Annotated in this window: 50 protein-coding genes (2 of these 50 only partly in view); 35 read left to right on the top strand and 15 right to left on the bottom strand. The window is 33.0% G+C overall.

All coding sequences use genetic code 11. The annotated features are described in order from the left end of the window. Nucleotides 1-831, bottom strand: partial view of an ATP-dependent Clp protease ATP-binding subunit gene (locus AC37UB_RS03985; RefSeq protein ID WP_117973130.1) — the beginning only. The gene continues 1332 nt to the left of window position 1, outside the view; the window shows 831 of its 2163 coding nt (coding positions 1-831); the start codon lies at nucleotides 829-831; its stop codon lies off the left edge, out of view. Between the two features lie 428 nt (nucleotides 832-1259). On the opposite strand from AC37UB_RS03985, the gene AC37UB_RS03980 reads away from it, so the two are divergent. The 15 genes from AC37UB_RS03980 to AC37UB_RS03910 all read left to right on the top strand — a co-directional run bounded on the left by AC37UB_RS03980 (nucleotide 1260) and on the right by AC37UB_RS03910 (nucleotide 18544). Then, nucleotides 1260-1526 (top strand): phosphocarrier protein HPr, encoded by a 267-nt coding sequence (locus AC37UB_RS03980; protein WP_071456474.1) that lies wholly within the window; start codon nucleotides 1260-1262, stop codon nucleotides 1524-1526. Beyond that, on the top strand, nucleotides 1526-3247 hold the full coding sequence (ptsP, locus tag AC37UB_RS03975) for a phosphoenolpyruvate--protein phosphotransferase (protein WP_241699192.1): 1722 nt from the start codon (nucleotides 1526-1528) through the stop codon (nucleotides 3245-3247). The genes AC37UB_RS03980 and ptsP overlap by 1 nt, the downstream gene beginning before the upstream one ends. Before the next feature lie 172 nt (nucleotides 3248-3419). Beyond that, nucleotides 3420-4448 (top strand): glycosyltransferase family 4 protein, encoded by a 1029-nt coding sequence (locus AC37UB_RS03970; protein WP_117973128.1) that lies wholly within the window; start codon nucleotides 3420-3422, stop codon nucleotides 4446-4448. Further along, a complete protein-coding gene (locus AC37UB_RS03965) occupies nucleotides 4449-5654 on the top strand; it encodes a glycosyltransferase family 4 protein (RefSeq protein WP_490685355.1) in 1206 nt (401 codons plus the stop codon). It abuts the gene before it with no gap. 18 nt (nucleotides 5655-5672) lie between these two features. After that, entirely contained in the window at nucleotides 5673-6683 is a 1011-nt protein-coding gene (locus AC37UB_RS03960; protein WP_117973126.1) for a lysylphosphatidylglycerol synthase transmembrane domain-containing protein, read from the top strand. Nucleotides 6684-6814: 131 nt separating this feature from the next. Beyond that, a complete protein-coding gene (locus AC37UB_RS03955; RefSeq protein WP_117973125.1) occupies nucleotides 6815-7681 on the top strand; it encodes an NAD(P)-dependent oxidoreductase in 867 nt (288 codons plus the stop codon). A gap of 89 nt (nucleotides 7682-7770) precedes the next feature. Next, on the top strand, nucleotides 7771-8004 hold the full coding sequence (locus tag AC37UB_RS03950; RefSeq protein ID WP_117973124.1) for a YkuJ family protein: 234 nt from the start codon (nucleotides 7771-7773) through the stop codon (nucleotides 8002-8004). Nucleotides 8005-8086: 82 nt separating this feature from the next. Further along, the gene (locus AC37UB_RS03945) at nucleotides 8087-9028 is read left to right on the top strand and encodes a hypothetical protein (protein WP_117973123.1); all 942 of its coding nucleotides are present in this window, start codon (nucleotides 8087-8089) and stop codon (nucleotides 9026-9028) included. A gap of 108 nt (nucleotides 9029-9136) precedes the next feature. Beyond that, nucleotides 9137-10420: a trigger factor gene (gene tig / locus AC37UB_RS03940; RefSeq protein ID WP_117973122.1), complete on the top strand. Its 1284-nt coding sequence runs from the start codon at nucleotides 9137-9139 to the stop codon at nucleotides 10418-10420. A gap of 147 nt (nucleotides 10421-10567) precedes the next feature. Next, nucleotides 10568-11821, top strand: coding sequence for an ATP-dependent Clp protease ATP-binding subunit ClpX (gene clpX / locus AC37UB_RS03935; protein WP_117973121.1), 1254 nt, complete (start codon nucleotides 10568-10570; stop codon nucleotides 11819-11821). A 226-nt stretch (nucleotides 11822-12047) separates the two neighbouring features. Continuing rightward, nucleotides 12048-12950 carry a phosphate ABC transporter substrate-binding protein PstS family protein gene (locus AC37UB_RS03930; RefSeq protein WP_117973120.1) on the top strand — a complete coding sequence of 301 codons (903 nt, stop codon included), beginning with the start codon at nucleotides 12048-12050 and terminating at the stop codon, nucleotides 12948-12950. A 99-nt stretch (nucleotides 12951-13049) separates the two neighbouring features. Continuing rightward, entirely contained in the window at nucleotides 13050-13760 is a 711-nt protein-coding gene (locus AC37UB_RS03925; protein WP_117973119.1) for a response regulator transcription factor, read from the top strand. Beyond that, nucleotides 13757-15535: a sensor histidine kinase gene (locus AC37UB_RS03920; protein ID WP_490685354.1), complete on the top strand. Its 1779-nt coding sequence runs from the start codon at nucleotides 13757-13759 to the stop codon at nucleotides 15533-15535. Before AC37UB_RS03925 ends, AC37UB_RS03920 begins: the two co-directional genes overlap by 4 nt. A 96-nt stretch (nucleotides 15536-15631) precedes the next feature. Next, the gene (locus tag AC37UB_RS03915) at nucleotides 15632-16072 is read left to right on the top strand and encodes a CopY/TcrY family copper transport repressor (protein WP_490685353.1); all 441 of its coding nucleotides are present in this window, start codon (nucleotides 15632-15634) and stop codon (nucleotides 16070-16072) included. 9 nt (nucleotides 16073-16081) lie between these two features. After that, the gene (locus AC37UB_RS03910; protein ID WP_490685352.1) at nucleotides 16082-18544 is read left to right on the top strand and encodes a heavy metal translocating P-type ATPase; all 2463 of its coding nucleotides are present in this window, start codon (nucleotides 16082-16084) and stop codon (nucleotides 18542-18544) included. 81 nt (nucleotides 18545-18625) lie between these two features. Here the strand turns inward: AC37UB_RS03910 and apf are convergent, their stop codons facing one another. Continuing rightward, nucleotides 18626-19192, bottom strand: a complete 567-nt coding sequence (apf, locus tag AC37UB_RS03905) for an aggregation-promoting factor (protein WP_242093691.1) — start codon at nucleotides 19190-19192, stop codon at nucleotides 18626-18628. Nucleotides 19193-19690: 498 nt separating this feature from the next. Between apf and AC37UB_RS03900 the strand changes: the two genes are divergently transcribed. Continuing rightward, nucleotides 19691-20503, top strand: coding sequence for a hypothetical protein (locus tag AC37UB_RS03900; RefSeq protein WP_242093689.1), 813 nt, complete (start codon nucleotides 19691-19693; stop codon nucleotides 20501-20503). Nucleotides 20504-20571: 68 nt separating this feature from the next. Here AC37UB_RS03900 and AC37UB_RS03895 read toward each other — a convergent pair whose 3' ends face one another. After that, nucleotides 20572-21906 (bottom strand): FAD-dependent oxidoreductase, encoded by a 1335-nt coding sequence (locus tag AC37UB_RS03895; RefSeq protein ID WP_117973113.1) that lies wholly within the window; start codon nucleotides 21904-21906, stop codon nucleotides 20572-20574. A 349-nt stretch (nucleotides 21907-22255) separates the two neighbouring features. Between AC37UB_RS03895 and AC37UB_RS03890 the strand changes: the two genes are divergently transcribed. Further along, complete coding sequence (locus AC37UB_RS03890) at nucleotides 22256-23629, top strand: glycoside hydrolase family 1 protein (protein WP_490685351.1); 1374 nt, start codon at nucleotides 22256-22258, stop codon at nucleotides 23627-23629. A 9-nt stretch (nucleotides 23630-23638) separates the two neighbouring features. Then, nucleotides 23639-24499, top strand: a complete 861-nt coding sequence (locus AC37UB_RS03885) for an ROK family protein (protein ID WP_117973111.1) — start codon at nucleotides 23639-23641, stop codon at nucleotides 24497-24499. Between the two features lie 23 nt (nucleotides 24500-24522). On the opposite strand, the gene AC37UB_RS03880 is transcribed toward AC37UB_RS03885, so the two are convergent. Both AC37UB_RS03880 and AC37UB_RS03875 read right to left on the bottom strand, forming a co-directional pair. Further along, nucleotides 24523-25512: an aldose epimerase family protein gene (locus AC37UB_RS03880; RefSeq protein WP_117973110.1), complete on the bottom strand. Its 990-nt coding sequence runs from the start codon at nucleotides 25510-25512 to the stop codon at nucleotides 24523-24525. Next, on the bottom strand, nucleotides 25509-26090 hold the full coding sequence (locus AC37UB_RS03875; RefSeq protein ID WP_117973109.1) for an HAD hydrolase-like protein: 582 nt from the start codon (nucleotides 26088-26090) through the stop codon (nucleotides 25509-25511). The genes AC37UB_RS03880 and AC37UB_RS03875 overlap by 4 nt, the downstream gene beginning before the upstream one ends. A gap of 260 nt (nucleotides 26091-26350) precedes the next feature. Between AC37UB_RS03875 and ahpC the strand changes: the two genes are divergently transcribed. The 4 genes from ahpC (at nucleotide 26351) to AC37UB_RS03855 (ending at nucleotide 29720) form a co-directional block, all read left to right on the top strand. After that, nucleotides 26351-26914 carry an alkyl hydroperoxide reductase subunit C gene (gene ahpC / locus AC37UB_RS03870; RefSeq protein ID WP_117973108.1) on the top strand — a complete coding sequence of 188 codons (564 nt, stop codon included), beginning with the start codon at nucleotides 26351-26353 and terminating at the stop codon, nucleotides 26912-26914. Between the two features lie 10 nt (nucleotides 26915-26924). After that, nucleotides 26925-28451: an alkyl hydroperoxide reductase subunit F gene (gene ahpF, locus AC37UB_RS03865; RefSeq protein ID WP_490685350.1), complete on the top strand. Its 1527-nt coding sequence runs from the start codon at nucleotides 26925-26927 to the stop codon at nucleotides 28449-28451. Nucleotides 28452-28573: 122 nt separating this feature from the next. Further along, a complete protein-coding gene (locus AC37UB_RS03860) occupies nucleotides 28574-28894 on the top strand; it encodes a PadR family transcriptional regulator (RefSeq protein ID WP_071456497.1) in 321 nt (106 codons plus the stop codon). A 4-nt stretch (nucleotides 28895-28898) separates the two neighbouring features. Then, on the top strand, nucleotides 28899-29720 hold the full coding sequence (locus AC37UB_RS03855; protein WP_117973106.1) for a DUF1129 domain-containing protein: 822 nt from the start codon (nucleotides 28899-28901) through the stop codon (nucleotides 29718-29720). A gap of 39 nt (nucleotides 29721-29759) precedes the next feature. Here AC37UB_RS03855 and AC37UB_RS03850 read toward each other — a convergent pair whose 3' ends face one another. The 3 genes from AC37UB_RS03850 to AC37UB_RS03840 form a co-directional block, all read right to left on the bottom strand. After that, on the bottom strand, nucleotides 29760-31481 hold the full coding sequence (locus AC37UB_RS03850; RefSeq protein ID WP_117973105.1) for an ABC transporter permease/substrate binding protein: 1722 nt from the start codon (nucleotides 31479-31481) through the stop codon (nucleotides 29760-29762). Beyond that, the gene (locus AC37UB_RS03845) at nucleotides 31474-32691 is read right to left on the bottom strand and encodes a quaternary amine ABC transporter ATP-binding protein (protein WP_117973104.1); all 1218 of its coding nucleotides are present in this window, start codon (nucleotides 32689-32691) and stop codon (nucleotides 31474-31476) included. The genes AC37UB_RS03850 and AC37UB_RS03845 overlap by 8 nt, the downstream gene beginning before the upstream one ends. Nucleotides 32692-32829: 138 nt before the next feature. Beyond that, a complete protein-coding gene (locus tag AC37UB_RS03840) occupies nucleotides 32830-33465 on the bottom strand; it encodes a GntR family transcriptional regulator (RefSeq protein WP_117973103.1) in 636 nt (211 codons plus the stop codon). 614 nt (nucleotides 33466-34079) lie between these two features. On the opposite strand from AC37UB_RS03840, the gene AC37UB_RS03835 reads away from it, so the two are divergent. From AC37UB_RS03835 to AC37UB_RS03820, 4 genes are all read left to right on the top strand, one after another. Continuing rightward, a complete protein-coding gene (locus AC37UB_RS03835) occupies nucleotides 34080-34223 on the top strand; it encodes a hypothetical protein (protein WP_158559439.1) in 144 nt (47 codons plus the stop codon). Between the two features lie 153 nt (nucleotides 34224-34376). After that, entirely contained in the window at nucleotides 34377-36530 is a 2154-nt protein-coding gene (locus AC37UB_RS03830) for a HelD family protein (RefSeq protein ID WP_490685349.1), read from the top strand. A gap of 68 nt (nucleotides 36531-36598) precedes the next feature. Beyond that, nucleotides 36599-37378 carry a sulfite exporter TauE/SafE family protein gene (locus AC37UB_RS03825; RefSeq protein ID WP_241699183.1) on the top strand — a complete coding sequence of 260 codons (780 nt, stop codon included), beginning with the start codon at nucleotides 36599-36601 and terminating at the stop codon, nucleotides 37376-37378. 130 nt (nucleotides 37379-37508) lie between these two features. Continuing rightward, the gene (locus tag AC37UB_RS03820) at nucleotides 37509-39290 is read left to right on the top strand and encodes an oleate hydratase (RefSeq protein ID WP_117973100.1); all 1782 of its coding nucleotides are present in this window, start codon (nucleotides 37509-37511) and stop codon (nucleotides 39288-39290) included. 37 nt (nucleotides 39291-39327) lie between these two features. Here AC37UB_RS03820 and AC37UB_RS03815 read toward each other — a convergent pair whose 3' ends face one another. The 6 genes from AC37UB_RS03815 to lexA form a co-directional block, all read right to left on the bottom strand. Next, nucleotides 39328-40605 (bottom strand): hydroxymethylglutaryl-CoA reductase, degradative, encoded by a 1278-nt coding sequence (locus tag AC37UB_RS03815; protein WP_071456506.1) that lies wholly within the window; start codon nucleotides 40603-40605, stop codon nucleotides 39328-39330. A gap of 20 nt (nucleotides 40606-40625) precedes the next feature. Further along, on the bottom strand, nucleotides 40626-41798 hold the full coding sequence (locus AC37UB_RS03810) for a hydroxymethylglutaryl-CoA synthase (protein WP_490685348.1): 1173 nt from the start codon (nucleotides 41796-41798) through the stop codon (nucleotides 40626-40628). A 155-nt stretch (nucleotides 41799-41953) separates the two neighbouring features. Further along, the gene (locus tag AC37UB_RS03805; protein ID WP_117973097.1) at nucleotides 41954-42574 is read right to left on the bottom strand and encodes a 50S ribosomal protein L25/general stress protein Ctc; all 621 of its coding nucleotides are present in this window, start codon (nucleotides 42572-42574) and stop codon (nucleotides 41954-41956) included. A gap of 359 nt (nucleotides 42575-42933) precedes the next feature. Then, nucleotides 42934-43968: a M42 family metallopeptidase gene (locus tag AC37UB_RS03800; protein WP_117973096.1), complete on the bottom strand. Its 1035-nt coding sequence runs from the start codon at nucleotides 43966-43968 to the stop codon at nucleotides 42934-42936. A gap of 57 nt (nucleotides 43969-44025) precedes the next feature. After that, nucleotides 44026-44214, bottom strand: a complete 189-nt coding sequence (locus tag AC37UB_RS03795; RefSeq protein WP_117973095.1) for a hypothetical protein — start codon at nucleotides 44212-44214, stop codon at nucleotides 44026-44028. 111 nt (nucleotides 44215-44325) lie between these two features. After that, entirely contained in the window at nucleotides 44326-44946 is a 621-nt protein-coding gene (lexA, locus tag AC37UB_RS03790; protein ID WP_117973094.1) for a transcriptional repressor LexA, read from the bottom strand. A gap of 145 nt (nucleotides 44947-45091) precedes the next feature. On the opposite strand from lexA, the gene AC37UB_RS03785 reads away from it, so the two are divergent. Both AC37UB_RS03785 and tkt read left to right on the top strand, forming a co-directional pair. Continuing rightward, nucleotides 45092-45334, top strand: coding sequence for a DUF896 family protein (locus AC37UB_RS03785; RefSeq protein WP_117973093.1), 243 nt, complete (start codon nucleotides 45092-45094; stop codon nucleotides 45332-45334). A 97-nt stretch (nucleotides 45335-45431) separates the two neighbouring features. Beyond that, a complete protein-coding gene (gene tkt, locus AC37UB_RS03780) occupies nucleotides 45432-47432 on the top strand; it encodes a transketolase (RefSeq protein ID WP_117973092.1) in 2001 nt (666 codons plus the stop codon). Between the two features lie 289 nt (nucleotides 47433-47721). Here the strand turns inward: tkt and AC37UB_RS03775 are convergent, their stop codons facing one another. Next, a complete protein-coding gene (locus AC37UB_RS03775) occupies nucleotides 47722-49161 on the bottom strand; it encodes an MDR family MFS transporter (RefSeq protein WP_490685347.1) in 1440 nt (479 codons plus the stop codon). 228 nt (nucleotides 49162-49389) lie between these two features. On the opposite strand from AC37UB_RS03775, the gene glsA reads away from it, so the two are divergent. The 7 genes from glsA to AC37UB_RS03740 all read left to right on the top strand — a co-directional run. After that, nucleotides 49390-50316: a glutaminase A gene (gene glsA, locus AC37UB_RS03770; protein ID WP_490685346.1), complete on the top strand. Its 927-nt coding sequence runs from the start codon at nucleotides 49390-49392 to the stop codon at nucleotides 50314-50316. A gap of 165 nt (nucleotides 50317-50481) precedes the next feature. Further along, entirely contained in the window at nucleotides 50482-51423 is a 942-nt protein-coding gene (locus AC37UB_RS03765; protein ID WP_490685345.1) for an ABC transporter permease, read from the top strand. Between the two features lie 15 nt (nucleotides 51424-51438). Next, nucleotides 51439-52365 carry a carbohydrate ABC transporter permease gene (locus AC37UB_RS03760; protein ID WP_117973088.1) on the top strand — a complete coding sequence of 309 codons (927 nt, stop codon included), beginning with the start codon at nucleotides 51439-51441 and terminating at the stop codon, nucleotides 52363-52365. Nucleotides 52366-52385: 20 nt separating this feature from the next. Further along, nucleotides 52386-53858, top strand: a complete 1473-nt coding sequence (locus AC37UB_RS03755; protein WP_490685344.1) for an ABC transporter substrate-binding protein — start codon at nucleotides 52386-52388, stop codon at nucleotides 53856-53858. Nucleotides 53859-53965: 107 nt separating this feature from the next. Further along, complete coding sequence (locus AC37UB_RS03750) at nucleotides 53966-54571, top strand: YesL family protein (RefSeq protein ID WP_117973087.1); 606 nt, start codon at nucleotides 53966-53968, stop codon at nucleotides 54569-54571. Then, the gene (locus AC37UB_RS03745) at nucleotides 54561-56288 is read left to right on the top strand and encodes a sensor histidine kinase (protein ID WP_490685343.1); all 1728 of its coding nucleotides are present in this window, start codon (nucleotides 54561-54563) and stop codon (nucleotides 56286-56288) included. Before AC37UB_RS03750 ends, AC37UB_RS03745 begins: the two co-directional genes overlap by 11 nt. Next, nucleotides 56281-57671, top strand: partial view of a response regulator transcription factor gene (locus tag AC37UB_RS03740; protein ID WP_490685377.1) — the 5' portion only. 79 nt of this gene lie beyond the right edge of the window; the window shows 1391 of its 1470 coding nt (coding positions 1-1391); it begins with the start codon at nucleotides 56281-56283; the stop codon falls past the right edge of the window. Before AC37UB_RS03745 ends, AC37UB_RS03740 begins: the two co-directional genes overlap by 8 nt.

The following is a 57671-nucleotide window of genomic DNA, read 5'->3' as shown; positions in this document are numbered from 1 at the left end:
AATGGTTTCTTCAATAGTAGGTTCATCCACTTTTACAGGTTGTAAACGCCGTTCAAGTGCTGCATCTTTTTCGATGATTCGATATTCATTGAATGTTGTTGCGCCAACTAATTGTAATTCACCTCTAGCTAAAGCAGGTTTTAAGATATTTCCAGCGTCCATTGAACCATCACTAACTGATCCTGCTCCAACGATTTCATGGATTTCATCAATAAATAAAATGACATTCTTTTGTTCTTTTAGTTCAGTAATCAGTTGTTTCATCCGTTCTTCAAACTGGCCTCTAACACCTGTTCCTTGAACAAGTGACACGACATCAAGACGAATGACTTCTTTATTTTCTAGTTTTTGTGGGACATCACCATTAATAATACTTAACGCTAACCCTTCAACGACCGCGGTTTTACCAACACCAGGTTCACCAATAAGTACTGGATTGTTTTTAGTTCGTCTATTTAATATTTCTATCACACGTTTTATTTCAGCATCGCGACCAATAACAGGATCAATTTTTCCATCACGAGCAAGTTGTGTTAGGTTTTCCCCGTATTCTACCAGGATAGAAGAATTTCCACCACCACCGCCTTGTTGAGCTTGAATAGTTGGTTGTTGTGGTTGTTTCATTGATTGTTGGGCCAACTGTTTGAAAAAATCATTTAATTGACCAAAACCATAAGGGTCTTGAGCAAATTTTTCTCGATTCATTTGATCTTCTTGAGATTTTAAATCACGATAACATTGTTGACATAAATCTATTTGTTGTTTCTCTCCATTAACTGATGCGTGTAAGTGAATGGTTGCATCATTTTTTTTACAGTTTTTACATATCATAGGCAAATCCTCCTCTAATCAAATGATTCACCAAAACAGTTTGACCTGTTTTGACCTTATGTTTATTATATAATTTTTGAATATAAGAAGCAAAAATTATGCTTAAATTTTTTAGATAAAAACTGAAAAAAATCGTGATGTTTATTTTTATAAAAAACGTTTTTTTATAAAAAAATTTAAAATAAAGAGTAAGTGGACAAAATAGCCTCTATATCAAATTATTTCTCAAATAAACTCGCGATATTTTCTGAAATGGAACTGAAAAGTTTATAAAAGGTTTTTAAAGTTCTTTATGGAACATGGGAAAAAAGTTGTAAGTAATAGAAAAACATGGTATTCTTTATCATTGAAAGGGTTATTTTTTGAGTTATTATTCAATTAAATAATCCATCATAAAAATTTTTCACATGACAAAGGAGAAGATAATTATGGAAAAAAAAGAATTTCACGTAGTAGCAGATACAGGTATTCATGCTAGACCAGCAACTTTATTGGTACAAACAGCTAGTAAATTTAGCTCAGATGTAAATTTAGAATACAAAGGTAAATCTGTAAACTTAAAATCAATCATGGGTGTTATGTCATTAGGTGTTGGACAAGGTGCTGATGTGACAATTACAGCTGAAGGTGCTGACGAAGCAGATGCAATCGCAGCGATCGAAGAAACAATGAAAAAAGAAGGACTATCTGAATAATGACTAAACAGTTGAAAGGTATTGCGGTTAGTGATGGTATCGCAGTTGCTAAAGCATATCTTTTAGTTGAGCCGGATTTATCATTTGAAAAACGTTCAGTTGAAAACGTTGAAGCCGAAGCAGCGCGTCTTTCAGATGCTCTTAGTCAATCAACTAAAGATTTGCAAGCAATCAGAGACAAAGCGGTGAAAACTTTAGGTGAAGAAGAAGCACAAGTTTTTGATGCTCACTTAATGGTTTTATCTGACCCTGAATTAATCAGTGCAATTGAAGGAAATATCAAAGATAACAAAGTTAATGCTGAATCAGCATTAAAAGAAGTTACAGACATGTTTATTGGAATGTTTGAGGCTATGGAAGATAACCCTTACATGCAAGAAAGAGCTGCTGATATTCGTGACGTAACAAAACGTGTTATGAGTCACTTGTTAGGTGTTAAATTACCTGATTTAACAATGATTGACGAAGAAGTCATTATTGTTGCTGAAGATTTAACTCCAAGTGATACAGCACAATTAGATCGTAATTTTGTTCGTGCTTTTGTAACTAATATTGGCGGACGTACATCTCACTCTGCTATCATGGCTCGTTCTTTAGAAATTCCAGCAGTTGTTGGAACAAAAGACATTACTGAGTATGTTGTTGAAGGTGATATCTTATCTGTTGATGGTAGTGAAGGTGATGTTATTGTCAATCCTACTGATGAACAAGTTACTGATTTTAAAGCAAAAGAAAAAGCATTTAATGAATTGAAAGCTGAATGGGACAAATTAAAATACGCTAAAACAGTGACAGCAGATGGTAAACATTTTGAATTAGCTGGAAATATTGGAACACCAAAAGATCTAGATGGTGTGTTAGGTCATGGTGGAGAAGCAGTTGGTTTATACCGTACTGAATTCTTGTACATGGACTCTCCTGATTTTCCAACTGAAGACGAACAATTTGAAGCGTATAAAGCTGTCTTGGAGGGTATGGAAGGTAAACCAGTTGTGGTTCGTACGATGGATATTGGTGGGGATAAAGAACTACCTTACTTGAAATTCCCTGAAGAGATGAACCCATTCCTAGGATACCGTGCTATCCGTATTTGTTTAGCAGAAGATCAAATGTTCCGTACTCAACTACGTGCATTGTTACGTGCATCTGTTTATGGAAATTTACGTATTATGTTCCCAATGATTGCTACTTTAGCTGAATTTAGAGAAGCTAAAGCATTGCTTGAAGAGGAAAAAGCTAAATTAGTTGCTGAAGGTGTGGATGTTTCTGATGATATCCAAGTAGGTATTATGATTGAAATTCCAGCTGCGGCAGTAATTGCTGACCGTTTCGCTAAAGAAGTTGATTTCTTTAGCATTGGAACAAATGATTTAATTCAATATACAATGGCAGCAGACCGTATGAACGAACGTGTTTCTTACTTATATCAACCTTATAATCCTGCAATTTTACGTTTAATTAAAAACGTTATTGATTCAGCTCATGCTGAAGGAAAATGGGCTGGTATGTGTGGGGAAATGGCCGGCGATCAAACAGCTGTTCCATTACTAGTTGGTTTAGGATTAGATGAGTTTTCTATGAGTGCAACAAGTATTTTACGTACTCGTAGCTTAATGAGTCGTCTTGATTCTAAAAAAATGGCTGAATTAGCTGAGAAAGCAATTACCGATTGTGATACAGCTGAAGAAGTTGTTGCTTTAGTTGAAGAATATACTAAATAATTAATATTGAAAACCATAATTTACTGTTTTTATACAGTAAATTATGGTTTTTTTTTATTATAACGTGTTAAGATATATACTAGTGTACACATTTCGCATTAAAAATGCGACTGTAGTATGATGTATTGTGAAATGACTTTACGTATTATAGTAGATAGTAGGAGTGGATTTTTTGTTAAGGATAAATATGTTTTCATCAGCTGATAAAGTGAAAGGCCAAGGGGTTGGAAGTGCCTATATAGAATTAATTAATATGCTCAATAAACATTTTTCAACTGAATTTGATATTTCAATTAATAAATTTAAGCAATCAGATATTTCACATTATCATACTGTGGACCCACAGTTTTTTATTTCGACTTTTTTTAAAAAGAAAAGAGGAACAACGATAGGATATGTTCACTTTTTACCTGAAACGCTTGAGGGGAGTTTGACGCTTTTTTCACCATTTAAAAAAGTATTTGATTGGTACCTTATACGTTTTTATGGGAGAATGGATCAATTAGTGGTTGTTAATCCAACCTTTATTCCCAAATTAGTGGATGCAGGATTAAAAGAAAAGAGAATTACCTATATTCCAAATTTTGTATCAAATAAAAAGTTTTACGAAGCGACGATGGATGAAAAAAATAATTGGCGAAAAAATTACCATATTTCAGAAGAAAAACTAGTTATTTTAGGGACTGGACAAATTCAACAGAGAAAAGGCATTGATGATTTTGTTCAGTTAGCTATTGATAATCCAGACGTTCAATTTATTTGGGCAGGAGGATTTTCATTTGGAAAAATGACAGATGGATATGATCGTTATAAAAAAATATATGACAATCCACCTGAAAATTTATTATTTACTGGAATTGTAGACAGAGAAGAAATTATGAAATTGTATAACTTGGCAGATGTATTTTTATTGCCATCATATAATGAATTATTTCCTATGAGCATTCTAGAAGCATTTAATTGTGGTACACCTGTTATGTTAAGGGATTTAGATTTATATCATGCCATCATTGATGAACAGTATATATCAACGACAAATATTTATGATATGAATGAAACAATTAAAAAAATCAAAGATAATCCTGAGATATTAGAGGAATATAAGGAGAAATCGAAAAAATCAGCTTTATATTATAGTGAAGAAAATGTTGCTAAAATATGGTATGACTATTATAAAAGAAGTGCTAAGGAGGAGAACTAAGTGAAAATAGGTTTTTTTACAGATACATATTTCCCTCAAGTTAGTGGTGTATCAACATCTATTAAAATACTGAAGCAAGAACTTGAAAAATTGGGACATGACGTGTATATTTTCACCACAACAGATCCTGACGCAAAAGAAGTAGAACCACGCATTATACGTATGCCTAGTATTCCGTTTATTTCTTTTAAAGATAGACGCGTCGTTATTAGGGGAATGTTGTATGCGTATCATGTTGCAAAAGAAATAGATTTAGATATTGTTCACACACATACAGAATTTGGTGTAGGTATTTTAGGGAAACAAACAGCAAAAGCACTAGATGTTCCAGTCGTTCATACTTATCACACGATGTATGAAGATTATCTACATTATATTGCTAAGGGAAAAGTGTTAAAACCAGTTCATGTTAAGCAATTATCTAAATTATATACTAATCATATGTCTGGTATTATTTGCCCAAGTCAAAGAGTTGTTAATAAATTAAAAGAGTATGGGATTGAGCGACCAATGTCTGTTATCCCTACAGGAATTGATGTATCGCAATTTAAACCTGTTGAAGAAAAGCTCATTGAGAGTATACGAGAGACTTATAAAATTGATAATGATGCATGTCTATTGTTATCTGTGAGTCGGATATCTTACGAAAAGAATATTCAAACTTTGCTCAAAGGTATGCCTAAAGTAGTGAAAGAAATTCCAAATGTTAAATTATTGATAGTTGGTGATGGTCCGTTTAAGGCTAAATTAGAAAAACAGGTAGATGAATTAGGGTTGTTGGAGCAAGTGATTTTTACTGGTGAAATACCTAATAAAGATATAGCTCCTTTTTATCAAGCAGCAGACTATTTTGTTAGTGCATCGGATTCTGAAACACAAGGATTAACTTATACAGAAGCAATGGCGGCAAAAACAAAGGTTGTTGCAAAAGGAAATGACTATTTGGATAACTTATTTGATGATGAGAGTTTAGGTGTAACATATGATGAAAATGAAGAGTTTTCACAGACGTTAATAGATTATATTAAAAAGGATATTTCAATAAAACAATCTATTTTAGAAAATAAATTATATGATATTTCAAGTGAAGCATTTGGTAAACGAGTAGAAGAATTTTATCAAAAAGCTCTTGTCTATTTTGAAGAAAATCATCAGGAGTATGAAGATGATAGCAATTTATACTCATTAAAGTTATTTAAAAAGTAGTGCGTTAGGAGGAGCTCTATGACCAAAAAAAATAAATGGTATCTAGTTTTAGCTGTTTTATTAGGGTTGATAGTGATTGGTACTGAAATGAAAAAGGTCAGTTTGCAAGATATGGCTACAGAGTTTTCCACAATAAATTGGTGGTGGATAGCTGCAGCAGTTGCTTGTATCTTAATATATTGGGGAATTGAAGCAAAAATTGTTCAAGTACTGTTAAAACGAAGCAATCCTACCTTTAGATTTACATCAAGCTATCGAATACCGTTGATTGAACACTTATTTAATGCTATCACACCATTTTCAACAGGTGGGCAACCAGCACAAATTATTGCATTATCTAAGTCAGATGTTGACACTGGAGTAGCAACATCTGTAAGTTTGATGAAATTTGTTGTGTATCAAGTGTGGATTGTGATTAATTTTTTAATGTGTTTGGTAGGTGGATATGGTTATTTATCAAATAATTTATCTAAATTAAAACTATTAATACTGCTCAGTTTTATTATTCATTTTGTCATTGTTATTGCGTTATTGATGATAATGTATTGGTATAGTTTTACAAGAAAGTTAGTAAATATTGTATTTAAGGGGATTTATGTATTTAAGAAAGATGAAAAAGTTAATCAGTTATACCAACGAACGATTGAAAAAATGGATACTTTTTATGCAGAAAGTAACTATATGAGAGATCAGCCCATTTTAATGATTAAAGTAAGTGCGCTAACTGTTCTTCAATTGGTAGCTTATTATATTATCCCTTATTTTGTTTTACATGGGCTAGGTATTCATAATATTAGCATTTTTCATATTGTTGTTTTACATGCGTTTATTACAATGATTACTTCACTATTTCCTATTCCTGGTGGAACTGGTGGTGCAGAGTACAGTTTTAGTTTATTATTTGGAACGTTCACTTTATCACAAAGTAAATTAGTTTTAGCTATTTTTTTATGGCGCGGAGTGACCTATTATTTAGGTATTATTTTAGGTCTTGTTGCATTGACTTTTCAACAAAAAAGAACTCAATAATATTAGGACATTTAAGTTTCTGACTTGAATGTTTTTTTATTTATACATATTTAGAAGTGCTGTGACTTTATTTAATTGTTTCCTTTTTCTATAATAAGAGTATCAAACTTATTTATATGAGGTGAATTGGCATGGAAAAAATAGGATTTATAGGAACAGGTGTGATGGGTGCATCAATAGTAAAACATTTATTAACATCTGGTTATACAGTAAATGTGTATAATCGTACGAAGTCTAAGACAGATGAATTAGTCAAAGAGGGAGCTATTTGGCAAGGTACACCAAAAGATGTGACTAATAAAAGTGATATTATTTTTTCAATGGTTGGTTATCCAAAAGATGTTGAAGAAATATATTATGGAGAAAATGGTATATTTTCTGCAGACGTAATAGGAAAAATACTCATTGATATGACAACAAGTACGCCGTCACTAGCAAAAAAAATTTCACAAACAGCTAGAGAAAAAGGAGCATATAGTCTTGATGCTCCAGTATCTGGTGGTGATTTAGGAGCTAAAAATGGTACGCTAACTACGATGGTAGGTGGTGATGATGCCATTTTTGATAAAGTGGAACCAATTTTAAATGTTTTTAGTAGTAAAGTGAATCTACAAGGAAAAGCTGGTAGTGGGCAACATACTAAGATGGCTAATCAAATCATGATTGCAGGCACTATGACAGGAATGACTGAGTTACTTGTTTATGCTAAATCAGCAGATTTAGACTTAGAAAAAGTTCTTGATACAGTCGGTGGAGGAAGTGCAGCAAATTGGTCACTCACCAATTATGCTCCAAGAATTTTGAAGGAGGATTTTACGCCTGGCTTTTTTGTTAAACATTTTTTAAAGGATTTAACCATTGCATTAGAAGAAGCTGAGAAAATGTCCATTGACTTACCTGCCACTAAAGAAGCAAGACATCTCTATCAATCACTAGTAGACAAAGGGTTTGAAGACGATGGAACGCAAGCTTTGATTAAACTTTGGTGGGATATTTAAAAAAGTTAAAAAAAGACACAGTTTTTCAATGCATGTTAGGAGTGTTTCTGTTACAATATAACAGAAGAAATGCGAAGGAGGCTAGCTCTATGAAAAGTTCACAGTTAGCAGCAATTATTAAACGATTGAATGCAATGGTGGAATCTAGCGACAATGAAGTACAAGTTCGTCGATTTGAAAGAGAAGGACAAGAGCGATGCATCGTGACGTTTGATGGGAACAATGAGATGTTTGAATTAACGGAAACAGGTTCTCAAGAAGTCTATCAATTTGATGACATTGATTTAGTCACTTTAGAAATTTTTGAATTGTTACAAGACTAACGATTAAAAAGTGCGCACTGATGTGTGACGCTTTTTTTTTATAGTGTCAGTAGAATGATAAGAATGTGATGGAGGAAAGATGATGGGAGAGATGTTAGAATTTCCAGCTAATGAAAATAGATTGCTTTATCTAGGAAAAAAAAGTAGTGAACAGGGTGATGATTTAAAAGCCATACAATATTTTAACGATAGTTATGAAACTAGTCAGTCTTTAGAAGTAAATTATTTGTTAGTTAAAGCATTAATCAATGTTGGTCGGTTAGAAACGGCCTATATATATATGAAAGAATATGAAGATGACTACCGAGAACAGTCGGAATTACAGCCACTTTATTTTGATATTTTATTAAAAAGGAAGCAGTTTCTGGTTTTAGAAAAATGGCTATTGACGTTTGATAGAGCATCTCATTTAAGTGAGGAATTCAAACAGACATTGAATCAAACTCAAAAATATTGGACGCTGGTTGATAAAACGGATTATACGAATAGATTATTAAGAATAAAGTCAATAGAAAAAGTTTCTTTTATAAAGCAAAAGGCATTACTACAAGAAATGAATTATTTAACTAAGTTGGATTTTTTTAAGTTATCATCTGAAATATTTTTGATTAGTAAAAATATTTCCCCACTTATACGTTCTCAAATCATTGATGAATTGGTGCAATTAAAATATGAAGGAACAGTTAGTATTTTAGATGTATTTGGTCAACTACATCATCATGCTAAACTTAATGAAATGAATCGACTAATGCCTAGTGTCAAAAATAATTCTTTATATAAGGATTTGTCAGAATACATGGAAAATAATCAACCCAGTCAAGAGACTCTAGTTTTAAATATTGTTAAGACGCATTTAGGTATGATGTATCCTTATATTGATGATATAGTAACTGACGTGAAAAGTTGGAATAAAGCCTATCTAACTTATTTTGGGTTTGATATAATTGACAATCAGGAAGTTAACAAAATCAATCAACAAATTCAATTACTCGATCGTATTATGATGAATACGATGACAAAATAGTGAGTTGTTAGTGAAAAATGTTTACAATTAAAGGTCTTTAGTGTAATATTGTATGGTATGAAATAGTATAAAAACTATTAATGAATAGATAACTTGGAGGTACATTATATGTCTACGAAATGGGAAAAAAAAGGAACAAACGATGGTGTTTTAACGTTTGAAGTTTCTACAGAACATATTGAAAAAGGATTAAAAGCTGCATTTGATCGCGTGAAGAAAGATTTAAACGTGCCAGGATTCCGTAAAGGGAAAGTACCTCGCCAAATGTTTAACCAAATGTATGGTGAAGAAGCATTATATGAAGATGCTTTAAACGTTGTTTTGCCTGAACTGTATGAAGCAGCAATTGAAGAAGCGGGAATTGAGCCAGTTGCTCAACCAAAAATCAATGTTGAATCAATGGAAAAAGGTCAACCATGGGTTATCACAGCTGAAGTTGTTGTAAAACCTGAAGTTAAATTAGGAGATTACAAAAACTTAACAGTTCCTAAGCAAGACCGCTCAGTCACTGATGAAGAAGTTGAAGAAAACTTAGCTCAAAAACAACAATCACAAGCAGAATTAGTGATTAAAGAATCAGCAGCTGAAAATGGTGACACAGTTGTTATTGACTTTGAAGGTTTCAAAGATGATGTGGCCTTTGAAGGTGGAAAAGGTGAGAACTATTCATTAGAATTAGGTTCTAACTCATTCATCCCAGGCTTTGAAGAACAATTAGTTGGAACTAAAGCTGGAGATGACGTGGAAGTTAAAGTCACTTTCCCAGAAGAATACCAAGCTGAAGATTTAGCTGGTCAAGAAGCAGTTTTCAAAGTAACTGTTCATGAAGTAAAAGCAAAAGAATTACCTGAATTAGATGATGAGTTTGCTAAAGATGTGGATGAAGAAGTTGAAACATTAGCAGAATTAAAAGAAAAAATCAAAGCTGAATTAGTAGCTTCTAAAGAGGCAGCAGCTGAAGCAGCGATTGAGGAAACAGCTATTTCTCAAGCAGTTGAAAATGCTGAAATCGTTGAATTACCAGAAGTAATGGTTCACGATGAAGTTCACCGTGGTATGAATGAATTCTTATCAAACATGCAAAACCAAGGGATCTCACCTGAATTATACTATCAAATCAGTGGAACAACTGAGGAAGATTTACATAAACAATTTGAAGGTGAAGCTGAATCACGTGTTAAAACAAACTTAGTGATTGAAGCAATCGTTGAGGCTGAAAACTTTGAAGTAACTGATGAAGACATTCAAGCTGAAATTGATGATTTAGCATCTCAATACAACATGGAAGCTTCAGCTGTAAGAAACGCTTTATCTGATGATATGTTAGCTCATGATATCAAAATGAAACGAGCAGTTGATGCTATCGTTAAAACAGTTAAAGAAGAAGCATAAGAAAGACTAGAAAGACAAGGTAATAGAGCCTTGTCTTTTGTTTTCTTTTTTAATGCATTGTCTAGTATAGTATGTTATTATAAACAAGATGATTAGACTTTTGGTGAATTAGGCCGTATAGGTCTTTTTTCAATTAGGAGGGAAAACATGTACGACAATACAGGTGAAAATAATGAAGTTCGCTGTTCATTTTGTGGAAAGTCACAAGATGAAGTGAAAAAATTAGTCGCAGGACCTGGAGTATATATATGTAACGAATGTATCGATTTATGTAAAGAAATCATTGATGAAGAGATGCAAGATGAAATGGTATCTGATTTAATTAATGTATTAAAGCCAAAAGAAATTTTAGATGTGTTAAATGAATATGTTATAGGACAAGAAAGAGCCAAAATCGTCTTATCTGTTGCAGTATATAACCATTATAAGCGAGTGCAACAAATGGCAATCAACGAAGAAAATGAAGAAGTTGATGAAGTAGAACTTCAAAAAAGTAATATTTGTTTGATTGGACCAACAGGATCTGGGAAAACATTTTTAGCCCAAACTCTTGCTAGAACATTAAATGTTCCATTTGCTATTGCTGATGCAACAAGTCTAACTGAAGCTGGATATGTTGGGGAAGATGTTGAAAATATTCTTTTAAAACTATTACAAGCAGCTGACTTTAATGTTGAAAAAGCGCAGCGTGGGATTATCTATATTGATGAGATTGATAAAATTGCTAGAAAAAGTGAAAATGTATCTATTACACGTGATGTGTCGGGTGAAGGGGTACAGCAAGCTTTACTTAAAATATTAGAAGGAACGGTAGCCAGTGTGCCACCTCAAGGAGGACGTAAACACCCACAACAAGAATTGATTCAGATTGATACATCTGAAATTCTATTCATCGTAGGCGGAGCGTTTGACGGTATTGAAACAATCGTAAAAGAACGTCTAGGTGAAAAAGTAATCGGATTTGGTTCAACAAATAAAAATAAACGTGACGAAGAAAAAAGTATTATGGCACAGATTATTCCGGAAGATTTATTAAAATTCGGATTGATTCCAGAGTTTATTGGACGATTACCAGTGACAGCATCTCTTGAAAAATTAACCCGAGAAGATTTGGTAAGAATTTTAACTGAACCTAAAAATGCATTAGTGAAACAGTATAAGAAACTCTTATCTCTAGATAATGTGGAGCTTGAATTCACACCCGGAGCATTAGATGCTATTGCTAATCAAGCAATTGAACGCGATACAGGTGCTCGTGGTCTTCGTTCAATCATTGAACACGTGATGATGGGCATTATGTATGAAATTCCAACCCGAGAAGATGTAGAAAAAGTTATTATTACTAAAGAAGCTGTTGAAGGTGATGGTGAACCAGAATTAAAATTAAAAACGATTAAATAGGTAAAAGAGAGTAGAGAAATCTGCTCTCTTTTTTTGATATATTTGTTTCAATTGACGCATAACTGTTATAAAGTTTTCATTGTTTTGAAAAATGAACCAATATAATCTTACATTTGGATAATTTACGTTCATTTTACATTTATAAGACTATAAATTTTACACAAACTTGATACACTCTGTGTGTAATAAATAAATCAAACAAATAACTTTTAAGGAGTTTTGAAAAATGAAAAAGAAATTATTATCTGTCATTACAGTAGGCGTATTATTTACATTAGTAGGCTGTAAAGGTAATGGGTCAACTGAAAGTAGCAATAGTGGGACAAGTGGTTCTGAAAAAGCAAAATCTACTGAAAAAGTAGATATTACATCTGTTGGATCAACAGCATTACAGCCATTAGTAGAGAAAGTAGCAGAAATTTATATGACTGATAATCCAAACTATACTATTACAGTTCAAGGTGGTGGTAGTGGAACAGGGTTAACGCAAGTATCAACAGGTGCTGTTGATATTGGAAACTCAGATGTTTACGCCGAAGAAAAAGATGGAATTGATGCGTCGAAGATTGAAGACCATAAAGTAGCAGTTGTAGGTGTGGCTCCTGTTGTTAATAAAGAAGTAGGTGTTAAAAACCTTACTTCTGAGCAGTTAAAAGATATTTTTACTGGTAAAGTAACCAACTGGAAAGAAGTAGGTGGAAAAGATCAGAAAATTGAATTAATTAATCGTGCATCAGGAAGCGGAACTCGTGCAACTTTTGAAAAATGGGGAATCGGTGGCGCAGAAGCAGCTAAAGGACAGGAACAAGATTCATCTGGTACTGTTCGAAAAATCGTTTCTGAAACGCCCGGAGCTATTAGTTACTTAGCCTTTTCTTATATTGATGATAGTATTATTGGTCTTTCTATTGATAATGTGGAACCAAAAGATAAAAATGTATTAGATAATTCTTGGAAAATTTGGGCATATGAGCATATGTATACAAAAAAAGATGCAAGTTCTGATGTGACAGCATTCCTTGATTACATGAAATCTGATGATGTACAAAAAAATGTAGTGAACGAGTTAGGCTATATTGCTATTTCTGATATGAAGGTTGAACGTGACTTAGACGGAACTATTAAATAATTGATTCCATGCTCATTATTATCCTGTGTTCATCTATTTATATTAACTGTGGTATAATGGAACAAACTAAACAGGATAGGGAAGGGACGTTTAGCTATTATGAAGCGAATTTTAGTAGTTGATGATGAGCCATCTATTACAACACTCTTAAAATATAACCTAGAAAAAGAAAACTTTGAAGTTGATGTTGTACATGATGGTGAAGCTGCTGTTGATTGTGCTATGTCTAATCAATACAGTTTCATTATTTTGGACTTAATGTTACCTAAAATTAATGGATTTGATGTCACGAAAACATTGCGTAAAGAAAAAATTAGTACACCAATTATTATGTTAACAGCAAAAGATGAAACAATTGATAAAATTGTTGGTCTGGAGATAGGAGCAGATGATTATGTGACAAAACCATTTAGTCCAAGAGAGCTTATTGCTAGACTTAGAGCAGTGGAAAGGCGCTTAGATCATCAAACAACTGATGAAACTGAAAGTGATGTTGGAAGTAATCATTTAAATGTAGGTGATATTATAGCCTATCCAAATGATTATAAAGTATTGAAAAGGGGGATGGACATCTCTCTGACGAAAAAAGAGTTTGAACTACTTATTTATTTTATGGAACGACAAAATCGTATCATCGGACGTGATGAATTAATGTTATCAATTTGGAAAGACGATATGTATCATTTATCTCGAACAGTTGATATTCATGTTAGTCATTTAAGAGAAAAAATAGAAGACGATGCCAAAAATCCTGGATATATAAAAACAGTCAGAGGATTTGGTTATAAATTTCAGGAGCCATATGCATGAAACAGTTACAAAAAATAGTGAATCCAGCTTGGGTTATTTTAATAATAATAATATTTGTGCTCATAGGTGGTTATTATACCACCTATTTTTTTAAAAAAGATGTTATCAATCAACAAACAAAACAATTATCTGAAGAAATTGATAGATTGGTTCCATTTATTTTGCAAGATAAAGAATTTATTTTAGATAAGGAAAAACTTGATAAAAGTGTAGGAAAACATGAACGTTTAACTATATTAGATAAATCTGGGGATATCTTATATGATTCATCTAGTAATAATTTAGTTAAAGAATCAAGAAAAAATCGTCCTGAAATTAAAGAAGTGTTGCAAGAAGGTCGATCAGAAGGAGTGGCTATTAGAGAAAGTAATACAGTTGATGAAAAGCTAATCTATGTTGCAAAATCAGTGTACCAAGATAATCAGTTAATAGGGGTTATTCGTCTATCAGAAACGTATCAAGGCATTTCACAATATGTTGAGAACTTTCAGCGAATTGTGATTACAATCATGGTGTTATTATTTGTCGCAATCCTCATTATGGGATATTACATCCATCGTCAGTCAAAAAAACCAATTCAATTTATGCTACCAATTTTAAGACAAGCAATTCAAAATCCTGAGAAAAAACAAAAGGTTATAGATGCCCCTAAGGAATGGCATGAACTCTATCAAACGGTGTATGAGTTAATGGAAGAAACAAATTTACTGTATTATAAGCAGTTAAAAAATGAAGAGACATTGCATTTTTTATTTGAGAACTTAGATATCGGTATTTTTATTTTGAATGATCGATTGGAGATAACATTAGCCAATCAAACAATAGAAGAAATGTTCCAGAAAAAATGGACGATTTCTCCATATGATGAATGGTTTACAGAACCTAGATTGACTGAATTAATTAACCAGGCTGTTAAGACAAAAGAAGCAGTTCAAGGGGAAATTCGTATAGAAAAACCAAGAACGCAAGATTTAAAAATTGTTATTCGACAATTATCAATAGACAATCATGAATACGTTGGGATTATTTATGATGTTACGGAAGTCCGACAGATTGAGAGAGTACATGAGGATTTTATTAGCAATATATCACATGAGTTAAAAACACCAACGACATCCATTATTGGTTTTTCTGAAACTTTATTAGCAGGAGCAAAAGATGATCCAGAAGCTAGTAAAGAATTTTTAACGATTATTGAACGTGAAGCACAACGGTTGATGAGTTTAATTCAAACAATCTTAATGTTACTAAAAACGGAAAAAGATATTTATATGATGGATTCTTTTGTTGTCCATCCTAAGTTAGTTATAGAGGATGAAATTGATCGTTATCGATATAAAGCTTTTGACAAAGATATATCTGTTATTTTTGAAAGTGCAGTAGGAGAAGATTTGGTTATTCCTAATGATTCATTTCAAATTATTGTTAAAAATTTGTTAGAAAATGCTATTGAATACTCTGAAGAGCATGGCAAAATATTTGTTTATTTAACACAACAAAATAATGAATTAACGTTAAAAGTTGAAGACACTGGTATTGGTATTTCTGAAGAAGATCAAAAATGGATATTTGAAAGGTTTTATCGTGTGAGTCATTCAAGACAGAGAAATAATGGAGGCTCTGGGTTAGGTTTGTCACTTGTTAAACATTATGCCGAAATACTTGGTGGACGGGTTAAATTAGTAAGTGAATTAGAAGAAGGAACCACTGTTATTGTTAAAATAAATTTAGATATTCTGTCTTCAAACTATGAGAATAAACAATTAAAAGAGTAGCTAATCGCGAGCTATTCTTTTTTTAAACTCTATCGTTGACAAATGTAGACGATTAAGTTATAGTAAATTTATCAATGAATGAAGAGGTGTGACTGAATGATTCAAAAAAAGAAGTCTTTTTCTATTACGCAAGCAGAGTGGGAGATAATGAAAGTTATTTGGGCAAATGATGTTGTAACAAGTCGGCAAGTGTTGGAAATACTGGGTGATAAAATGGATTGGAGCATGTCAACAGTTAAGACGTTACTCGCTAGATTAGTTGATAAGCATTTTTTATCAACTGAAAAGCAAGGAAAACAGTTTATCTATCAAGCACTTGTGGATGAAGAATTTGCTGTAAATTATATACTATTAGATGACTTAAATAAAATTTGTCAAAAAAAGAAGGGACAAGCTTTGTATCAAGTGATTGAAAAAGAAGAATTTTCTCAAAATGATATCGATCAGTTAATCTATTTATTAAAAGAAAAAAAGATAAAAGCTCCGAAAACAGTTGATTGTAACTGTGCTATCGGTCAATGTAATTGTCATAAGTGAGGTGGAAATATGGAAAAAAGAGTGATTTTACCAGTAGAAGGAATGAGTTGTGCTTCTTGTTCTAGTACGGTTGAAAAGGTTGTATCAAAGTTAAGTGGGGTTGAAAAAGCAAGTGTTAATTTAGCGACAGAAAAATTAGATGTGACGTATGATACAACTAAATTGACTGAAGCAGATATTGCAAAAGCGGTGAGAGATGCTGGATATGAGATTAGAGAACAACTTATCACAAATCAATTTGATGTAGAAGGAATGAGTTGCGCCTCCTGTTCTAGTACAATTGAAAAAGTTGTCGGGAAATTAGATGGTGTTAAAGAAGTATCTGTTAATTTGGCGACAGAAGAGATGAGTGTATCATATAATCCCGATGTTTTGACGAAATCAGCTATTATTCAATCAGTAGAGGCTGCTGGATATAAAGCGATTGACAAACAGATAAATACCGAAGAAAAAATGACGAAGGAAGAGAATAAAGAAAAACATATCGAAGTTATGTGGAATCGATTTGTTTCTTCCGCTATTTTTACGATTCCGTTATTGTATCTATCAATGGGGCATATGATAGGCTTACCTTTGCCCTCAGTCATTAATCCAGTGCATTCTCCACAACTTTTTGCTCTTATTCAATTTATATTGACTATCCCAGTGATAGCAATAGGATGGCCATTTTTTACAGTCGGATTTAAAGCACTTGTCAAAAGACATCCTAATATGGATTCGTTAGTGGCATTAGGAACGAGTGCGGCAACAATTTATAGTTTATATGGAACCATTCAAGTGTTTATGGGAGACACAAGTTTTGCTATGAATCTTTATTATGAATCAGCTGCGACTATTTTAACATTGATTACATTAGGAAAATATTTTGAAGCAGTATCAAAAGGAAAAACATCAGAAGCGATTAAAACCTTAATTAACCTTGCACCAAAAACGGCATCCGTCATTCGTAATGAGGTAGAGCAAACCATACCAGTTGAAGAAGTTGTCTTAGATGATATCGTAATGGTTAGACCTGGTGAAAAAATCCCAGTCGATGGAGTGATTATTTCTGGTAACAGTTCAGTTGATGAATCAATGATTACTGGAGAAAGTATCCCTGTAGAAAAAAAATCTGGGGACAATGTGGTGAGTGCTAGTATAAATAAGACGGGAAGTTTTAAATTTAAGGCAACCAAAGTAGGAAAAGATACAACATTATCGCAGATAATTAAACTGGTTGAAGAAGCACAAGGATCTAAAGCGCCTATCGCACAGTTAGCTGATAAAGTTTCAGGCGTCTTTGTTCCGATTGTCATTGGACTAGCTATTATTTCAGGTTTGTTGTGGTATTTTTTAGGACAAGAATCCTGGGTATTTGCTTTAACCATTATGATTTCCGTTTTAGTTATTGCGTGTCCATGTGCACTTGGTTTAGCAACGCCAACAGCTATAATGGTAGGAACAGGTAAGGGAGCTGAAAATGGTATCCTCATTAAAAGTGGTGAGGCATTAGAAATAGCCCATAAGCTTGATACGATTGTGTTTGATAAGACAGGAACCATCACGCAAGGGAAACCAATTGTGACAGATGTGTTAGTATTTAATCAATTGAGTCAAGAGGAATTACTAATACTTGCAGCTTCAGCAGAAACTCATTCAGAGCATCCTTTGGGAGTAGCAATTGTTGAAAAAGCCAAAGAACAACATTTAGAGTTTATAAAAATTGATGATTTTTCAGCAGTACCAGGTAAGGGAATAAAGGTAAGTGTTAATAATCAGATTTATTATATTGGAAACAAACGACTGATGTTAGCACAATCCATTTCATTAGACGAAAAACAAGATATTGTTCATGAGTTAGCGACACAAGGCAAGACCCCTATGTATGTAGCGAGTGAGCAACATATTATTGGGATTATTGCTGTAGCGGATCCAATAAAAGAAAGCAGCATTAAGGCTGTGAGTACATTAAAACATTTGGGAAAACAAGTCGTCATGCTAACAGGGGATAATGAATTGACAGCTCATGCGATAGCAAAACAAGTGGGGATTGATACAGTCATTAGTGAAGTATTACCTGAAGATAAAGCACAACAAGTTGAAAATCTACAAAAAAAAGGAAAACAAGTTGGAATGGTAGGTGATGGTATTAATGATGCACCTGCTTTAGCACAAGCTGATATAGGGTTAGCCATTGGTAATGGAACGGACGTTGCCATTGAATCAGCAGATATTGTTTTAATGAATGAAGATTTAAAAACTGTTGTAACAGCGATAGAATTATCTGATGCAACCATGAGAAATATTAAAGAAAATCTATTTTGGGCATTTGGCTATAATATATTAGGTATTCCAGTAGCTATGGGAATTTTATATATTTTTGGTGGTCCATTGCTTAATCCGATGATTGCTGGAGCAGCCATGAGTTTTAGTTCTGTATCCGTATTATTAAATGCTCTACGTTTAAAACGATTTAAACCTAAGCAAAAATAAAAAGCAGGAACGCAAAGTTACAATAACTTTGCGTTCCTGCTTTTTTACTCTTTATTTTAGTATGATGCTAGAGGCTATTTCTTAGTACCAACCATTGTTCATCCAAAATGCTTGAGCATTTTCCCATGAGCCATAACGGCCAGCAACATATTCATCTGCTACTTTTTCTTGATTTGCTGGAGAGTAGTCACCGTTTAAGTAACTTGGGTCTAATTGATATCGTCCAATATGGTAACCATTTGTTGCGTTATAGTCTCCACCAGATTCTTTTTGAGCGATCCATTCTTTTGCGCTAGATGTTGTAGCAGAAGTAGATGTAGATGCTTGTTGTTGAACCTCTTGTTGAACTTCTTGTTGTTCTTGTGCTGGTTGGCTTGTTTCTTTAGTTGTTTCAGCAGGAGCAACTGTTGCTTTCCCATCTGTTTTAATTGTTAACTCTTGACCTGGGTGAATCAAGTTAATGTTACTGATATTATTATCTTTAGCAATTTGGTCAATATTATTGTTTGAACCAAAGAATTCAGTCGAAATTGATGAAAGTGTGTCTCCCGGTTTTACTGTGTATACAGAATCTGCGAGTACTGTTGTACTGAATAATAAGCCTAAAGCAAAGGTACTACCAAATATAATTGTTTTTAGTGATTTCATAAAATTAAAAATCTCCTTTAAATGTTTGTTTTTATTTTGTTGTTATCCAACGACAAGATATACTTTACCATCGAATAATATTTCTTAGGTGAAAGAATGTGTTTAATTTGGTAACAAAATAAAGCGAAATATTACAAAAGTTGATACATAGAAATATTTTGATGTTCGTTATTAGTTAAATAAATTAGTCATGAGTTCAACAGATGTATTTAACTAATTGGTTATTAAAAGTTTTATAAAATAAAGATAATCATATTTATAAGCATAATATATGTGTGTAGTTTATGAAATATATTTTATTATTAGATTAATTAATAAAAAGAATTATATTACATATATTACTAATGAAAAAAAAGATGTTACATTACTGACTTTTTAAAAAACCGTCGAAAAAATAAAAAAATAGGAAAAAATTTTTTTTTTCTACAAAATCTTTTGTAAAACCGGTTTTTTTTGAATATACTGTAAGTAATAGATATTTAAGGAGGATTGTTTATTATGTTAGTGGATTCTAATTTACCAGTAGAACGTGATAAATTACAAAATAGATTTGCTAGATTAGTAAAAGAAGACAGTGATATTATTGGTGCTTACTACAGTGGGTCAATAGGAGATAAAACAGAAGATTATTATTCAGATATTAATGCCCGAATTATTTTAAAACCTGGAATATTACTAGAAGAAAAACAACGTGAGATTATTAGTGCGATTGGTGATTTTTTATTTGTTGAATTATTTGATTATAATCATTCGATTATTCATTATGCAACATTTATCAAGTTAGATTTAATGGTTTATACTTTAGAAATGTTAGAGCCAAGTATTGAATATAAATACATTGAAATTATAAAAGATGATGGCACGTTAACTGATTTACATCGTTTATCTCAATCAATGAATTATGTTGTGACACAAGAAGTATTTGATGTTGTCTTAAATCAGTATTATGCTGATTATTTTAATTTATATCGTGCATGGAGACGAAATGAAAGAAATCATATTGAATCAATCATATTATCAATTAAACAACATTTAGTTTCAATGTGGTATTTATCAAAAGGAGCAAAACCGAATGAATCAGATGATTGGAGACAGTATGAAGGAGATAAATCTCATTTATCACATTTAGAAAAAGAGTTTCTACTATCTTATACACCATTTGACATCGAAGAATTAGAAAACTTTACAAGAGAAATTTCAATTTTAATGTTAGAGGCAAGTGAAAAAATAGCTGTATATGATGGACTACATTTTTCTAGACCTAACTTTATGAAAGTTCACGATCGTATTTCTTTTTCTGAAGAAGTGTAAAAACTAACCCTTAACTCATACGAGATGACTTAAGGGTTAGTTTTATTTGATATATAATAGTAGAAGATTTAATCCATTGCTGCTTGTGCTAATAAATTTAAATAGTTCCACGGACGATCAAAATGAGGTTGGAAGAAGAAGTCGGATAGAGCTAAATCTTCAACAGTCATTTTATTTTGAATGGCTAAAGACAATGTATTTGCTGACTGAGTGATATCATATTTCGACATTAATTGACCGCCTAATATGCGTTTTGTATCCTTGTCAAAAACCAATTGCATCATAACTTTTTCCGTTGTAGGCATAAATTCTGGACGGTAGTTATCTTCTAAATATGCCATATCAGCATTAATTCCTTGAGCTAATGCATTTTCTATGGTTAAACCGGTTGATCCTATTTTCCAACCAAATAAGTATAATCCAGACGTTCCTTGAGTCCCACGATAAGCTAGAGTTGGTTTTTTAATATTTTTTCCAACTAATAAGCCTTGTCTAACGGCGTTTGTTGCTAAAGGAATATAGTTATCTGATTGTGTTGGGTTATAGTGAACAATTGCACTATCGCCTGCAGCAAAAATATCAGGTTGACTTGTTTGCATATACTCATTCACTTTAATCGCACCATTAGGTAATTTATCCACTTTGTCACCTAATAATTCTGTCGAAGGTTTAAATCCAACACACAGAATCACCATGTCAGCTTCAAATGATTTAGAAGCCGTATGTACTTTTTTCACATTAGAGTGCTCATCGGATTCAAAGTGTGCCACATTTTCTCCTAAAGCTAGTGTGACTCCTTGGTTCAATAACTCTTGTTCTAGTTTATCTGTAAATGGTTTGTCTAAATATTTATTTAATATACGGTCTAGACCATCGATTAAGGTGACATTTTTACCTGACTCGACAAACGCTTCAACTAACTCAATCCCAATATATCCACCACCAACCACAACGATTCTTTTGGCATCTTTAGCAGAGTCGATGATTTTATTTGCTTGATTATAATTTTTACATAATAAAATATTATTAGCTTCAATTCCTGGAATAGGAGGGATGATAGGCCATGAGCCTGTTGTCATCACTAATTTATCATATGACGTAATGCTTGTTTCATTTGTTTTCAAGTTGACAGCTGTCACTTGTTTAAGTTCAGTATCGATGGATGTCACATTATGCTCCATGTTTACTGTAGCACCTAGAGAAGCTAGCTCCTCAGGATTTGAGTAGAATAAGTCTTGCGCGTTTTTGACAACGCCACCAACGTAGAGCGCGATTCCACATGATAGGAACGACACATTATCGTTTCTTTCATAGACAATCACTTCAGCTTCTGGTGATTCTTTTAAAATACTTTTTACCGCAGATGTCCCCGCATGAGTACATCCTATAACAACAACTTTCATTGTATCCACCCTTACATGTATTTTTTATCACAAATATATCGATATGTGACATGTTCAAAATATAACAGAAAGTAAAATCAATGTATAACATTATGCTTGTGAATGATAAAGTATAAAAAGGGGTATTAATAAAATTCATGCTCATTAAATATCAAGTGTTTTGTGTTATATAGAGTTAGTTATGTAACATGAATGAACAGGTATCAAAAAAGATGTCTATTCTCTTTTTTTATAAAAAATTCACAATATTATATGATATACCAAATATTTTTTTTGATGTTTTTCTTTATAAAAGATATATCTTATTTTATAATGGATAGTAAAGATAATGAGATAAGGAGTGGGTATCATGTTAACATTTCCAGCTAATTTTTTATGGGGATCAGCAGCATCAGCACCTCAAACAGAAGGGCATTCATTAGGTAATGGAAAAAGTGCGACAACGTGGGATAAATGGTTTGAGTTAAATCCTGAGAAATTTCATGCAAATGAGGGACCAGAAAACACGTCTAATGTGTATGAGGAATACATTAATGATATTAAACGAATGAAAGAGATTGGATTAAATTCTTATCGAACCTCTATATCATGGGCAAGATTGTTACCGGATGGGAAAAAGATTAATCAAGAAGCTGTGGTGTTTTATCGAGATTACTTTCAAACGATGTTAGATGAAGGGATTCATCCAATCGTTAATTTGTTTCATTTTGATATGCCTTGGTGGCTAATGGAAAAAGGGGGTTGGGAGACAAGGGAATCAGTCGAAGCATTTCATTTTTATGCTAAAACAGCTTTTGAGTTATTTGGTGACTTGGTGAGTGATTGGGTAACATTCAATGAACCACTCGTTCATATTGAATGTGGGTATTTATATGGTTATCACTACCCAGCTATTGTTGATTTTAAAAAAGCGATTCAGGTTGGCTTTCATACACTGATGGCACATGTTTATGCAGTTAAAGCATTTCGAGATAATCGAAATGATGGCAGAATTGGTATTATATTAAACGTGACCCCTACATATGCTAAAAGTGATAGAAAACAAGATCAAGAAGCAAAAAGAAAAGCAGATTTATTAATAATAAAAAGTTTTTTAGATCCATGTGTATTAGGAACTATTCCGGCTGAATTAAGTGACTTATTATTAGAAAATGATTTAACTCCTGATAGTTTATCAGATGATAAAAAAATGATTTCTCTTAACCTTGTTGATTTTATCGGGATAAATTATTATCAACCAATGAGGGTTCAAGCCCCTAGAGAAATTCGACACCCAGCGATTTTCCCAACGGATTTTTATGAGCCATACGATTGGCCTGATAAGAGGGTTAACCCTTATCGTGGATGGGAAATTTATCCAGAAGCGATGTATGATGTGGCTATAATGATGAAAAACGATTATGGTAATATTCCGTGGTATGTATCAGAAAATGGAATGGGAGTCGCAGATGAAGAGCGTTTCATGGATGAATCTGGTATGATAATAGATGATTATCGAATTGAGTTTATGAAAGAGCATTTAGAATACCTACATCGAGGAATTGAAGAAGGTAGCAATTGTTTTGGTTACCATACATGGACATTTGTAGATTGTTGGTCATGGCTAAATGGTTATAAAAATCGTTATGGTTTTTATCGTATTGATTTAGAAAATTATTATAAACGTTCATTGAAGAAAAGTGGGTTATGGTTTAAAGAATTATCAAAAAGTAATGGATTTTGAGGTGATGACATGACAAATTTAGCCGTATTTGATATAGGAGGCACTGCTGTAAAATGTGGATTATGGGAAAATAATCAATTATCTTACCAATCTAAATTTATAACATCTAAAACATTGGATGATTTAGTAATGGATATGAAAAAAGTAATAAATCACTATCCTGTTGATATAGAAGGAATTGCTATTAGTGCACCCGGTGCTGTCAATGCCAGTACAAGAAAGATTGAAGGGATTAGTGCAGTGAAATACCTACATAATTGTTCTATTTTTGATATTTTTGAGAAGGCATTTTGTCTACCTGTTAGAATTGAAAACGATGCAAATTGTGCAGGCATCGCAGAAATGAGTTTAGGTGTAGGAAAAAATATAGAGAATGCTTTATTTGTTGTTTTGGGAACAGGCGTAGGTGGAGCTATATTTATCAATGGCTCGTTGTATAAAGGAACCCATTTATTTGGTGGAGAATTCGGATTGATGAAAAATCATACTAATCAGATATTAAGTGAAACAGGCACAATAGTCCGAGTAGCAGAAGCTTACTATAAAAAAACTGGTGAAAAAGTGGATGGAAAACAATTATTTGAATTAGCAAAGAAGAAAGACTCATTAGTCTTAGCATTATTAGACACTATGTATGAAAATATTGCACAAATACTTTATGATTTACAGGTTGCAATTGATCCAGAAATGATTATTATCGGCGGTGGTATTTCAGAACGTAAAGAAGTGATTGATGAACTTGAAAAACGGTTGTATCATAAGCTAGCAAGTGTTCATTTACCAAATATTATGCCGCAAATAGCAGCTTGTCAATTTAGAAATGACGCCAATTTAATTGGCGCTGCGACAAATTATCTAAACACTATATAAAAAAACCACATAAAGTGGTTTTTTTATATAACAGAAAACGCGTATGTTGTTTTCCATGTTTTAATTTGTTGCTCTTCTAAATCAATGTTTCCTAAGTTTGGGTGATTAACGATATCTGGAAGCTCCTGTGTTTCAATGGCAATCCCTAATTCAGAACACATTTTTTTGCCAGAAACAGATTGATTCATTTCAAAACCTGTTGTGGAAAAAATAACAACTGCTTGACGATCAGAGGAGATGCTAATGTTTCTTCCGTTACTTGGTTCACTTAATATAATTTGTGGTTGATTACCTTGTAATAAAAAGGCATCATCAAGACCATGTGAGAGTTCTTTCAAAGCGTGACTTAACAAGCGTGGTTTTCTAAAATCATAACCACTGTTATCAACCTCTAGTAGTTTTCCTGTTGGGATACTTTCATGGTCAGTTTCTAAGTATTTATCTGAGTGGATTTGTAGCATATGGTTTGTAATATCTTTTTTTGCTTGACCGTTTAAATTAAAGTAAATATGATTTGTTGGATTAACAATAGTATGACTATCTGAATGAACACTTGTTGTCATTTCAATCGAATCACTTGTTACTTTGTAAGAATTTTTGACATAAATTGGTCCAGGATAGTCAGTTAAGGTATCCTTTAACATAAAATGAACAGTGATTGACTCTTCTACTACTTCAACATCAAACAACCAAAATTGATGCCACCAACCATTACTCCCACCGTGTAAATGATGATTTCCATTATTTTTTTCAAACTGTTTATGGTTCCATATACCATTTTTGATTCGTCCGGCAACAGGTCCTACAAGTGCTCCAAATTGAGCTGTGTCAGTTAGTATTTCTTGTGGTGTATCTGGAGAAAGTAGGATATTTTCTTTTTTCCCTTGTTTATCAGGAATAATCCATTCTTGAATTCGAGCTCCAAAGTCAACAAACGTTACAGTATGATCTTTTACGGATACTGTGACATAATGAATATTCGTCGCTTTATCATGTTTAATAGTATAATTCATCGTTGTTCCTCCCAAATTTTTTTTAAATAAGCCATTGTAATCTCTTCTGTATTTTGAATACAGTGTACTCTTTTGTTATTAGAGTAATCTTGTGTTAAAAAAAGTAGCAGAGAAGGGTTATGGTTTAAGTCAGTTTTATGATCGACTATCATGATATCACTAGATTGATTGCTTAAATCATCTAAAGTAAGAATGTTGGTTTCATAATTTAGATCCAATTGTTTTAAAACGTTTTTTGCAAGAGGATTGTCTGAATAACAATTTATTTTAATCGATAAATGTTCCATCTCACTAAACAAATTGTCAATTCCTGGATAAAGGTCTTCAAAATTAAGTTTAGTTAAATAAGTTGAGTAATAGTCATTTTTCTTTTTAATAATGTCCTCTTTTTGGTCTGTATTTAAAGATAAAAGAGAGTGTAACCAATCATTTTTTCTAAAAATAATTTGTTCCTCATAAGATAGATTATCTGGCAAAAAAATATTAAAAAAATTAAAAGCGTATAAAAAGCTTTCATAGTGCATATGTGTTGTATCTGTGATGATACCATCCAATGCGAGTGTGACAGTAGAAAACACTTATTAGCACCTCTTTATCATATAGTTATAAAAATTACTATTATAATAGTCATTTTAACGAAAAAAAAGGCAATTGTCACTTGGATAGTAAAGCCTAATTAGATTAACTATAATTATGTTTTATGTGTTATATATATTATTTTATATTTAAAGTCAGTTATTTTAGGTTATATTTGACTTGTATATACCCTTAGATTATAATCATTATAAATAAGATTTTAGTTAATCTAGAATCAAAAATTAAACGGAGGGTTATGATTATGTCATTAATTGGAAAAGAAGTTGAAGAGTTTAAAGCACAAGCTTACCATAAAGGAGAATTTATTTCTGTTTCTAATGAGGATTTTAAAGGACAATGGAGTATTCTGTGTTTTTATCCAGCTGATTTCACATTTGTTTGTCCTACAGAACTTGAAGATTTACAAGACCAATACGCAACGTTAAAAAGTTTAGGGGTAGAGGTTTATTCTTGTTCAACAGACACACACTTTACGCACAAAGCATGGCATGATACATCTGATGCGATTGGTAAAATTGAATATATTATGATAGGAGACCCCTCACATGTTATTTCACGTCAATTTGATGTACTAGATGAAGCAGCAGGGGCCGCACAACGTGGTACATTTATTATTGATCCTGATGGTGTGGTTCAAACCATTGAAATCAATGCTGATGGCATTGGACGTGAAGCAAGTGTTTTAGTTGATAAAATTCGTGCAGCACAATATGTACGTGAAAATCCAGGGGAAGTTTGTCCTGCTAAATGGAAAGAAAATGGTGAAACATTAAAACCAAGTTTTGATTTAGTTGGAAAAATATAAGGAGAAAAACATGTTAGATAATGAAACAAAAGCACAATTAAAACAGTATTTAGAATTACTTGAATCAGATATTGAGTTTAAAGCTAGTTTAGATGAGAGTGAGCCATCTAATAAAGTACGAGAATTTTTGACTAGTGTTTGTGAATTATCGTCACGTCTAACTCTTGTAGAGAGTAGTCTGAACAGAACACCAAGTTTTGAAGTCAACCAACCCGGTCAAACAAGTGATGTGACGTTTGCAGGACTACCTTTAGGACATGAATTTCCTTCTTTTATATTGGCTTTATTACAAGTTAGTGGGCGAGCACCTAAAGTAGAAGAATCTGTCATTAAAACCATCAAAAAAATAGATCAACCATTATCATTTGAAACGTTTGTGAGCCTAACTTGCCATAATTGTCCAGATGTCGTTCAAGCACTAAATATCATGAGTATTGTTAATCCAAACATTTCTCACACGATGATTGAAGGCGGTATGTATCAAGACGAAGTTGATGAAAAAAAAGTCATGGCTGTGCCTACCGTTTTTCTAAATGGTGAAGAATTCTCAAGTGGACGTATGGAATTAAGTACTATTTTAGAAAAAATTCTTGGTAGTGTTGATATCAGTGATATCGATCAAGAAAATCCATATGATGTGCTTGTGATTGGTGGAGGACCTGCTGGTGGAGCTGCCGCCATTTATGCCGCAAGAAAAGGAATCCGTACTGGAATGGTAGTTGATACATTTGGTGGACAAGTGATGGATACGCTAGGCATTGAAAATGTCATCGGAACTCCTTATATAGAAGGTCCACAGCTGATGAATCAGATAGAAGAGCATGTGAACCAATACAATGTTGATATTATGAAAAATCAACGAGCAACTGATATTCACAAAAATGAGTTTGTCGAAGTGTCTCTGAAAAGTGGCGCAGTGATAAAAACAAAATCATTGGTTATCTCAACTGGTGCTAGATGGCGAAACATCAACGTACCTGGTGAAAAAGAATTTAAAAATAAAGGGATTGCCTATTGCCCTCATTGTGATGGACCGCTTTTTGCTGGAAAAGACATTGCAGTTATTGGTGGAGGAAATTCTGGTATTGAGGCTGCTATTGATTTAGCTGGTATGGGAAAACATGTTTATGTACTAGAATTTTTACCTGAATTAAAAGCCGATAAAGTGTTACAAGATAAGTTATATTCATTATCCAATGTTACGGTAATAACGAATGCGGCAACTAAATCAATTGAGGGTAGTGATAGTGTTGAAAAATTAGTTTATGAAGATGTTAATACGAAAGACCAACATGAATTAAATGTCAGTGGTGTGTTCATTTTGATTGGGTTAGTACCCAATACAGAATGGTTGCCAGACACAATTGATACAACAGATCGTGGTGAAATCTTAGTTGATAGCCATGGTATGACTAATGTTCCAGGCGTTTTTGCTGCAGGAGATTGTACAAATAGTGCGTACAAACAAATTATCATCTCTATGGGAAGTGGTGCAACAGCTGCTTTAGGTGCGTTTGATTATTTAATTCGTCAATAACTAAAAAAACTGATTCCGATTATGGGGTCAGTTTTTTTTTGCACGCTATTATGTTTTACATAGTAGTTGTATTGTGATATATTGTATTCAGTAGTTGGTATGACATAGTAGTGGAGGAGAACATGAAACAAACTCAATTATTAAAAGGGATTCTTGAAGGGTGTGTACTATCTATCTTAAAAGATGAGACAACATATGGTTATGAATTAGTTCAAAAATTAATTCAGTTTGGGTTCGCCGATTTAAGTGCGGGGACAGTGTATCCTTTATTACAAAAATTGGAAAAGCAACATATGATTTCTGGTGAACTAAGAGCCTCGCCAGATGGCCCAAATCGTAAGTATTACTCGCTCACAGAAGAGGGAATAGACCGTTTGGAAGAGTTTAATGATCAATGGGAAAAACTCAGTGACATTGTGAATGTCATATTAAAAAGGGGATAAGGTAATGATAGAGGAAATGATTGAAAAAAATAATGAGTTAAGAGATAAATTAACACCAGAGAATAAAAAATATTATGAGAAAATATTACTATATACACGATTTAAAGGATTGTTTGGCGATGATGAGATTATTGAAACGGCATTATTAAATATCTTATATGATTTACTTGATGCACAAGAATCAGGTATTTCAGCTGAAGATTATTTCGGTAAAGAACCGAAAAGTTATTTAGATGAGTTGTTCAAAGAGATGCCACAAGTTCCTTTAAGAAAAAAATTATCCATATTTTATATGGTGTTTGGAATTAGCTCAGGATTTTCTTTATTTAGTACACTCACACAAAGAAATCCTTCAATAAATATTTTGACCATTTTATTAAATGGAGTACTTAGCATGTTGTTAGTATTTAGTGTGTTTAAATATTTAGAAAAAATGACGTTTAAAGTCAGTAAGCAATCAAAAATTCTAGAATATATAGGTGCTTTCGTTATTGGCGGATTGTTAACAGTGGGCTACATTGGTTCGGTTATGATAGGAAATAGGTTTTTATCTATTCCGCTTCCTTTATACCTGTCAATTTTTGTTATAGTTATTGCAATGATAGTTGTTTCGTATGTTATTATCAGAAGAAAAAATAAACCCTATTATAGTTACCTAGTCTTTGGTTGGGGAATTACTTTTTTTACTACAATAAGTAGATTGCCACAGACACAAAAATGGTTTGAATCAGAGCCTGTCATGATAGGAAGTATCATAGTGATATTATTAGGTAGTTTTTTAACTGCAAGATTTTCTCAAAAATCTATTTTAGAAGAAGACAAATAAAAAAGAAACTCGTAAATTTACGAGTTTCTTTTTTTGGTTTTATTTTAACCAACTTTCAACTTTATCTTGGTTGTTGTCGACCCATTCTTTTGCAGCTACTTCAGGACTTTCTCCTTCATTAATAGCTAACATGACTGTTCCCATATCTTCGGTTGTCCAGTTGAAGTTTTTTAAGATTTTATAAGCTTCTGGTGAATCATCTTTCAACCCTAAACGAGTAAATGTGTTGATTTGTTCAGGAGCCCCCATCGCTTCTTTAGGATCTTCTAAATATTTTAAATCATATTTAGAGAACATCCAATGAGGAGTCCAACCTGTAATAATAATTGGTTCTTTATTTTTGATCGCTTGATCAAGAGCAACAACCATTGCTCCAGAAGAAGATGTCTCAACTTTCCAATCATTTAAGTTTGGATAAGTTTTAATTGTATTGTTAGCAGCTGTTACGACTCCAGCGCCAGGTTCAATTCCTGTAATAGTTTTATCAGCTTGGTTTGATAAATCTTCAATAGAAGAAACATCCATATAACTAGGAACAACTAACCCAACTTTTGCTCCGTCTAAATTTGGACCAAGAATATCAATTTTGTCTTTATATTGATCAGCTTGAGCTTTATGAGTACTAGGCAACCAAGCAGACACACTAGCATCAGCTTTTCCTGTTGCAACAGATTCCCACATAATAGCATTATCTAGTGGCGTTGTTTCAACGTCAAATCCTTGACGCTTCAATACTTCTGCTAATACATGTGTTGAGGCAACTTCTGAATCCCATTCAACATAAGCCAAGTTAATTTTTTTATCACTTGATTTATTTGAAGATAGGAACATAGATGAGCCAATGGCAGCAACTAAAACTGCAACAGCTGCAATAATTGTTACTTTTTTCTGCTTAGGATTTGTGGCTTTTGTTTTTTTAGCACGTGGTTTATTGACATACTGTGTGAATCGATCGATGATAATCGCTAAAATAACTAAAGCTAATCCATTAACAAACCCATTACCAACTTGTGCACGTTGTAAGGCTGATAATACACCTCGACCTAAACCAGGAGCACCAATCATTGATGCAATAACCACCATTGATAGAGCAAGCATTGTTGTTTGATTAATACCGGCTAAGATAGTACTTTTTGCTAGTGGTAATTCTAATTTAAATAATTTTTGCTTTCCTGTACTACCAAATGAATCGGCCGCTTCGACTAATTCCTCTGGTACTTGGCGAATACCTAAATTCGTGAAACGAACAGTTGGTGGTAATGCGAATATAACTGACGCAAAAACCCCTGGAACCATCCCAATACCAAAGAATGCAACAGCTGGAATTAAGTAAACAAAACCAGGCATTGTCTGCATAAAGTCTAAGATAGGAGTTAAAATAGCTTGAGCTTTATCACTTTTAGCCATTAAAATCCCAAGTGGCACACCAATAATAATAGAGAGAACACTTGAAATTAAAACTAGTGTCACTGTATTCATTAAATCAGCCCAGAGACCTTGGTTTAAAATAAACAATAGACCAAGAAATGTGAAAATAGTTAGCCCTTTTTTCTTATCTGAAATATAGAAAGCTAGAGCAGTTATTAAGATAATAAAAATCAGTGGTGGAATGGCAGTTAATAAATTTGTCATGCCTCCCATTACTTGTTTTCCTAGATTTTCAATTAAAGCAAATAATCCTGAAAAGGTATTTGTAAACCAATCTGTGATATTTTCTACCCAGTCTGCAACTGGTAAAGCATTCATTAGTATACTATTCATTATCCATCACCTCATTTTCATCAGTTGTTTCAGCTAGTGCTTCAATCACGCTTCCTCGAATCACAACACCTAACAAGCGATCGTTATCTTCATTGTCAACAACAGCTAGTGGTGTTGGAGAATCATAGATGAGAGGGAAAATATCACTAATTAGCATATCTTTTTCCACTGTAATAATATTTTTATCTAAGACATCATGTAGTGTTTGTTTGTTTTTTCTAGCTTCTGCAGCAGCATCTGCTGTAATAGTACCTAGTAATTCACGTTTTTTATTTATAGCAACTAACATACTAACTTCTTCACTTCTCATACGTTGTAGGGCAACGTTTGGTCCGTCAATATCAAGATTAGTTGTTATTGCAGGCACCATGATATTTTGTGCCGTTAAGACTTTTGAACGGTCAACATCTTCAACGAATTCACGGACGTAATCATTGGCTGGATTTGTTAGGATTTCTTCACCAGTACCAATTTGCATAATTTGACCATCTTTCATTAAAGCAATTCTATCCCCAATTCTCAAAGCTTCATTTAAATCATGGGTGATAAAGATAATGGTTTTTTTCACTTTATCTTGCAATTCAATTAACTCATCTTGCATTTCACGACGAATTAATGGATCAAGTGCTGAAAAGGCTTCGTCCATTAATAAGATTTCTGGATCATTTGCTAAGGCACGTGCTAATCCTACACGTTGTTGCATCCCACCTGATAATTGATCAGGGTATTGATCTTTAAAAGTAAGTAAACCAGAATTTTCTAATGCTTTTTCGGCACGTTGTTGTCGTTCTTCTTTTTCAACACCACGAACTTCTAAACCATATTCTGTATTTTCTAAAATTGTACGATGTGGAAATAAGCCGAAATTTTGGAATACCATACTCATTTTATGACGTCTTACTTCTCTTAATTCATCTTTATCAAGTTTGGCAATATCTTGTCCGTCAATATAAATATCACCAGAAGTTGGCTCAATAATTCGATTAATTAGACGAATTAATGTTGACTTACCACTACCAGAAAGCCCCATGATAACGAAAATTTCGCCTTCTTTGACGTCGAAATTAACATCATATACACCAACAGTTGCCCCAGTTTCTTTGACAATGTCTGTTTTGGATTTTTTTTCTTTTACCATTTGTAAAGCAACCTGTTGTTGTTGTTTTTTACCAAAAATTTTGGTCAAATTTTCAACCTTTACTTTAGTCATTACAAAACTCCTTTATATAATTTCTTTTTTACTCGAAGTGACCACACTATATTATAACGAAATGGTCACTTTGTCAAAGATAAAAAAGCCTTATTATCATATTTTCTGAAAATAAAATGATAATAAGGCTTGATATAACTAGGATTCAGATGGATAAAAAAAATTTGAGAGACGTTGTTTTGAAAATTCATCTCCAATGAAATATAAAATGTCACCAGCAGTTATTTTTGCGTAAGGACCAGGTGATACGAGAAGCTGTTGGTCATGTAATATAGCGACAACTGTTGCGGATGTTTCTTGCCATAGATTTAAGTCTTTGATGGTTTGATTGAGATACTTTGCTTCGTTTGTTAAAAGTAGCTCAGATGGAAGAAGTGGATTGGCATGATTGATTTTTTTTGTTTGAGAAACAAGTAAATTCGCTAAATCAGTTAAGTCATCCAATTCCTTTTTTTGTTGTTGAATATTCATTAGTAAGTCTTGTTTGATTTCTTCAATATTTTGGACATCTTTATATTGTGATAAAAAAGAGGTTGCTTTTTCTTTTGATGCTACAATGACACCACTGCCATGTTTGACTTCCATAATACCAACATCAACTAAAATATTGACAGCTTTTCTGGCTGTTTCGGGTGATACACTAAAAGTATTAGCTAAAGTTGATCTGGCATGAATTTTGTCACCAACTTTATAGTAATTCGTATCAATTCGTTCAGCAATTTCAATTGCCACTTGTTGATACTTAGGTAATATAATTTTTTTATGTTTGACCATGTTGCTCGACCCTTTCTACGTTACTTATTATCGCTATCGTACTAAAAAAAGAACTAAAATGCAAAAAGGTTTTTTATTGACTAACTGGTATTTGGATTCTAATAAACATATTTCTCTCTAGTTTTGAAGTATGTGACATTTTTCTGATAACTTCACATAAATAGTCACCATTAATTCGTCTGTGTGAGGTAGTCACTTTGTCTTTAAAGGCTATGAAACATCTTTTTTTCTTTAACGAAAGACTGATAGTAATCAATTACAAATTCGCTAGATTTTAAAGTCACAACATTTGATAAATGGTTCAAATCAGCCGAACAAAAAACGAAAAAATTATTGGAGTAAAGAGTATCTTGAAGTAAATCAATCTGTTTGATGATAGACTCAACATGACTGAACTGTCTCAGATATCTTTCATATTACATGCTCGATAAATCATAGATATTGACATCAATTGTGTACGTATATAGGTAACGAGTTGGGAATGATTGGTATTCAAAAGATTGAATTTCTCTATTTTTTTGGTAAATCATGTTATTATTTAAAAATATTTCAGTGATATTGATTTGTTGCTGAATTTTTTTGTTGTTCTTTTAATGCGTTAAGATTTAACGCCAATGTTTCATGTATCCTTGGCTCATACATGTGCGACTGTTGTGAATCGCACTCCATCATTATTACAAGCACCAGCAGGATTTATCACAGCAGAAAAATTAAACGAAGTAGAATTTACTACTTATCCATTACATATGTATAAATAAAAATAGGGTAAACCGCGGGGATACTTTTTAAGTATTTACCGCAGTCTTTTAGATTATTTCGCTAAACGAGTGTTCTTATCTTGTCTTAGAAAAAAAATGATGATATGATTATTCTTTAATAATGCAGTTCCATGTTGAAAGGAATGAACATCATTGTCTGAAAAAATTCGACAACAAGAAGAAGATTATTTGAAATCAACGTATCATCAGTTGCAGAAAACACAGAAAACACTTAGTGAGTGGTTAAATGAAACAAAGCAATCTGGTCAAACGATGATGAGCAAAATTACAGAAGACATTAAACTAAATGTAGATGGCATATCTGATAAGTTAGATAGTTTTTCGCAAATAGAAATGAAAAATCGTGAAATTGATCAGTATAATATCAAAATTAGAAATGGTGAAGTCACTTTAGATAAAGTTAATCGATTATTAGAAAATCCATATTTTGGAAAAATTAAAGTCGATTTTTTAGATGAAGAAGAGCCAGAGTCTTTTTATATTGGGATGCATGGTTTTTCAGATGCTAATAATGATAACTTGATTTATGATTGGCGCTCTCCAATAGCTGAATTATTCTATAATAATGAAATAGGCCCTTCATTATATAACGTGAGAGGAAATGCCATTGAAACATCCATTGAAGAACGACGTCAATTTGTCATTGAAAAAGACAAGCTGATTACTTATTTCGATACGATGGTGTCGATTCAAGATGATGTATTGCTCGATGCTTTAGCAAAAGATGATACCAAAAAAATGCGGGACATCACAGCGACAATTCAAAAAGAACAAAATGTGATTATTCGTGACACAAGTACGCCTTATATGTTAGTCAATGGAGTGGCAGGTAGTGGGAAAACATCAGCTATTATGCAACGAATCGCGTACTTACTATATAATATGCAAGATGACATTACCTCTGATGATGTGTTGATACTGTCTCCAAACAAAGCGTTTATTCAATATGTGTCAGACGTATTGCCATCATTAGGAGAAAAAAATCCACGCAACATGACATTGTTACAATTTGCTCAAAGTTATATGCGTCGACATATTGAGTCAGAAGAAAATTATTTCAAACGAATTTCTAAAGAGAGCGTGTCAAAAGAAACAGAGTACTTAAGAGATGGTCAGTTTATTCATTACATAAAAGATAATGTTTATCGAGAGTTTGATAGTAGTAAATTGTTTGATGATATTACACTACGTGATAAAACGATTATTTCAAAGGAACATATCAAACAATTATTTGATGAAACACCAAACAATAGTCCGCATGTTGACCGAGTACAAGGAGTAAAACAACGCTTGTTAAGTAGTTGGAATCAACGTTTAATCAAACAATCTAGAACTAAAAAAATCCATGACCAAGTCACATCTTTAACAGAAGAGCAACAAGAAAAATACTTTGGGCATTTAATCCAAGATGATTCTGAAAAAAGCTTAACACGTTATGCTGAACAACTTTTAAGAAAGAAATATAAAAAAGTAACACAGCAAATCAATCGTTATCGTTGGCTAAATCAGGAGATTTTATTTAATGAATTATTTAAAGGATTTTCGGGTGTCACATATCAAAGACAAATGGCTCCTATTACGTTAGATGAAGCTATTGCAATATTGACGATTACACATTATTACGTAGAACGACTTACTATGCCAAATATGCGATTTGTCTTAGTGGATGAAGTACAAGACTACACTCCAGCACAGTTACAATTCTTACTGTTGTTGTTTCCAAAAAGTGATTTTACTATGGTGGGGGATGAGAATCAGGCTATTTTTAATACAAACACACCATTTAAAGCAATTGAAGCATTGTTTACCTCTGATGGTAAAGAATTAACGACCTATCAACTATTGACGAGTTATCGTTCGACAGGGGCTATTACGAAAGCATTTAATGAATTATCTTTATCAAAAAATGCAACAATTGTGCCAATCAGACCACAAGGAGACGAACCTGTGCTGATTCAGTATAACGAGTTATCTGATATCAACACAATCGTAACGGATATTTTAACAGAATTGAACGGCGAAACATTAACCATTATTGTTAAAACAGAGGACGAAAAAGAATTACTTGAACGTTGGTTTGACAAGTCATTGAATGTGCAGGTGACAAGTATTAACTTAGCTAAAGGTCTTGAATTTGATAATGTGCTACTCTGGGGTGCGTCAAGTGAGCATTACCATGACATTAGAGATCAAAAAATACTATATACAGCCTTTTCTCGTGCTATGAATCGACTGTATATTGCGTACGATAAAAACATCTCGCCACTTCTATCTTATTTATTTTAATATTAATAGACAGACTACTTATCACCCGATAAACTAGGAGGTAAGTAGTCTTTTTTAGGAGGGAAAACATGGTTGGTTGGGTTTATTTTTTCATTATTATTTTTGCAAATAGTATAGGTGCCGTATCAGGTATGGGTGGAGGAGTGATCATCAAACCATTATTTGATACATTAGGATTTCATGACGTATTAAGTATTTCATTTTACTCAACTGTAGCTGTTTTAAGTATGTCGATCGTCTCAACAATCAGGCAAGCACAAAATGGGATTAAAATAAATTGGTCATTTGCATTATGGCTATCTTTTGGTTCTGTCTTAGGTGGTATATTTGGCAGTCTTGGATTGGACAAATTAGTTGGTATCATGCCTTCTGAAAAGATCGTCTCATTGGTTCAAATCGTCTTGATTGTTGCAACGTTACTCTTTTCATATGCATATAGTAAAAAGCACTGGAGAGGGTACCAGTTAAACAGTACGATTTCTATTCTAGGATGTGGGTTATTTTTAGGAGCGATTGCTAGTTTTCTAGGAATAGGGGGAGGACCTTTAAATGTGGCTCTATTGATGATGCTGTTTCAAGTACCCATTAAAGATGCCACAGTATATTCTATTATTACGATTCTTTTTTCACAATTATCAAAGGTTATCACGATTTCAGTAAGTACCGGATTTTCTCAATTTGATTTAAGTTTACTTATATATATCATTCCAGCTGGTATTATTGGTGGCTTTTTAGGAGCCTATTTAAGTAAAATAGTATCGTCAGAAAAAGTGACGACAATTTATCAATTTGTGATAATTGGAGTTCTTTTTGTCAATTTTTATAATGCGTACAAATTATTCTTATAAGAATTTTAACTTTTGAGGAACAAATGGTCTCTTTTGTCATTTTAAACGCGTTAAATAAAATGTTTTTTTAGATTGTGTGCGTTAGAATAGTCTTTAGTAAGAGTAGAAACAAATACTGGAGGTTATGATAATGTATACAAGTAATGGAAATTATGAAGCATTTGCTCGACCAAAGAAACCAGAAAGAACAGATAAAATTTCAGCTGTTTATTTAGTAGGCTCAGGATTAGCCTCATTATCTGCAGCAGCTTTTTTAATCAGAGATGCTCAATTACCAGGTAATAAAATTACGATTTTAGAAGAGTTACCACTTCCAGGTGGATCTCTTGATGGCATTGATAAAGATCACTATGGTTTTGTTATACGTGGTGGTCGTGAGATGGAAAATCACTTTGAATGTTTATGGGATTTATATCGTTCAGTTCCATCGTTAGAGGTAGAAAATGCCTCAGTATTAGATGAATTTTATTGGTTAAATAAAGAAGACCCCAACTCATCCGAATGTCGCTTGATTCATAGTCAAGGTATTCAATCAGATACGGATGGAAAATTTACATTGACTGAAAAGGGATTAAAAGAAATTATCTCATTGTGTTTAACTAAAGAAGATGACTTACAAGATAAAAGAATTGATGAAGTCTTTTCACAAGAATTTTTTGACTCTAATTTTTGGAAATATTGGTGTACAATGTTTGCCTTTGAAAACTGGCATTCAGCAATGGAAATGCGTCGCTACTTAATGCGTTTTGTGCATCATATTGATGGATTAGCAGATTTTAGTGCATTGAAATTCACAAAATACAATCAGTATGAATCTCTGGTGATGCCATTAGTTGACTATTTAACTGAGCAAGGTGTGACAGTTCAATACAATACAAAAGTTGATAATATCATCGTGAATTGTTCTAACAATCAAAAAATAGCTGAAAAATTAGAATTAATAGTAGACGGTAAAGAACAAACAATCGAGTTAAAAGAAGACGATTTAGTGTTTGTAACAAATGGTTCAATCACTGAAAGTTCAACTTATGGTACACAAACAACACCAGCGCCAATTCCAAGTACAGAAGATCTTGGTGGTAGTTGGAATCTATGGAAAAAATTAGCTGAACAATGTGATGAATTTGGTCACCCAGAAAAATTCTGTGAAAACTTACCAAGTGAAAGCTGGGTTATATCAGCTACAATTACAACATTAGATAAAAAAATAGCACCATATCTTGAAAATATCAGTAAAAGAGATCCTTATTCAGGTCGTGTTGTGACAGGTGGGATTGTCTATTCTGAAGATTCAAATTGGCGTCAAAGTTACACTATTAATCGTCAACCGCACTTTAAAAAACAACCTAAAGATGAATTAGTTATCTGGTTTTACGCATTGTGTTCAAACAAAGATGGAAATTATGTGAAGAAACCAATTACCTCATGTACTGGTGAAGAAATAGCGAAAGAATGGTTGTATCATATCGGGGTACCCGTTGATAAGATTGATGATTTAGCTAAAAATTCTGTTAATGTTATCCCAACTTATATGCCATTTATTACGTCTTACTTTATGCCAAGAGCAAATGGTGATAGACCATTAGTTGTCCCAAATGGTTCTAAAAATCTAGCATTCATTGGAAATTTTGCTGAAACGAAACGAGACACAGTGTTTACAACAGAGTATTCTGTTAGAACAGCGATGGAAGCTGTGTATGAATTAATGGACGTTGATAGAGGCGTACCTGAAGTATTCGCATCAGCATTTGATATTCGAACATTACTTCGTGCAACTTATTATTTAACAGATAAGAAAACTCTCCCTGAAATAAAAGTACCTTGGTTAATGAGTAAGGTTGAAAAACATGAACTGAAAAAAATTCAAGGCACATTTGTTGAAGAGTTATTAAAAGATAATCATTTATTATAATTGAAAAAGCAACTTCAAATGAAACTGGAGTTGCTTTTTATTTTTGTCTTAATTGGTTTAAAATATCTGTGGCTGTTTGGGTATTCATATGGGGAGACTGTCTTAGTTTTTCTGTGACTTGTTCTATTTCATCCCCAGTGGCGCCAACTTGTATAGCTAAAGAGCTTGCATGTAATTTCATATGCCCTTTTTGAATACCATCACTAACCAGTGCTTTTAGTGCGGCAAGGTTTTGAGCAAGACCTACTGAAACAATTATTCTAGCAAGTTCTTCAGACGTTGATATAGACATCATATTTAAATTTGCTTGTGCCATAGGAAGAACCGAAATAGCTCCTCCCACGCTACCAATTGACATCGGTAAAGTCAGTTTCCCAACTAAGTACTCATCTTGCACGTGCCATTCTGTCATACTTTGATACGTACCGTTCTTGCTAGCATATGCATGAGCAGCAGCCGAGACAGCTCGCGGATCGTTTCCTGTTGCAATAACAACAGAATCAATACCATTCATGATGCCTTTATTATGAGTGACAGCACGATATGTATCGAGGTTGGCATATTGAGTGGCTTTTTCAATTCTTTGAGCAATGTTTTTCCCACTAGTTGATTGATTTCCAAGTTTATCAAAAGGAATCGAGCAAGTCGAAGTGACAAGGGATTCGGTGTTATAGTTACTCAAAATAGACATCAGTGCTTCACCACCGACTAAATCAACAATAAGTGGGGTGACCCCTTCAAGAATCGTATTAATAATATTCGCTCCCATAGCTTTTTGGACATCTACTAATAAATACACAGTTAAAAATGTATCATCACCGTTTTCAGATTCAAAAATGTCGCAAGTAATCTCTTTTAACCCGCCACCACGTTTTACGATTGATGGGTGAGCGTTATCTGCGACTTCTTTAATTTTATCAACCTGTGACAAAATTAGCTTTTTAGCGTCATTTGGATTCGTTACGCCTGTTAAGATAATTTGCCCGCGTTTCAAATAAGTTTCGATAGATGTTTTAAAACCATTGGGTCTAGCTAATTTAGCAGCATTGCTACAAGCAGCTATAACAGAAGGCTCTTCAACAACCATTGGAATGATTTTTTCTTCACCATCAATCAGAAAATTCAGTGCAACACCTAAAGGAAGTGGAAATTGAGTTAATTGATTTTCAATCAGAGAATTAGCCACGTCATTATCTAAAGGTGAATTGTTTTTAAACAAGCAATAGTCTTTGTCGTCTAGATAATGCTCACTAAGTAAGATAGAGAGTCTTTCATCTCGTGTTTTCTTATAAAACTTATTAAATAAATTCGTCACTAAAATACTCTCCTTGAAATTTAGTTTTTACCGTACAGACGTTGATGATTATCAGTACCTTTAAAGAAAAAGATGCCATTGTCTGTTTTATCTTGATTAAACAAATGATTACCATCTGAATCGATGCTTAATTCTTTGGTAAACATCGTCGTATAGTCTTCGATAGATAAATCCATTCTATTGGTTAATAGTTTTTCATGTTCAGCTGCTAATAAAGAATCTTTAAAACCATCAACTAATTTTCCGGTAAATATTTCTGCTACAGCACCGCTACCGTAACTAAAGAAACCAATGCGATCAGTTGCGGTAAGAGAAGATGACGCATGTTCAATCAAGGACATAAAACTTAAATACAATGAACCAGTGTAAATATTTCCGATATCACGAGAGTAGTTTGTACTATATTGGTAGTTTTCTAGTAATAAGTCTTTGTTTTTTGGTGCCTCTTTCTCCAAAACTGGTAGTAAAGCTTTTTTCCCCATTTTGGTATAAGGTAAATGGAAACAAAAAGCAGAAAAATCTTCTAGTGATAGATTAGTCCGTTTAGAATATTCTACCCATAACTCACTGAAAAAAGAAATATACGCTTCATTTGAGAATTTGCCATCGACAATGGCTGTTTTAGAATAATTTGGTCGCCAAAAATCAAAAATACTTTTTGTCATAGAAACGGATACTTCCTCAATTTCTAAAATACTAGGTGAAGAGCTGATAATCATTGCAATAGCACCAGCTCCTTGTGTGACTTCGCCAGAACTATTTAGTCCATATCGTGAAATATCTGATCCAATTACTAATGCTTTTTTATCTGGATGCAGTTTAACAAAGTCAACAGCCATCATTAAACCGGCTGTCGCACCATAGCATGCCTGTTTTAAATCAACTGATTTTGCAAAAGGATGGATGTCTAGTAGTTGATGAATAAATGAAGCAACTGATTTTGATGCATCGACACCTGTTTCAGTTCCAACAACGATTAAATCTATGTTATTTAAATCATTTTTTGTAAGTAGAGGATAGGCGGCATTTGCAGCCATGCTGACTGTATCTTGACTTATAGGAGGAACAGACATTTTTGATTGTCCAATGCCTATAGTAAATTTATCAGGATCTACCCCACGATAATTTGCTAGTTCTTTTAATTTAATATATGTGTTTGGGGTGTAAAAATTTATTTTATCTATACCAACCATACATTTAACCTACTTTCTTTTAGAATAAGAGTCATTTATAAGTATTCTATCATAGAAAGAGATAAAGAGTGGAACTTCTTCAGTGATTTTAGTAATCTCTTAAAGTATAAAAAAACAGAACTCTTAAAAAGAGTTCTGTTTAGTATATTTTTTAATTAAGCTTCTTCAGGTTTAGCATTAACTAACTCAGGTTCTGCAACGATATCGTTAGCTTCATCTTCAACAGGAGCAGCCATTTCAACTACAGCACAAATTTGTTCTTCTGCATCTGTAATGATTGTAAACTCATCATGTTTAGGAATATCAGCAACTACTAAAGAATCTCCAATTTCTAAATCTTCAATGTTTACTTCAACACGTTCTGGTAATTTATCTGGAGTAGCTGATACAATAACACTATATAAGTTTTGTTCTAGAATACCACCAGATTTAACTCCTTTAGAAGTTCCAACAAGTGATAATTCAGCTTCTACTTCAGTTTCTTGAGACATATCTACTGCTAAGAATTCTACGTGAATCCATGATTTAGTGAATGTATCTAATTCATAAGTATGTAATAATGTACTAATTTTTTTACCGTCTAACTCTAATACATAAACAGCATTTAATCCATTTTCACGAATATCTTTTTCAAGTTGACGGGCATCAACAGAAATTGATAGATTTTGTATACCGTTACCATTTACAGCTCCAGGTACACGTCCTTCTTCTCTAAGTTTTCTGCGGATAGATCTTGGTCTAGTTGCTCTTTCTTCTACTTTTAACACTACTGACATAAATAATTTCCTCCTTTAGAATATAACATCTTAATTAGTTCGTTATTTAGTTCATGTAGACGTAATCGTTGTGATGAGCTAATCGATTAATCTAGGTGATATTGATAAGTGTGTTAAATTTATCAATAACGAACAATAAGATTATATTATACCTTTTGAGGCAATCTTAATAATTAAATACTAATTAATAAGTTAAATATGGTGACTAAGGACTTAAGCAATCCATATATTGCCTGCTCATCATGGTTTTAAACCACACTATAATATAAGCTTATGAACTAACCATACGACGAAAAGAAGAAAAGGTCAAGTGATATAGTTTTAAACAAAAAAACAAACTCCATGAGTTTGTTTTTTTGTTATGATAAAGAACTAAATAAATATTCTCTTACTAATTGTTCAGTAGCGTCAATAGAATCTTTATGGGTTCTTTCATAAGCATGACTTGACTCTATACCTGCTCCAATTAGCCCGTGTTTAACATCTGCTCCAGCTTTCATTGCAGCAGATGCATCACTACCATAATAAGGATAAATATCTAATTGGTAAGGAATTTTTTTCTCCTTGCACAGTGACACGAAATGATTTCGAAGGTCTACATGATAAGGACCACTAGCATCTTTGACACAGATAGATACGGTGTGTTCATCTGTTTGTTGATCATCTCCCATAGCTCCCATATCAACTGCAACATATTCAACAACTTGAGAATCAATATTTGAATTTCCACCATAACCGATTTCTTCGTTATTTGAAAAGAAGAAATGGGTTGTGTATGGCAAGGTTTGTTTGGTTTCTTTTAGATTGATTAAAAAATTTATTAGAATAGCTGCGCTAACTTTATCATCTAGATGACGAGATTTTATATATCCTGATGGTGTAATAATTGTTCTTGGATCAAAACTAATAAAATCTCCTACTTGAATACCAAGTTGTTCTGTTTCATCTTTTGAAAATACTTTTTCATCAATTCTAACTTCCATATTTTGTTGGTCGCGTTTAGCTGTTCCAGCATCTTTATAAACGTGAACACTAGTTTGATGCATTAAAATCGTACCTGTGTAGTCTCCGTTATTTTGAGTATGAATTGTGCAGTATTCACCTTCAATTGAATTGAAATGAAACCCACCAATTAAGTCCAATTTTAACCTACCATCTGGTTTAACGGCACGAACCATAGCACCTAACGTGTCAATATGAGCAGTAATAAATCGTTGTTTCTCTTGATTTGTTCCAGGAACAGTGATTATTAAACTTCCTTTATTATTAATACAAGGCTTATAACCAGATTTATTTAATAGGTTACTAATAAATGCAATAATTTTTTTAGTATCTCCCGTTGGAGAAGGAATATTGGTTAATTCCTTTGTTAATTCAATAGTATCTTTATACAAATGACTCATCCTTTCTTTTTAATTAAGGGTAGATGAATCATTCATAAAAAGCAATGCTTATTTTTTATAGGATAGATGGTTATGTTTTTGTTGAGAGCGACGATAACTTTTTTCATCCCAAAGCATTAACCATAATAATACAAGTGGGGTCAATATAATTAATGCAACATCTAATCCCATATTACCTAAAATAACACCAATAATTAAGACAATTAAAATTAGAGCATATCTTCTGATAGCAAACATAAAACCACTCCTTAAACTATTTGATAGAACGTATGTTCTTATCTTTGGATATATTATACAAACATCCGTTCCCTTTGTAAAGAAAAAAATAAAGCATAGTGTTATGCTTTATTAAATATGATTTCTATAAAGTCCAACCACTTTACCTAAAATAGCGACACTGTTTAAGATAATTGGTTCTAATGTATCATTTTCCGGTTGTAATCTAATATGATTTTTTTCTTTAAAAAACCTTTTACATGTTGCTTCATTTTCATCTGTCATAGCAATAACAATTTCACCATTAATAGCAGATGACTGTTTTCTTACAATGACATGATCACCATCAAATATCCCAGCATTTATCATACTATCTCCACGAATGGTTAACATGAATAAACTGTTTTGTTCATATTTTAAGTCAGGAGGTAATGGGAAAAAATCTGATGCTTCTTCAACAGCTAAGATTGGCTCACCTGCAGTTACAACACCAAGCATTGGAATAAAAGGAGAGTTAACGCCAATCATTTTTAACCCTTCATTTGTTAATTCGATTGCTCTGGGCTTAGTTGGATCACGAGTAATCAATCCTTTTTTTTCCAAACGTGATAAGTGACCATGAACAGTAGACGTTGATGAAAGGTTAACAGCTGTTCCAATTTCTCTTACAGTTGGAGGATACCCTTTTTTTTCAACTTGTTCATGAATATATTTTAAAACGTCTAATTGCCTAGAAGAACGTTTAGTTGACATGATGATACCTCATTTCCTTTTTTTTGAGTGTAACATAATTTTTTCTTAAAATCAAACGCATGTTCGTACGTTTGAACGATATATAATTGTTTTTTTATCTTTTTTAAGCTACTATTTAGGTAGTACTTTAAGGAGGTCGTGACTTATGTTAAGTGAAAAAAAATTAGCAAGAATTAATGAGCTAGCAAAGAAAGCAAAAACAACTGAGGGACTAACTGACGTTGAAAAAAAAGAACAACAATTATTGAGGGAAGAATATTTACATAGTTTTAGAAAAGGTATGAGAAATCACATTGAGGGAATGAAAGTAGTCGATGAAGAGGGGACAGATGTTACTCCTGAGAAATTAAAACAAATCCAAAAAGAAAAAGGATTACATGATCGATAAAATTGCATGTGTTATTTCTATAAAAACGCTTGTAAAATAATATTATTAGATGTAAAATACAATAAAGGTAAAAAAAACCTAAATAGGAGGGCGTTATATGTTATTTGATCAAATTGATCAACTAGGTGTGAATGCAATTCGTACCCTTAGTTTAGACATGGTTCAACAAGCAAATTCAGGACATCCAGGATTACCCATGGGGGCAGCTCCAATGGCTTATACTCTTTGGACAAAATTTTTAAAGGTCAATCCTAAAACATCAAGACAATGGGTAGACCGTGATCGTTTTGTGTTATCGGCAGGACATGGTTCTGCAATGCTTTATAGTTTACTTCATTTGTCAGGTTATAACTTACCAATGGAGGAATTAAAAAAATTCCGTCAATGGGATAGTTTGACACCAGGACATCCTGAAGTTCATCATACAGATGGGGTAGAAGCAACAACTGGTCCATTAGGTCAAGGAATTGCGATGAGTGTTGGATTTGCGATGGCAGAAGCGCACCTCGCTGCAACATATAACAAAGATCAATTTAATATCGTTGACCATTACACGTATGCTTTATGTGGTGATGGTGATTTAATGGAAGGTATTTCTCAAGAAGCAATCAGTTTAGCTGGTCATTTAAAACTTGGTAAATTAATTGTGTTATATGATTCAAATGGTATTTCATTAGACGGACCATTAGATAAGTCATTTACGGAAGACGTTAAAGGTCGTGTTGAATCATCAGGATGGCAACACATTTTAGTCAAAGATGGCAATGATTTAGAAGAAATTGCGAATGCTATTGAATCCGCACAAAAAGAAACTACAAAACCAACCATGATTGAAGTCAAAACAGTGATTGGGTTTGGTGCTGAAAACGAAGGGACAAACAAAGTTCATGGTGCACCACTTGGAGCTGAAGGTGTGGCGTTTGCTAAAAAATCTTACGGTTGGGATTACCCAGCATTTACTGTACCAGAAGAAGTCGCAACACGTTTCCACGCTGATATGGTAGAAAAAGGTGAAAAAGCAGAAGCAGAGTGGCAAAAACAATTTGCTGATTATAAAGCTGCTTATCCAGAACTAGCGAAACAATTTGAAGAAGCCTTCAAAGGTGACGTGACAGTTGATTTGGAATCTGTTTTACCAACATATGAACTTGGTGAAAGTGCGGCAAGTCGTGTGACAAGTAAAGAAGCCATTCAAGTCTTATCTAAAGAAATCCCATCATTCTGGGGAGGATCTGCCGATTTATCATCATCAAATAATACCATGGTGGCAGCTGAAAAAGATTTTGAACCAGGACAATATGAAGGCCGTAATATTTGGTTTGGGGTTCGTGAATTTGGTATGGCAGCAGCAATGAATGGGATTGCTTTGCATGGTGGAACACGTGTCTATGGTGGAACATTCTTTGTATTCGTTGATTACCTACGTCCAGCGTTACGTTTATCAGCGATTCAAAAAGCCCCTGTCACATTTGTGTTAACACATGATTCGATTGCGGTTGGTGAAGATGGTCCAACGCATGAGCCAATCGAACAGTTATCAAGCTTACGTGGGATACCAAATGTAAACTTAATTCGTCCAGCTGATGGCAATGAAGTATCAGCTGCATGGAAATTGGCCGCAACGTCAACGGAGACACCAACTGTTTTAGCTTTATCAAGACAAAACTTACCTGTTCTTGAAGGAACAAAAGAAAAAGCCTATGAAGGCGTGGGACGTGGAGCATACGTATTATCTCCATCAAAACGTGACACACCAGACGGAATCTTAATCGCGACTGGATCAGAAGTTAAATTGGCAATGGATGCTCAAAAAGCGTTGTATGAAAAAGAAGGCGTGGATGTGTCAGTCGTTTCAATGCCATCGACTACTTTATTTGACGCACAAGATACAGCTTATAAAGAAAGTGTGTTACCTTCATCAGTGAGCAAGCGTGTATCAATCGAAATGGGTGCAACATTTGGTTGGGAACGTTATGTTGGCTTGTCTGGAAAAACGATGGGCATTGATCGATTTGGTGCCAGTGCACCTGGCAATAAAGTGATTGAAGAATACGGATTTACAGTAGAAAATGTTGTAAAAACATTTAATTCTTTATAATAAAAAAACCCGGTAGTTTTTAAACTTTCGGGTTTTTTTGTTTATTATGATATAATTTATAATTAGTTAGTGGTGTGAATAGATAGTGTTGTATAATAGTAAAAAATAAAAAAAGCGCCACAAAAGTTGATTAAGGACTAAGCCTTACTTTAACTCGCTATATTGTTTTGAATGCTTCCAAAAAACATACTAAGGTTCCTTTCAATGCATACACGTTTTAGAACTATGAAACTAATCATTATTTATAAAAATCTATGTCAATGTTACTTTGTTGACATAGATTTTTATTTTATTTATTCAAAGATTTGTTCATGCCCATAAAAATGGCTTGCGCTAGACCCATTGCACAAAATAGTGTTGCGACGATAAAGGCAATATTGTAACCATGTAAAGTAGCAGATAACACATCTGATTTGTAAGTAATAGGAGAACTTAACAGAAGTGATTTATGCGGCATATCTTTTAGGGTTGCTTGAGATAGGAAACTAATTAAGATGGCTGTCCCAATAGAGCTGAATAATTGTTTTGCTGTACTATTTGCAGCGGAACCATGACTAATGAGAGTATCAGGTAGTGAATTCATACCAGCTGTGGTTATTGGCATCATAACCATACTGACACCTAGCATTCTGACGCCGTAAATAATGGTGATAAAATGCATAGGTGTTTTTTCATTTAGTGTACATAAACAAGCAGTCCCAATTGTTAGTAAACTCATTCCGATAATTGATAAATATTTTTCTCCATACTTATCAAATAATTTACCAGTAATGGGCATCATAATGCCTAAGATTAAAGCACCTGGAAATAACACTAATCCAGAATGAAATGGATTATACCCACGAACATTTTGGATATAGAGAGGGAGTACCATTTCAGCACCAACCATAGCCATATTCACAATACCACTTAAAATGGTTGTATTAATAAATAATTTTGATTTAAAGACCTCCATACGCAAAAAAGGGTTACTGATTTTAAGTTGTCTTTTGCAGAAAATCACCACAAGGGCAGTCCCTAAAATAAGTAATAAAAGAACAAGAGGATCTGTCCAGCCATGATCTCCGACAAGAGAAAACCCATAAAGTAAACTACCAAAACCAAGAGTGGATAGGATAGGTGAAGGAATATCTATTTTTGAAGGATGCAAGGGAAGCACATTCTGCATAAAAATAATAGATAGAACGATAACAAAAAGAATGATGGGGATAAGTAAGCCAAATAAGTAACGCCAGTTGAAAGTATCGATAACCCAACCAGAAAGCGTTGGACCAATAGCTGGAGCAAGACCGATAACAATCCCTGCAATACCTAGTGCTTTACCACGCTCATTTTCAGGATAGATGCTTAACATAATGGTTTGTAAAAGAGGAAGTGAGATACCAACTCCCATAGCTTGAATGATTCGACCAAATAATAAGAGGTTAAAAGAAGTTGAGACAAAGCAAATAATGGTTCCTATTAAAAAAAGAGTAATCGCCCCAATGTATAATTTTTTAGTGGGAACATTATTCATAAAATAAGCACTAACTGGAATCATTATACCATTGACTAATAAAAATCCGGTTGTCAGCCATTGAATCGTTGAGGTTGAGACAGAAAATTGGCGCATTAAATCAGGATAAGCAGTTGTTAGAAGCATTTGGTTTAAAACAGTGCCAAAACTTCCAATAATAATTGTAATGACTAATATATTACGATGTTTGAGTTTGACAATTGGTTGTTCCATAAAAATCCCTCCTTAAATCATATGATGTGATATTACGCTACTTTTTTGAAAAACTAATGAAAATGTTTATGATTTATTGTCATTTTTCGTAGAATATCTTATTTTGTCATGTTGACCAGTTGCCGTAGGATAAAAAACTAAGAAGATTTGTAAAAATAACATTATTTTTTCTTTTGTGTGAGGCAAACTGATATTATGACAAAATTGGATGAAAGTAGATGATGGATAATGAATCAAAAGGAATTAGAACAATTGGTGATAAAAAATAAATCATATTGTAGTGAAGGTCAAAACGCTCATTATATCCCAGCTCTAGCAAAAGTGAATCCCAACCAGCTAGGGATAACTTTGTATAATATAAAAACAAGGGATATGTTATCAGTAGGTGATTCTTCTGTTAAATTTGCTATTGAGAGTATCTCAAAAGTGCCAGCATTATTGTTAGCCATTGAGGACAATGGTTTGTCTAATGTATTAGACCATATAAACACTGAAGCCACTGGTTTTTCTTTTAATTCACCTCTTAATATGGAAATAAATCACGATAAACACCCACTTAATCCTTTTGTTAATATAGGGGCTATTGAAACAACATCGTTAATTCAGGGAAGTTCTCCTGATGACTGTTATAGTAGATTGCTAAGCTTTATTAAAGAAATCTGTCATGATAATACCATTTCTTTAAATGAGGAAATCTATCAGTCAGAGGCAAAAACTGGAGATATTAATCGTTCACTAGCTTATTATTTAAAAGGGAATAATATGCTCTCAAAAGAGGTTGAAGGCGTATTGGAAGTTTATTTTAAGCAGTGTTCTTTGAATGTAACCACTGAAAATATCGCCATGATGGCAAGTGTTTTAGCCAATAAAGGAATTAAACCATGGGATAATAAGCGACTTATCTCAGAGGAATCTGCCACACTGGTTAAATCTGTTATGACAACTGCTGGATTGTATGATGAGTCGGGTGAGTTTTCTGCACATGTTGGTATACCAGGTAAGAGTGGTGTTGGTGGGGGATTGATGGGTGTCTCGCCCAATCAATTTGGGATTGGAGTATTCAGTCCGCCACTAGATAAGTCAGGAAATAGTTTGGCAGGGGTGAGATTATTAAAAGACGTAGTAACTAAATTACATATAAATATCTTTGATTAAGAAACTAAAATCATATTAATGTATCCAAAGTGGTTAAAAAATTAATTTGAAAATGTTTTTATGAGACAAAACTATAATTTGTTTAGATAAAACTATAATTTGTTTCTTAAAAAAATGAGACCTCAGTATTATACTGTATCTATAAGTTATGAGGGAGGGAAACAAATGGGCAATAAATTAAAAAAAACATGGTCTGACATTGTTCGATATAAGGCCTTAATTTTGATGGCTTTACCAGGCATGATTTGGTTTATTTTTTTCTTCTATATTCCAGTAATGGCTAATGTGGTTGCCTTTAAAGATTTCAGAATATCTCCAGATGGTTTTTTTGCTAGTTTAAAACAGAGTCCTTGGGTTGGGTTTGAAAATTTCAAATTTTTATTTGCCTCAAGTGATGCGTGGTTAATTACTAGAAATACATTGATTTATAATATTGTGTTTTTAGCATTTAATTTGTTTTTTGCTATAGCGTTTGCCATTATCATGAGTGAGTTGAGAAATAAACGAGCAGTAAAAGTTTATCATACGATGTCTTTACTGCCATATTTCTTGTCTTGGGTAGTTATTTCCTATTTTGTATACGCATTCTTAAGTCCAGATAAAGGTATCATTAATCATTTGTTATTATCAAATGGAAAAACATCAATTAATTGGTATGCTGATCCAAAATGGTGGCCATTAATTTTTGTTATCTTAAATGTATGGAAGAGTCTGGGATACAACAGTATTATCTACTATGCATCAGTTATGGGGATTGATCCAACATATTATGAAGCAGCAATGGTGGACGGTGCAAGCAAGTGGCAACAAATCAAAAATGTGACCATTCCACAAATTATCCCAATGATGAGTGTGTTATTAATTTTAAACATTGGAGGTATCTTTAGAGCAGACTTTGGAATGTTCTATTCTGTTCCAATGAATTCTGGTGCATTGTATCAAGTGACATCTGTGCTGGATACTTATATTTACAATGGTATGACGGCAACAGGGGACATTGGGATGTCAGCTGCGGCAAGTTTATATCAATCAGTTGTAGGAAGTATCTTATTATTAGGGACTAATGCAATTGTTAGAAAATTAGATCCAGATGCAGCATTATTCTAATGGAGGTGAGTAATATTGAGAGAAAAAAAGAAAGTTAAGAAGGTTGAAATACGTGCTTTTAGTCCAAAAGTGGATTTGTTTTTCAGTATCTTAATCGCGTTATTTGCTATTTCTTGTTTAATCCCATTTATTTTTGTCATTATTATTTCACTGACAGGTGAATCGGCATTAACAGCAAATGGATATAGCTTTTTCCCAAAAGAGTGGTCATTTGAAGCATACAAATATATTTTTTCTGGAAACATGTCAGCTAAAATTGTACGCTCATTTGGAGTGACTATTTTCGTCACAGTTGTGGGAACAATTGTAAATGCTACCATAACTAGTTTATACGCTTATGCGATTTCTAGAAATAATTTTCCATTTAAACGATTTTTTACACTGTTTGCTTTAATTACGATGTTATTTGTACCTGGTATGGTGGCAAATTACTTAGTGATGAGTAACTTACTTCAATTAAAAGATACGATATGGGCATTGATTTTACCGTTAGCCCTTGGACCATTTAATATTTTGGTTATGCGGACTTTCTTTAGAAAAAATGTTCCAGATAGTATTATCGAATCAGCTAGAATTGATGGCGCGAGTGAATTAAAGATTTTTGTTCGTATTGTATTACCACTTGCAGTACCAGGTATTGCAACGATTAGTTTATTTGCAGCCCTTGGGTATTGGAATGACTGGTTTAATGCGTTACTTTATATACAAAATGACAACTTAATTCCATTACAGTATTTATTAATGAAGATTCAAAATAACTTAGACTATCTAGCACAAAATGCAGGAATGAGTGCTCAAGTATCAGGAGGTCTAGCAGCCTTACCAAGCGAGTCAGCTCGTATGGCGATTGTCGTGATTTCAACATTACCTATAGCAATAACCTACCCGTTTTTCCAAAAATATTTTGTTGGCGGATTAACAATTGGTGGAGTAAAAGAATAACTATTTAGGAGGAATTATTAGTGAAACATGTAAAGAAATTTTTATTTGCGTCGACTGCGATTGTGGCAACCCTTGCGTTAACAGCTTGTGGTGGAGATAAAAAAGCAGATGATAAAAAAAGTAGCGGAAAAGATGGTGATGTCACCACTTTATTGATGTATCAAATTGGCGATAAACCAGAAAATTATGATGAGTTGATGTCAATTGCTAATAAGAAAATTGAAGAAGCCATTAATGTAAAAGTTGATTTACAATATATTGGTTGGGGTGATTGGGACAAGAAAATGAGTACCATCATTGCTTCAGGCGAAAACTATGACATCTCTTTTGCTTCAAATTATGTGGCAAATGCGCAAAAAGGTGCTTATGCTGATTTAACTGAATTAGCTCCTAAATATGCTAAAGATGCTTATGAGCAACTGGATGAAGCTTATATTAAAGGAAACACAATTGATGGAAAATTATATGCTTTTCCAGTGAATGGGAATGTGTATGGTCAACAAGTTCTAACATTTAATAAAGAGTATTTAGATAAATACAATTTAAACATTGATGATATTAAATCATATGCAGATGCTGAAAAAGTATTAAAAGAATTTCATGAGAAAGAACCTAGTATAGCGCCATTTGCTATTGGACAATCATTCCAATTATCAGGAGATTATGATTACCCATTAGGAAAAGAATACCCATTTGCTGTGAAAAATGATAGTAAAGATGGTATCAAAATTATTAATCAATATGACGATCCAGACTTTGTGTCTAACTTAGAATTAATGCATAAATGGTATGAAGACAAATTAATTCCAACAGATGCATCAACAAACACAACGGGTTATCCTTTAGAAGGTAATACTTGGTTTATGCGTGAAGAAACACAAGGACCAATGGATTATGGTGATACAATTTTAAGTAATGCTGCTGGTCATCCATTAGTGTCAAAAGCAATTACTAAGCCATTAAAAACAACAGCACAAGCTCAAATGGCAAACTTTGCTGTATCAAACGTTTCTAAAAATAAAGAAAAATCAGTCGAATTTTTAGGATTATTAAACAGTGATCCAACTTTATTAAATGGATTAGTTTGGGGTGTTGAAGGCAAAGCGTGGGAAAAAGTTGGTGACAATCGTATTAAATTATTAGACGGTTATAAACCAAATATGCATATGGCCGCTTGGAATACAGGGAACAACATGATTTTATACACACAAGATACATTACCAGAAGAAAAAATTAAAGAACGTGATGAAAGCATCAAAAATGCAGAAGTGTCACCAATCTTAGGATTTAACTTTAATACAGCTCCTGTAAAAACTGAAATTACTAACATTGCAAACGTCATGAATCGTTATAAAGCAAGTCTAAATACCGGAACAGTTGATCCAAAAGAAACATTACCGAAATTAAATAAGGATTTGGAAACGGCAGGATGGGATAAAGTACAAAAAGAAATGCAATCTCAATTGGATGACTTTTTAAAGACAAGTAAATAATAGAGAAAGACTGAAACGAGCAAAAGTGTTTCAGTCTTTTCACATTATTATCATTGAATAGGTATTAAATAATGGTATGATATAAAAAAATAGAAGAGGTGAAAGTGATGATTGACAAAGGATTTAAAGGTGTATGGTTAATAGTTAAATTAAATTTATTATTTGTTCTATTTAGTTTATGTGGACTAGTTGTGTTTGGTGTAGGTCCAGCACTTCAAATGATGAATGATTTATTTGTTGAATCTGAATTTGATTACAAAGAAATAACGTTTCATAAAGCGTGGGAATCATTTAAAGGTCATTTTGTTCGGAGTAATCAATTATTTTGGTTATACAATGGCTGTTTAGCTATTTTATTTTATAATTTATACCTATCTGTCCAGCTTAAGGGATTGTTATGGCTAATCATCGACTTTTTATTATTAACCATGAGCTTACTCATTTTCGTGTCTTATCAATATGTATTAGTGTATGAATCAGAGTATGAGTTACCGATATTACAGTTAATTAAATTATCGTGTATTAGTGTCTTTTTAAGTTTTTCTTCTTTTTTAAAATTATTAATTGGGATTGCTATTATTTTAGGATTTAGTTGGGGGATGAAAGGTTTATTGCTTTTTGCTACATTTGCACTGTGGACAGCATGGAATAATATTGCAACAAAACATAACCGAGAGTTTGTTGAAAAAAGGTTAGTGGGAAATGAAAGCTAAATTACATCGTTTATTTTCAAAAAATATTTTAATGAATCAATTAATGACAATTTATAGTTTGCTATTAGTAGGGTCAATTGGGATTATTTTAATAGGTTATACGATTTTAACAGTTAATTTTACTAGGGATGATTCCAAAAAAGTATTAGATACAGTCTCTAGAGAATTAACAGCATCTATTCAAGTGAAAGATGCAACGTTGTCTGGGATTTTATGGGATATTGCGTTAACACCAAATCAATTTGATAATTTAAATCAATTTATGACGTTACCCATTAGTGAATACGTAGAATATTCATTGGATAACTGGCGTGAAACGAATAATAATGATTTTTTCCCAAATGTGTTAAATAATTTGTTTTATAGTTTTCCATCAATTCAAACAATCGACATCGTGTGGGATGGAAGAGAGGATTATTTACATGCTGATACTAGAAAAACAAATGGTGTGTTTTTACAAGGTAAACCGGTAATATCAAAGGACTTCACTTTATCACGACCAATTCCTATACCAAATACACGTGAGATGGTGGGGCATATTTATGTGACGTTTGATGACATGTTTTTATCAAAAGACTTAGCCAATGATTATGCTGTTAAGACATTTGTATTTGATACTGGGCATCAAGTGGTGTATGAACATGGAACATCACTGAATGATAAAAAAATTAATCAGATAGTAGAAAATTTTCAAAAAACAGGTGACCTAGATAGAACAACATTACAAAAAGAAGCAGTCTTTAATGATGAGGTAGTTAAGGGCTTGACTGTGTTAACTATTTTAGATAAATCAAACGTGACGAAAGATATATTACACTCGCTAATTCCTGTATGGGGAGTGGGATTATTTGTCATTGCTTTTTTATTAGTCAGTTTAAAAAGGGTCTTTAGTAACTATGCTAAAAAAGTAAACAGTATTGTATCAGTTACTAAAGAAGTCAGTCAAGGAAATTTATCGGCACAAATTGATACAACAGATATGAAAATGGAATTATGTGATTTATCAGATGCGGTGAATGATATGATTGTGAGTTTAAATCAATATATTCAAGATGTGTATGTTTTAGAGGTTAAACAGCGTGATGCTCATTTACGCGCGTTACAGTCACAAATTAATCCTCATTTTATGTATAATACATTAGAATATATTCGCATGTATGCAATTAGCAAGGATCAAATGGAGTTGGCGGATGTTGTTTTTGCTTTTTCATCGTTGTTACGAAATAATATCGATCAAGCTAAAACCATTGATTTAGAATCAGAATTAAGTTTTTGTGAAAAATACGTGTACTTGTACCAAATGCGGTTTCCAGACAGTATTGCGTATCATTTTATTATTGATGAATCACTCAAAAATTTTACGATTCCAAAATTTATGATTCAACCCTTGATTGAAAATTATTTTATTCATGGAATGGATCACTCGCGTATTGATAATGCTATTAGTGTCAAAGCAACGACACATGACTCTTATGTTGAAATTTTAGTGGAAGATAATGGAAAAGGGATCACAATAGAAAGATTAAGAGAAATCACTGAAAAACTAGAAGGTAGTGATACATTATTATCTGGATCAATTGGACTGGAGAATGTGTATCAGCGTATGCAAAACTACTTTTCAAATGGCGTTGAATTAGTAATTGAATCACAAATTGGTGTGGGAACTAAAATACAAATCATTATTTATCAACCGAAGGATGTGAGTGTGGATGTATAGCGTTTTGTTAGTTGATGATGAGTACATGATTTTAGAGGGGTTAAAGAAAATCATCCCATGGAATGACTTAGGATTTGAAGTGGTTTCTACTTGTCGTAGAACAGAGGATGCGATTTGTTATCTGGAGAATCATTCGGTTGATTTAGTGATTACCGATGTTAATATGCCTGAAAAGTCAGGGATTGATTTGATCCGTTACATGAAAGAAACAGGCATGACCCCAGAAATACTGATTTTATCTGGCTATCAAGAATTTATGTATGTAAAGCAAGGACTCGAGCTTGGCATTAAAGGCTATTTGTTAAAGCCGGTGGACAAAAATGAACTAACTGAAAAAGTAATGATGATAAAAGAAGAGCTAAATCATGTTAGACAAGAAAAACAAAAAGAACGTTTATATAACGAAATGCTATTAATTAGATGGTTAAATGATGAGTTAAATGAATCAGAATACCATAATTTTATTCAGCATTTTGGTGTAGAGAAACTTGATGATTATGCTGTTATTATCTGTGCCAATGACGTTTATACGGATACTATAAGGCAATATAGTTTGGCGATGGGACAAAAATTATGTGTAATTCAAGAAAACGAAGACACGTTTTATACGATTATTGTGTATCATGGCTCTAAAAAGGGATTATCAACTTTTTTATTACAGATGGATCAGACAATAGAAGAAGATTATCAATTAAGTGTGGGTGAATTGGTACAGGAGTGGGAAAATGTTTATGAAAGTTATGAACAGGCGTTAGCTATGATGACTTTTTCTGTGTTTTATGATAATAAACAAATTTTGAGTAACTCATCAAAAAACGTGTTGAATCTACTTGATGATGAGACATTCGAGTTTATGTCTTTTAATAAAGCATTAATGGTTGGTGACATGAATGAGACGATTACCAAATTAAAAGGGATATTCTCTCAAATGCGACAACTTGCTTTTCTACCTGATAACGTCCGTCATGTCACGTTTTTATTATTTACGGATATTTATCGCCGCTTCCCTTCATTAAGTGTGGCGATTTATAATGAAACATTAGAAAAAATAAAGCAATCTCATAATATTAAAGAGTTAGAAGATTGGCTGATTTATTTACTTGAACTAACTGAAAGTATGGATGAGAATATGCAACGTTACTCAGAACTAGTTCAAAAGAGTATGGATATTATCGATAAAGAGTACAAGAAGGATTTGACTCTGAAGCGACTATCTGAAGAACTTCATGTTAATTCAGTTTATTTGGGCCAACTTGTTAAAAAAGAAACCGGACGTAGTTTTGCTCAGGTGTTAAACCAATTACGTATTGAAAAAGCTCAGGATATGTTATTGCATACTGATTTAACAATTAATGAGATATCCTTTGAAATTGGGTATAATAA

The organism is Vagococcus changpingensis (assembly GCF_058211775.1).
This window is presented reverse-complemented; position numbering and strand designations above follow the sequence as displayed.

Bases quoted from the DNA above. Each gene is read 5' to 3' on its own strand.
- AC37UB_RS03955 (WP_117973125.1), top strand. From the start codon at position 6,815: ATGGAAAAAATAGGATTTATAGGAACAGGTGTGATGGGTGCATCAATA.
- AC37UB_RS03855 (WP_117973106.1), top strand. From the start codon at position 28,899: ATGATAGAGGAAATGATTGAAAAAAATAATGAGTTAAGAGATAAATTA.
- AC37UB_RS03980 (WP_071456474.1), top strand. From the start codon at position 1,260: ATGGAAAAAAAAGAATTTCACGTAGTAGCAGATACAGGTATTCATGCT.
- ptsP (WP_241699192.1), top strand. From the start codon at position 1,526: ATGACTAAACAGTTGAAAGGTATTGCGGTTAGTGATGGTATCGCAGTT.
- AC37UB_RS03910 (WP_490685352.1), top strand. From the start codon at position 16,082: ATGGAAAAAAGAGTGATTTTACCAGTAGAAGGAATGAGTTGTGCTTCT.
- AC37UB_RS03840 (WP_117973103.1), bottom strand. From the start codon at position 33,465: ATGGTCAAACATAAAAAAATTATATTACCTAAGTATCAACAAGTGGCA.
- glsA (WP_490685346.1), top strand. From the start codon at position 49,390: ATGAATCAAAAGGAATTAGAACAATTGGTGATAAAAAATAAATCATAT.
- AC37UB_RS03750 (WP_117973087.1), top strand. From the start codon at position 53,966: ATGATTGACAAAGGATTTAAAGGTGTATGGTTAATAGTTAAATTAAAT.
- AC37UB_RS03960 (WP_117973126.1), top strand. From the start codon at position 5,673: ATGACCAAAAAAAATAAATGGTATCTAGTTTTAGCTGTTTTATTAGGG.
- AC37UB_RS03845 (WP_117973104.1), bottom strand. From the start codon at position 32,691: ATGACTAAAGTAAAGGTTGAAAATTTGACCAAAATTTTTGGTAAAAAA.
- AC37UB_RS03745 (WP_490685343.1), top strand. From the start codon at position 54,561: ATGAAAGCTAAATTACATCGTTTATTTTCAAAAAATATTTTAATGAAT.
- AC37UB_RS03860 (WP_071456497.1), top strand. From the start codon at position 28,574: ATGAAACAAACTCAATTATTAAAAGGGATTCTTGAAGGGTGTGTACTA.
- ahpF (WP_490685350.1), top strand. From the start codon at position 26,925: ATGTTAGATAATGAAACAAAAGCACAATTAAAACAGTATTTAGAATTA.
- AC37UB_RS03785 (WP_117973093.1), top strand. From the start codon at position 45,092: ATGTTAAGTGAAAAAAAATTAGCAAGAATTAATGAGCTAGCAAAGAAA.
- AC37UB_RS03930 (WP_117973120.1), top strand. From the start codon at position 12,048: ATGAAAAAGAAATTATTATCTGTCATTACAGTAGGCGTATTATTTACA.
- AC37UB_RS03925 (WP_117973119.1), top strand. From the start codon at position 13,050: ATGAAGCGAATTTTAGTAGTTGATGATGAGCCATCTATTACAACACTC.
- AC37UB_RS03825 (WP_241699183.1), top strand. From the start codon at position 36,599: ATGGTTGGTTGGGTTTATTTTTTCATTATTATTTTTGCAAATAGTATA.
- AC37UB_RS03795 (WP_117973095.1), bottom strand. From the start codon at position 44,214: ATGTTTGCTATCAGAAGATATGCTCTAATTTTAATTGTCTTAATTATT.
- AC37UB_RS03950 (WP_117973124.1), top strand. From the start codon at position 7,771: ATGAAAAGTTCACAGTTAGCAGCAATTATTAAACGATTGAATGCAATG.
- AC37UB_RS03775 (WP_490685347.1), bottom strand. From the start codon at position 49,161: ATGGAACAACCAATTGTCAAACTCAAACATCGTAATATATTAGTCATT.
- AC37UB_RS03895 (WP_117973113.1), bottom strand. From the start codon at position 21,906: ATGAAAGTTGTTGTTATAGGATGTACTCATGCGGGGACATCTGCGGTA.
- ahpC (WP_117973108.1), top strand. From the start codon at position 26,351: ATGTCATTAATTGGAAAAGAAGTTGAAGAGTTTAAAGCACAAGCTTAC.
- apf (WP_242093691.1), bottom strand. From the start codon at position 19,192: ATGAAATCACTAAAAACAATTATATTTGGTAGTACCTTTGCTTTAGGC.
- AC37UB_RS03765 (WP_490685345.1), top strand. From the start codon at position 50,482: ATGGGCAATAAATTAAAAAAAACATGGTCTGACATTGTTCGATATAAG.
- AC37UB_RS03835 (WP_158559439.1), top strand. From the start codon at position 34,080: ATGTTTCATGTATCCTTGGCTCATACATGTGCGACTGTTGTGAATCGC.
- AC37UB_RS03945 (WP_117973123.1), top strand. From the start codon at position 8,087: ATGGGAGAGATGTTAGAATTTCCAGCTAATGAAAATAGATTGCTTTAT.
- AC37UB_RS03890 (WP_490685351.1), top strand. From the start codon at position 22,256: ATGTTAACATTTCCAGCTAATTTTTTATGGGGATCAGCAGCATCAGCA.
- AC37UB_RS03820 (WP_117973100.1), top strand. From the start codon at position 37,509: ATGTATACAAGTAATGGAAATTATGAAGCATTTGCTCGACCAAAGAAA.
- AC37UB_RS03900 (WP_242093689.1), top strand. From the start codon at position 19,691: ATGTTAGTGGATTCTAATTTACCAGTAGAACGTGATAAATTACAAAAT.
- AC37UB_RS03805 (WP_117973097.1), bottom strand. From the start codon at position 42,574: ATGTCAGTAGTGTTAAAAGTAGAAGAAAGAGCAACTAGACCAAGATCT.
- clpX (WP_117973121.1), top strand. From the start codon at position 10,568: ATGTACGACAATACAGGTGAAAATAATGAAGTTCGCTGTTCATTTTGT.
- AC37UB_RS03915 (WP_490685353.1), top strand. From the start codon at position 15,632: ATGATTCAAAAAAAGAAGTCTTTTTCTATTACGCAAGCAGAGTGGGAG.
- AC37UB_RS03810 (WP_490685348.1), bottom strand. From the start codon at position 41,798: ATGGTTGGTATAGATAAAATAAATTTTTACACCCCAAACACATATATT.
- tig (WP_117973122.1), top strand. From the start codon at position 9,137: ATGTCTACGAAATGGGAAAAAAAAGGAACAAACGATGGTGTTTTAACG.
- lexA (WP_117973094.1), bottom strand. From the start codon at position 44,946: ATGTCAACTAAACGTTCTTCTAGGCAATTAGACGTTTTAAAATATATT.
- AC37UB_RS03850 (WP_117973105.1), bottom strand. From the start codon at position 31,481: ATGAATAGTATACTAATGAATGCTTTACCAGTTGCAGACTGGGTAGAA.
- AC37UB_RS03885 (WP_117973111.1), top strand. From the start codon at position 23,639: ATGACAAATTTAGCCGTATTTGATATAGGAGGCACTGCTGTAAAATGT.
- AC37UB_RS03880 (WP_117973110.1), bottom strand. From the start codon at position 25,512: ATGAATTATACTATTAAACATGATAAAGCGACGAATATTCATTATGTC.
- tkt (WP_117973092.1), top strand. From the start codon at position 45,432: ATGTTATTTGATCAAATTGATCAACTAGGTGTGAATGCAATTCGTACC.
- AC37UB_RS03920 (WP_490685354.1), top strand. From the start codon at position 13,757: ATGAAACAGTTACAAAAAATAGTGAATCCAGCTTGGGTTATTTTAATA.